This is a genomic window from Brevibacillus gelatini (assembly GCF_003710935.1).
In the GTDB taxonomy this organism is placed as follows: Bacteria; Bacillota; Bacilli; order Brevibacillales; family Brevibacillaceae; genus Brevibacillus; species Brevibacillus gelatini.
The window spans coordinates 1-53,529 of the sequence record NZ_RHHS01000059.1 but is presented as its reverse complement, the minus strand read 5'-3'; the positions used below and the strand labels follow the sequence as shown (position 1 = coordinate 53,529).

Sequence of the window (53,529 nt, the reverse complement as noted above, 5' to 3'; positions counted from 1 at the left end):
TCGCAATTGTTGTCGTGGTGGCGATCAAGTATCCGCAGCAGTTTCCCAAAATTGTTTTCCTGCCGCTTGCCTTCTATGCCTTGTATGGAATAAAAAAAAACGTTGACTTTCTCGTCAAAAAATTACGCAAGCGAAAAAACAAGGAAGAAGAATCTGTGCCATTTGAATAAGCCAGGCAACGAAAAAACCCGCGTTTCGATTTGCGGGTTTTTTGCTTTTGCATGCAACTTTTTGGAGGGTTCATTCGTAATACGAGTGAGGGGTTAAGAGAGGTTGAACACACCGAGCGTATTCAGCCGGGCCGATTCTTTTTCCAAGACGTCCGCCAGCTTGATGTCCGTAATGTTGCACAAGGCAGTCAGGTAAAAAAGGTTCTTGCCAAGTTCTGCTGTGACTACGTCGCGACAATGTTCGCATAGTGGGCCTTTAAAGTGAGTGTCCAGATGAGCCTTGTTTTCCTCCAGGCTTTTGCTTGCGTCGTAGCTTTGTTTTTTGGCTACCACTTCTACACAGCCGCATTCGGTGATGGCTTTTGTCAGGGAGCGATTGATGCGAGACGCCGTTTCCTGAACTTTGGACATGACGTCCAGTACGCTTCGATGTCGGATCAAAAGCTCGGATACTTGCGCTTGAAAGTCGTCTACATTTCGGTTGTCCATATCGGTTCACCTCTGCTTTAAGCTGTTCATATCGTCACAATTTTCGCTCATGTGTTACTGCCATTATAAGAAGGGAGTCTGGCCGCTGTCAATTTGCCCGGGAAGGAAACAGGTGTTTGATGTTGACGGGAAAATGACAACTATGTTAAAATTTTTGGCTATTTGACATGGTAAAATCTTTTTTGCTATAGTGAGGGAAAGCGAGAATGAAGCAATTTCGCTATTTGGAAAGAAACAGGGTTTTACTCATAGGCTTCTGTCTATATTAATAAAAGGAGGTGAAGGCATGGTACGCCGCATAGGAAAAATCTTTTTTGTCTTGGTTGGCGGTGGCTTGGGGTACCAATACGGTACAGAGCTGTTTTCGCTGCTCAACCCGCTGTTGAATTTTGGCGTAGTTGCCGGAGCGCAATATATTGGGGCGGTACTTGGTGCCATTCTGTTCTTCTTTTTGGCCAATTGGCTTTTGGACTATGTGTTGAAGGTGGTTCGCTGGGGAGAAGAGACGCTCGTCAAAATGCCGATTGTTGACGTGATGTTCGGAGCGATGGGGTTGATTAGTGGTCTTATTGTTGCCTTTTTATTATTCCTGCCCATCAGCAAGATTCCGGTTCCGCTTATAGGTGATCTGTTGCCGCTGGTTGTTTCCGGGTTGCTCGGCTATCTGGGCTTTCAGGTAGGGTTTCGCAAGCGGGACGAGATTATGTCGGTTTTCTCTATTGGACGCAAGGATAAGAAAAAGGAACAGGCTGCTGCAGCGACCAATGTCGAGCACAAGATTTTGGATACGAGCGTCATCATTGACGGACGTATTGCCGATATTTGTCGCACGGGCTTTTTGGAGGGCGTGCTGGTCATTCCGGGCTTTGTCCTGGAGGAGCTGCAACACATCGCGGATTCTTCGGATGTGCTGAAGCGCAACCGCGGCCGCCGTGGTCTGGACATCCTCAACAAGATTCAGAAGGAAATGAAGGTCAAGGTACAGATTTGGGAAGGCGACTTTGAAGAAGTATCCGAAGTGGACAGCAAGCTGATTAAGCTGGCGAAGGTCATGAACGGAAAAGTCGTCACCAACGACTTCAACCTGAACAAAGTATGCGAGCTGCAAGGCGTGGCAGTTTTGAATATCAACGATCTGGCCAACGCCGTGAAACCGGTCGTGCTGCCAGGGGAAGAAATGAACGTGCAGGTCATCAAAGACGGCAAAGAGCACGGTCAGGGCGTTGCCTATCTCGACGACGGCACGATGATCGTCGTGGAAGGCGGACGCGAATTCATCGGCAACGACGTGGACGTATTGGTCACCAGCGTGCTGCAAACTTCGGCGGGACGGATGATCTTCGCCAAGCCAAAGCTGCTGGAAAGAGCGCTGTAAGGCGAGAAGCAGAAGACGGGAGAGGAAAGAAAGCGTGAGTACAGGGGTCGTGATCGTTGCTGCCGGTTCCGGCAAAAGAATGGGCGGCCAACGAAACAAATTGTGGTTGCCGCTGGCAGGAGAGCCGATTTTGGTTCACACCGTTCGCCTTTTTGCTACGCATCAGGAGATCGACCAGATCGTCCTGGTCGTGAGTGAAGCGGATTACGCCGACGTGCTTGCCCTGATGGATGCGGAAAAGCTGCGAGTAACCGTCACCTTGGGCGGCGCCGAGCGGCAGGACAGCGTCAGAAACGGTCTGGCGTCACTTCCTTCATCCTGTACCTACGTGCTTGTTCACGATGCTGCCCGACCTTTCGTCACACAGCAGCAAATCAGCGACATGATCCGGCAGGTGCGTCGCGATCAGGCTACAATCATGGCCGTACCTGTCAAGGATACGATAAAAGTGGTGGGGGCCACAGGGCTTGTGGAGGCTACCCCGGCACGGGAAAGCTTGTGGGCGGTTCAAACCCCACAAGCTTTTCGTATGTCATTGCTGCAAGAGGCGCATGAGGCAGCACAAAAAGCGGGCAAGCTCGGTACGGATGATGCGATGCTGGTCGAATGGCTGGGGCATCCTGTGTCCGTCATGCAGGGAAGCTATGAGAATATCAAGATTACGACGCCGGATGATTTGTGGCTCGGCGAAGAAATTATGCGCAAGCGAAGGGGAGAGTAATCCATGCGTATTGGACAAGGATTTGATGTGCATCAACTGGTGGAAGGCCGTCCGTGCATTATCGGGGGAATCACCATTCCGTATGAAAAAGGCCTCTTGGGCCATTCTGATGCCGATGTGCTGCTGCATGCCATCAGCGACGCGATTCTCGGAGCGATTGGCGAGGGCGATATTGGCCGCCACTTTCCGGATACAGACCCAGCCTTCAAGGGGGCTGACAGCGTGGTGCTGCTTGAGCATGTGTGGAAGCTGGCAAAAGAGCGCGGCTATCGCTTGGGCAATGTAGATGCGACGATTATCGCGCAAGCGCCGAAAATGGCTCCTTACATACCGCAAATGTGCGAAGTCATTGCCCGTGTGCTGGAAGCAGAAGACGCCTCACAGGTAAACGTGAAGGCGACGACTTCGGAAAAACTCGGTTTTACGGGCAGGGGAGAAGGAATCGCGGCCCAGGCTGTCTGCTTGCTTGTCAAGTAAAGGGGCAAGGTGTAACATAGAGCCTTAGAAACGTATTCATGAAGGATCATAGCCTTTTACATTCACAAGGATGGTGCTAAAAATGGCGAAAGAAATCCGCACGCGTTATGCGCCGAGTCCTACGGGGCACTTGCACATCGGCGGTGCGCGAACAGCGCTTTTTAACTATCTGTTTGCCAAACATCACGGCGGTACATTTATCGTTCGGATCGAGGATACCGACCAAACGCGCAACAAGGAAAATGCCGATGAAGAGCAAATGAAAAACCTGAGATGGCTCGGGGTCCAATGGGAAGAAGGCACCGATGTGGGCGGCTCCTACGGCCCATACCGCCAAACCGAGAGATTGGACATTTACCGTAAATATATCGATCAACTGCTTGCAGAAGGCAAGGCGTACTACTGTTACGCGACCAAGGAAGAGCTGGATGCCGAGCGCGAAGAACAGCTGGCGCGTGGAGAGACTCCACGTATTCTGGAGAAGCATCGCCATGTGACCGAAGAGCAGCGCGCGCAATACGAAGCGGAAGGCCGCGTGCCATCCATTCACTTCCTTGTGCCGGATAACCGCGAATACGTCGTCAACGACCTGATCCGCGGACAGGTGACATTCAACTCCAACGAAATGGGCGACTTTGTCATCTGCCGTCCGGACGGAATCCCGACTTACAACTTTGCCGTTGTGATCGACGACTACCTGATGAAAATCAGCCACGTCATTCGCGGTGAGGAACATCTGTCCAACACGCCGCGTCAATTGATGATCTACGAAGCTTTTGGCTGGGAACCGCCTCAATTTGCCCACCTGGCACTGATTCTCAACCAGGACGGCAAAAAAATGTCCAAGCGCGATGAAAGCATTTTGCAATTCATCGAGCAATACCGCGAGCTTGGCTTCCTGCCAGAAGCGATCGTGAACTTCCTCGTTCTGTTGGGCTGGTCGCCAGGCGGCGAGGAAGAAATTTTCCTCATGGACGATTTGGTCAAGCTGTTCTCCATGGAGCGCGTGAGCAAGTCGCCGGCCGTGTTTGATGCGACCAAAATGAACTGGATGAACAACTACTACCTGAAGCGCCAGCCGCTCGATCTGATTACCGACATGTGTATTCCGCACCTGCAAAAAGCAGGCTTTATCGAAGAGACACTGTCTGACGAGAAGCGGGATTGGGTGAGAAGCATTGTCGCGCTGTATCAGGAGCAAATGTCCTACTGCGCGCAAATCGTGCCATTGGCGGCTCTTTTCTTCCTGGACGAAGTGGTGTACGATGAAGAAGCGACAATGGTACTGAAAGAACCGCAGTTTGCCGAAGTCCTCGCTTCTTTTGTGAAACACCTGTCAGCCCAGGATGCATATAATGTGGATGTCATCAAAGCGGTGCTGAAGGACGTGCAAAAGGAAACGGGCCACAAAGGCAAAGCATTGTTCATGCCGGTGCGTGTCGGCACAACGGGTCAAGCGCACGGCCGCGACTTGGCGGAGACGCTGTATTTGCTGGGTCGCGACAAAGTATTGGCGCGCGCCCAGCGTGTGCTTGCAAATGAAAAATAGCCTGTAAAAAGGGCCAGCGATATATAACGAATGCGACGATCAGGAGAAGTACGGCAGGATACACGTTTACAGAGAGGGTGGAAAGGTGAGAGCCATCCAGCGTGCCCTGTTCGGAAATGCGCCTGTGAGCAGTGAACTGAACGTGTCTGACTGTTTTGGACGACATCAGTAGGTGCCAACGGTTCCCACCGTTATCGGGATGTAGAGCGAGATCGTGCGTTTGGCCGTTTTTTAGCCGGATGAAAAACGATCTAAGCAGAGTGGAACCGCGGTAAACCCCGTCTCTGTCCCTTCGTCATGGAAGGGGTGGAGACGTTTTTCTTTTTCACTAAAAAATAGTAGGAAATCCAGGCAGGAGGTGCCACCCAACTATGTTCGCACAGATGAAAGATGACATTCGGGCTGTATTTGAAAGAGACCCGGCAGCACGCAGTGTATTGGAAGTTGTCATGACCTATTCAGGTTTGCACGCCATATGGGGGCACCGGATTGCCCACAAGCTATGGAAGGCCAAGTGGTATACCCTTGCGCGGGTTGTGTCGCAGGTTACACGTTTTTTCACCGGGATTGAAATTCATCCAGGGGCGCGCATTGGCAGAGGCTTGTTTATCGACCACGGCATGGGGGTCGTCATCGGGGAGACATGTGAAATCGGCGACAACGTGACGATCTATCAGGGCGTCACGCTCGGGGGAACCGGTAAGGAAAAAGGCAAGCGCCATCCCACCATCGGCAACGATGTAATTATCGCGACGGGTGCAAAAGTGTTGGGTTCTTTCAAAATTGGCGATAATTCAAAGATAGGGGCCGGCGCAGTTGTTTTGCAGGAAGTGCCGCCCAATTCGACCGTAGTAGGGATTAAAGCGCGCATTGTCATCCAGGATGGCAAACGCGTCAAACACGATCTGGACCACGTCAACATGCCTGACCCGGTTGCAGATTCGATTCGTCTGATGCAAAAGGAAATCGATCAATTGCGTAAAGAATTGGAGCTTTTGAGGGAGGATAAAAAGAACCATGGGCATTCAACTGACTAATACGATGACGCGGCGAAAGGAACCGTTCGTCACATTGGAGCCAGGCAAGGTAAAGATGTACGTCTGTGGTCCGACCGTGTACAACTACATTCACATCGGAAACGCCCGTCCGGCTATTGTGTTCGACACGCTTCGCCGTTACTTGAAATACCGCGGCTACGAAGTGACGTTCGTGCAAAACATCACGGATGTGGACGACAAGCTGATTCGCGTGGCGAATCAGGAGGGAACGACGGTCAAGGAAGTGGCAGACCGCTACACCGACGCGTACAACGAGGACCTGCGTGCGCTGAACGTGCTGCCGCCTGACATTCAGCCGCGCGTCATGCAGACGATTCCGGAGATCATCTCGTTCGTGGAAGGGCTGATTGAAAAAGGCTACGCGTACGAAAGCGAGGGCGACGTCTATTTCCGCACGGGACGTTTTCAGGAATACGGCAAGCTCTCGCACCAGCCGCTGGACGATCTGCAGGCGGGCGCGCGCGTCGAGATCAACGAGAAAAAAGAACACCCGCTCGACTTCGCGCTCTGGAAGGCTGCGAAGGAAGGCGAAGTAACCTGGAGCAGCCCGTGGGGCGAGGGCAGACCGGGCTGGCATATCGAATGTTCGGCGATGGCCCTGAAATTTTTGGGCGAGGAAATCGACATTCATGCGGGCGGATCTGACCTGGTGTTCCCGCACCACGAAAACGAGATCGCGCAGTCCGAGTGCTTTACCGGAAAAGTGTTTGCCCGCTACTGGCTGCACAACGGGATGCTCAATATCGACAACGAGAAAATGTCGAAATCCCTCGGAAACTTTTTGCTCGCTCGCGATCTCTGTAAAAAATTTGGCGGTCAGTTGATCCGTTTCTTCATGCTGCAAGGCCACTACCGCAACCCGATCAACTTCAGCGAAGAACTGCTGGAGCAGGCGGCAAACGGCCTGGAACGCATCAAAACGGCTTACACGAACCTCTCCCATCGTCTGGATACGGCAAGAGACGAAGAGCCGAACGGCCAGGCGGAAGAACAGCAGCGCATCATCAATGAACTGCGAGAACGGTTCATCACCGAAATGGACGACGACATCAATACAGCCAATGCCATCACAGTGATTTTCGACGTGGTCAAGGAAGCGAACCTGTATTTGCGCCACCAAAATGTAGGGGCAAAAGAGGTTCGCGCCTACATGGAGTTGCTCGTGGAATTGACAGAAGTTCTCGGACTTGAGATTGCCGAGGAACAAGAGCTGGTGGACAGTGAAATCGAAGCGCTGATCCAGGAGCGCACAGAGGCGCGCAAAGCGAAGAACTTTGCCCGCTCGGACGAAATCCGCGACCTGCTCGCGGCAAAAGGAATCGTGCTGGAGGACACGCCACAAGGTGTTCGCTGGCGCCGAAAATAAGGGGCTAAAGAAGTTAGATGCAAAAAGAAGAACTGACCCGAGATCCGAACCTGACCAATCCACTCGTGCTCGCCTTTCTGGGCGATGCTACCTATGCGCATTGCGTGCGGTACCATCTGATCGCCAAGGGGCTGGTTAAACCTAACCAGCTCCACAAGGCGGCCAATCGTTACGTTTCAGCCAAAGCACAGGCCAACGTGCTGCTCGCGCTGATGCCGACATTGCCGGAGGAAGAGCTGAATGTGGTAAAACGGGGGCGGAATGCCAAGTCCGGCTCCACGGCCAAAAATGCTGATATTATCGACTACAGGCATGCTACGGCTTTTGAAGCGTTGATTGGATACTTGTATTTGTGCGGAAAAGAAGAGCGGATCGCAGAAATTGTGCAACAGGCGTTTGCGATTGTGGAAGGAGAGTAAAGCATGAGTGAAGAGTGGATTTTGGGGAAAAACCCCGTGATCGAGGCGCTGCGTTCCGGGCGCACGATCAACAAGATCTGGATTGCGGAAGGGACCAACAAAAACTTGATGGCACCTGTTTTTGCCTTGGCAAAAGAGCAGGGCGTCATTGTGACTACCGCCAACCGCAAAAAGCTGGACCAACTGGTGTCGACCGACAACCATCAGGGCGTAGTGGCTTCTGTCGCGGCTTACGATTACGTGGAAGTGGACGACATTTTGCGGCGTGCCGAGGAAAAAGGCGAGCAGCCGTTTCTTTTGCTGCTGGACGAGCTGGAAGACCCGCATAATCTGGGCTCGATCATGCGTACCGCAGATGCAGTGGGAGCACATGGCATCGTCATTCCGAAGCGCCGCTCTGTCAGCCTGACTGCGACAGTGGCGAAGGCGTCTGCCGGAGCGATCAACTATGTGCCGGTCGCGCGTGTCACCAATCTGGTGCGCACGATGGAGGAGCTGAAGCAGCGCGGAGTGTGGATCGCGGGAACGGACGCCAGCGCCAAGCAGGACTTCCGCGAGGGCGATTACACAATGCCGCTCGCCGTCGTCATCGGCAGTGAAGGCAAAGGAATGAGCCGTCTTGTGCGGGAAAACTGTGATTTTCTCTACAGCCTTCCCATGGTCGGCAACGTAACCTCCCTGAATGCGTCGGTGGCCGCTGCTTTGCTGATGTATGAAGTATACCGCTCCAGGAGCCCTCTTTCGACGCGGGTGAAGTGAGATGGCAAAAAGAAAAGCCAAGCAGCTCTTGATCGTGGACGGCTACAATATCATCGGGGCCTGGCCTGAGTTGCGCATTTTGAAGGAGCAGGAGCGGATGGACGAGGCCCGCGATCTGTTGATCTCCAAAATGGCGGAGTATCAAAGCTACACCGGAACAAAAGTCATTATCGTGTTCGACGCGTATAACGTTCCGGGCATCGGTCGGCAAATGGAAGACTATCTGGTGGAAATCTATTTCACGAAGAAAAAGGAGACGGCTGACGAAAAAATTGAGCAGCTTGTCTCCGAATTTCACCAAAAAAATCGACAAATTTATGTAGCGACCTCGGATTATACGTCCCAGCGCGTCATTTTTGGACAGGGAGCCTTGCGCAAATCAGCGCGGGAGTTGCTGCTTGATATGGAAAATGCAGGCAAAGAAATCAAGCAACAAGTCGAAAAAACACACGAAAAACGATTCTCCAAACGGATTGTATTGGATGACGAAATAGCGAAAATATTCGAAAAATGGAGAAGGGAATAACTTGGATTCGGTTGACGCTTTTTTACGGCATCATGTATAATAGCGCTAGCTATGGAGAAACCGGTTGGCGGAGGGATCATTTGTGAGTGTTGACCTCAAGGAGTTAAAACATGCCCAATATGAACTAATGACCGACGAAGAAGTAGTCGACCTGGTTCGCGATAATGATGCCGAAGCTCTGGAATTCTTGATTAACAAGTACAAGAACTTTGTGCGTGCCAAAGCGAGATCCTATTTTCTTATTGGGGCTGACCGCGAAGACATCGTACAGGAAGGCATGATCGGTCTGTACAAGTCCATTCGCGACTTCCGAGGGGACAAGCTCACGTCGTTCAAGGCGTTTGCCGAGCTCTGTATTACTCGCCAAATCATCACGGCGATCAAGACGGCGACCAGGCAAAAGCACATTCCGCTCAACTCGTACGTCTCGCTGGACAAGCCGATTTACGACGAGGATTCTGACCGGACTCTGCTCGATGTGATTTCCGGGACCAAGGTAACTGATCCGGAAGAGTTGTTCATCAATCGCGAAGAGTTTGATGACATCGAAGGGAAAATGAGTGAAATTTTGAGTGACCTGGAGCGGCAGGTGCTGATGCTCTACCTGGATGGACGGTCCTATCAGCAAATTGCCGTCGAACTCAAGCGTCACGTCAAATCGATTGATAATGCCTTGCAGCGCGTCAAACGCAAGCTGGAGCGCTATCTGGAAGGAAGAGAGATTCATCTGTAGAACAGGGGAATCTCTTTTTGTTTCTGGGCACCTTGGAGCAGAAAGCTTTGTACATAACAAAAGCAGCGGAATATGGAAGCAAAAGGCCTTCTTTTTGTCAAGTCGATTTGTTTGACATGGGTATTTCGGTGTGATAAATTTATTTAGGTAGCCTTAGACTCTTATCTCTCTGTTCTTTGGTTACTTTAATGAATGAAATGGTCAGGAAAAAGTAGCGGTTTTCCCGTACTATTTATCATTTGGTACTTTTAACGAATAGCAGGTTTGAAATGAGATGGAGGTGGCAATAAATGCGAGTAAACATCACGTTGGCATGCACCGAGTGTGGCGAGCGTAACTATATCTCCACAAAAAACAAACGCACCACTACTGAACGTGTTGAGCTGAAAAAGTATTGCTCCCGTGACAAGAAGCAAACCCTTCATCGCGAGACGAAGTAATGGTTGATGCGACGAAGTCAGGGGGTGGCAAAGTGGGTTTTTTAGCACGAATCGGAGCCAGTTTTCGCCGCACCGGTGAATTCTTTGGCGACGTAATGTCCGAACTAAAGAAAGTCCGTTGGCCGAATCGTAAGGAGTTGACGACCTATACAATCGTTGTTCTCGTTACGGTTGTGCTTCTGGCGATATTCTTCTTCGTCGTTGATTTGGGAATCTCGCGCTTGATCGATTTGATTCTAGGAACGTAATTTTGCAAGTCTTAGGAGGGACGGACGGTTAACGTCCTGGTGGATATGGAAAAAGCATGGTATGTCGTTCATACGTACTCAGGTTACGAAAACAAGGTCAAGACGAATCTGGAGAAACGCGTCGAGTCGATGGGCATGGAAGACAAGATCTTTCGCGTTCTCGTTCCCACTGAAGAAGAAGTGGAGACCAAGGATGGCAAAAAGCGCACCGTCACGAAAAAAGTGTTCCCTGGATACGTCCTTGTTGAAATGGTGATGACGGACGACTCTTGGTATGTCGTGCGTAACACTCCTGGGGTTACCGGCTTTGTCGGATCCACGGGCGCTGGCTCCAAGCCGACAGCGCTGCGTCCTGAAGAGGCCGATGCGATTCTCAAGCAGATGGGGATCGAAATTCCCAAGATCAGAGTCGATTTTGCTCTCCGCGATATGGTGCGCGTCACAGATGGTCCATTTTCGAATCGCACCGGGGAGATTATCGAGATTCACCCCGACAGACAGAAGGTTCGCGTATTGGTGGACATCTTCGGTCGCGAAACACCGGTAGAGCTAGACTTTACACAAGTTCAAAAATTGGATTAGGATTCAACTTGAAAAGTATCGCGCTATGTGGTACATTTCATTTTGTTTTAACAATCCCACAACAATATCTGGGGTTTCTTGCACTCTCACTATAGATCGAAAGTCTTTTGCGAGACTTTCATAAGACGGTGGGAGGGGGCATTCCCCCGTAATAACCACATGTGAAGTAAGGAGGTGTCTTACGTGGCTAAGAAGGTTATCCGCGTAATTAAATTACAAATCCCAGCAGGTAAAGCGAATCCTGCACCTCCAGTAGGTCCGGCTCTCGGTCAAGCTGGTGTAAACATCATGGGGTTCTGTAAAGAATTCAATGCTCGTACAGAGAGCGAAGCAGGTATGATTATTCCGGTGGAAATCACCGTATATGAAGACCGCTCTTTCACCTTTATCACCAAAACTCCTCCAGCTGCTGTTCTGCTGAAGAAAGCTGCTGGTATCGAGTCCGGTTCCGGCGTACCAAACAAAACAAAAGTTGCTACGCTGAAACGTGATAAAGTTCGCGAAATCGCTGAACTGAAGCGTCCTGACCTGAATGCTGCATCCGTAGAAGCGGCTATGCGCATGGTGGAAGGTACCGCTCGTTCCATGGGTATCGTAATCGAAGACTAATTGTCTTGGGTGCAAGGGGGCACAGACATTGTGCCCCCCTGTCTGTGGGAGGATTAACCGCTACGACCACATTGAAGGGAGATTATTATTCATGGCTAAAAAAGGCAAGAAGTATCAAGAGGCTGCAAAGCTCGTTGATAAAAACAAAGTGTACGAAGTAGTTGAAGGCATTGAGCTGGTGAAAAAAGCAGCTACTGCCAAATTCGACGAAACCGTTGAAGCAGCATTCCGTTTGGGTGTAGATCCTAAGCGTGCTGACCAACAAATCCGTGGCGCTGTAGTGCTGCCACACGGTACTGGTAAAGTACAACGCGTTCTTGTATTCGCTAAGGGCGAAAAAGCAAAAGAAGCAGAAGCTGCTGGCGCTGACTTCGTGGGCGATGCAGACATGATCGCGAAAATCCAAGGTGGCTGGTTCGACTTTGACGTCGTAGTAGCTACTCCTGACATGATGGGTGAAGTAGGTAAATTGGGTCGTGTACTCGGTCCAAAAGGCCTGATGCCAAACCCGAAAACCGGTACAGTTACTTTTGACGTAACAAAAGCGGTTAACGAAATCAAAGCAGGTAAAATCGAGTATCGCGTAGACAAGGCAGGTAACATCCACGCTCCAATCGGTAAAGTGTCCTTCGACGCTGACAAGCTGGCTGAAAACCTGGCTGCTCTGACGGAAGCGCTGAACCGTGCGAAACCAGCTGCGGCAAAAGGCGTTTACATGAAAAATGTAACCCTGAGCTCCACAATGGGCCCTGGTGTACGCGTAGCTGTAAAATAATGACGCTTGACTTCCCTTTGGGGAGTTGTTAAGATAGTTCCTGTTGATGAAAAGAATATGCCGTAGACAGAAGGTGCGGTACTTGCAAGAGTAACGCTTAATATCCCTCCGAGGCGTGTAATGTACGAAAGAGGAAATGGTCATTTCCTTTGACGATAGAGCATTATGCCCTCGTGATGTCTGCGAGGGCATTCTTCATTTTCCAGGATTAGAGCACGGGAGGTGTAAACAATGGCAGAAATTCGTCCAACCGTTATTCGTGAAGAAAAGGTACAAGCAATCAACGAAATCGCAACCAAGCTCCGCGAGAGCCAAACCACAGTGGTGGCTGACTACCGCGGTCTGACTGTAGCCCAAGTTACCGAGCTCCGCAAACAACTGCGTGAAGCTGGTGTTGAGTTCCAGGTGTTGAAAAACTCCCTGACTCGTCTGGCTACTGCGAAAGAAAGCTTGACTGAACTGGATCAATATCTGACTGGCCCGAACGCTCTGGCGTTCTCCAAAGACGATGCTGTTGCTCCAGCAAAAATCATCGCTGAATTCGCGAAGAAAAACGAACAGCTGGAAATCAAGGGTGGCGTGATCGAAGGCAAAGTAGTTGGTGCAGATCAAATCAAAGCACTGGCAACTCTTCCTTCCCGCGAAGGTCTCTTGTCCATGCTGCTCTCCGTCCTGCAAGCTCCAATGCGCAACGTTGCACTGGCAGTCAAAGCAGTGGCAGAGCAAAAAGAAGGTCAAGGCGCGTAATCGTCTGATCGGTTAAGCCTTACACAATACTATTTATATGAATGGAGGATTTCATAATGTCTAAAGAGCAAATCTTGGAAGCCATTAAAGGCATGTCCGTTCTCGAACTGAACGATCTGGTAAAAGCAATCGAAGAAGAATTCGGCGTAACTGCTGCTGCTCCTGTAGCTGTAGTTGCTGGTGGCGCTGCTGAAGCTGCTGCTGAGCAAACTGAATTCACTGTAACTCTGGTAAGCGGCGGCGCTTCCAAAATCAACGTTATCAAAGTTGTTCGCGAGCTGACTGGTCTGGGTCTGAAAGAAGCAAAAGACCTGGTAGACAACGCTCCAAAAACACTCAAAGAGGGCGTTTCCAAAGAGGAAGCAGAATCTCTCAAAGCAAAACTCGAAGAAGCTGGCGCACAAGTAGAAGTGAAGTAAGTTAGCTTTCTTTAGAAATTCCCCTTGCCTGCGGCAGGGGGTTTTTCTGTAGGGGGACGGCGAGTGTTTTCCAATCGAAGGAAGGGTGAATCACACGTGGCAGATCACTATTACACCAATCGGCCGGGGGCGGCGCATGACGAGCAGCAGTTTTCGTTTGTGCTGCGCGGGAAGGAGCTGCGCTTCATTACGGATGCAGGCGTTTTTTCCCGGGACCGGATTGACTTTGGAAGTGTATTGCTCATCGAAAACATGGAGATGGATCGCCACGCCCGTGTGCTCGATGTCGGCTGCGGCTACGGGCCGATCGGCTTGACGGCTGCGATGCTTGCGGATCAGGGGCGGGTGACGATGATCGACGTGAATGAGCGTGCGGTTGACCTGGCTCGTCGGAATGCTGAAAGAAACGGGATCAAAAATGTGGAAGTGCGGGTCAGTGATGTGTACAGTGCCGTACAAGGCGAGAAGTACGATGTCATTTTGACCAATCCGCCAATTCGGGCGGGTAAGGAAATTGTTCATCGCATTTTTACAGAAGGACACGGGCTGCTTGTTGAAGGTGGAGAGTTGTGGGTCGTTATTCAGAAAAAGCAAGGCGCTCCATCTGCTTTGAAGAAGCTGCAAGAGACTTACCGTGAAGTAATAGAAGTGGATCGGGAAAAAGGATACTGCATTTTTCGGGCAATCAAATAGTCAAGCGACAATCATTAGAAAACTTTTCTTGACGTGAATATTTGATTGTGGTAGCATTATAAAATGTCAATATGGGATAAATGTCTATTTTTCAGTAATTCCCTGTTTGTCAAGCGTTTCTAGTTTTTTTACAAGATAGGAATGTTTGTGTAAAAACATGGGAATTCTTTTAAAATAGAGTTTCTCTGGGTTAAAAATGGTTAATGCTGCTTTAACCCATTTTTATTTTAAGGTGTTCGCTCGCAATTGCAAGATTGCCGAATGCCAAGTTTCTATGTGTGAAAACACAACCTGAGGGGTGAATAAGTTGGCAGGTAAAGTGATTCAAAGTGGCCGACACCGCCAGCGTCGTACGTATTCACGTATTAACGAAGTGCTGGGCCTTCCAAATCTCATCGAGATTCAGCAAAAGTCCTACCAATGGTTCCTTGATGAAGGGCTCCGTGAGATGTTCCAGGACATTTCGCCAATCCAGGACTTCACTGGCAATCTCGTGCTGGAGTTTATCGACTACAGCTTGGGAGAACCCAAGTACGATGTTGACGAGTCGAAAGAACGTGACGTCACCTATGCGGCGCCTCTGCGTGTGAAGGTACGTTTGTTGAACAAAGAGACGGGAGAAGTGAAGGAACAAGAAGTCTTCATGGGGGATTTCCCGCTCATGACCGAAACGGGAACCTTCATTATTAATGGTGCTGAGCGCGTAATCGTCAGCCAGCTTGTTCGTTCCCCCAGTGTATATTACAACACCAAAGTGGACAAAAACGGCAAGCAGACGTTTACAGCTACGGTAATTCCGAACCGGGGTGCCTGGCTTGAGCTGGAGACCGACGCGAAAGACGTCATTTATGTCCGCATCGACCGTACGCGAAAAATCCCGGTAACGGTTCTTTTGCGTGCACTCGGTTTTGGTTCCGACATTGAGATCCTCAATTTGCTGGGTGAAGATGAGTATATCAAGAATACGCTGGAAAAAGACAACACCGATTCTACGGAAAAAGCGCTCATCGAAATTTACGAGCGTCTTCGTCCGGGCGAGCCGCCAACAGTCGAAAACGCGAAGAGCCTCCTGATCTCTCGCTTCTTCGATCCAAAGCGCTATGACCTGGCATCTGTAGGTCGTTACAAAATGAACAAAAAGCTTCACCTGAAAAACCGTCTGTACAACCAGCGTCTTGCTGAGACATTGGTCGATACGACAACAGGTGAAATTTTAGCTGAAGCCGGTCAAATGATTGACCGCCGTCTGCTGGATCGCATTTTGCCAGCACTTGAAAGCAATGTCGGCTACCTTGACGTTCGCACACATGGCGGCGTTTTGGAAGAAGACACGATTCATCTGCAATCCATCAACATTTTCTCTCCGCTTGAAGATGGCAAGATCATCAAAGTGATTGGAAACGGAAATGTAGATAAATCTGTCAAGCATATTACGCCGGCGGACATCGTAGCGGCGATCAACTACTTCATTAACCTGCTGCACGGCGTTGGTTCCACAGACGATATCGACCACTTGGGCAACCGTCGTCTGCGTTCCGTGGGTGAGCTTTTGCAAAACCAGTTCCGTATCGGTTTGTCCCGTATGGAGCGCGTGGTGCGCGAGCGCATGTCCATCCAGGATCAGAACCAGATTACGCCGCAGGCTCTGATTAACATCCGTCCAGTGATCGCATCGCTGAAGGAGTTCTTCGGAAGCTCGCAGCTGTCCCAGTTCATGGACCAAACAAACCCGTTGGCTGAACTGACGCACAAACGCCGTCTGTCCGCGCTCGGACCTGGTGGTTTGACGCGGGAGCGCGCAGGCTTTGAAGTGCGCGACGTTCACCACTCTCACTATGGCCGTATGTGTCCGATTGAGACGCCGGAGGGTCCGAACATCGGTTTGATTAACTCGCTGTCGTCCTTTGCGCGCATCAACGACTACGGCTTCATCGAGACACCGCGCCGCAAGGTAGATCCGGAAACAGGCTTTGTTCTGGATGACATCGTCTATCTGACTGCGGATGAAGAAGATGTGTACAACGTGGCGCAGGCAAACCAGCCACTCGATGAGGAAGGCCGCTTTGTCAACGACATGGTTATCTGCCGTCGTAAAGGCGAGATTTTGAGCGTGCCGCGCGACAAGGTAGACTTCATGGACGTATCGCCGAAGCAGGTTGTATCTGTGGCGACCGCGCTCATTCCATTCCTGGAGAACGACGACGCGAACCGCGCACTGATGGGTTCCAACATGCAGCGGCAGGCCGTTCCGCTTTTGATTCCTCAAGCGCCGTTCGTCGGTACTGGTATGGAACACAAAGCAGCGCAAGACTCCGGTGTCGCGATCGTTGCGAAGCATCCGGGCCAGGTAGAGCGCGTAACCGCTCGCGAAATCTGGGTTCGCCGCTACACAGAAATCGACGGCAAGAAAGTAGCCGGAGACATCGACAAATACAAATTGCACAAGTTCATCCGTTCCAACCAGGGTACTTGCATCAACCAGCGCCCGATTGTAAGACGCGGAGACTGGATTGAAAAAGGCGACATCATTGGTGACGGTCCATCCACCGAAAAAGGTGAATTGGCACTGGGACGTAACGTAATCGTCGCGTTTATGACGTGGGAAGGTTACAACTACGAGGATGCGATTCTCCTTAGCGAGAAGCTTGTGAAGGATGACGTTTACACGTCGATCCATATTGAAGAATACGAGTCCGAAGCTCGCGACACCAAACTGGGTCCAGAGGAAATCACCCGCGACATTCCAAACGTCGGGGAAGATGCTCTGAAAAACCTCGATGAGCGCGGTATTATCCGCGTCGGTGCAGAGATCCAGGACGGCGATATCCTCGTTGGTAAAGTAACACCTAAAGGGGTTACTGAGCTGACTGCCGAAGAACGCCTCCTGCACGCGATCTTCGGGGAAAAAGCTCGTGAAGTTCGCGACACATCCCTGCGCGTGCCGCACGGTGGTTCCGGTATTGTCGTAGACGTAAAAGTATTTACGCGTGAGAACGGCGATGAGCTGCCTCCAGGCGTAAACCAGCTGGTACGTGTCTACATCGCCCAAAAACGGAAAATTTCCGTGGGTGACAAAATGGCCGGACGACATGGTAACAAAGGGGTTATCGCGCGGATCATGCCAGAAGAGGATATGCCATTCCTTCCAGACGGCTCTCCGGTTGAAATCGTCCTGAACCCGCTGGGCGTACCTTCGCGTATGAACATCGGTCAGGTACTGGAGACGCACCTGGGTATGGCGGCGAAGCTTCTCGGTATCCACGTGGCGACACCTGTATTCGACGGTGCCCGTCAGGCGGAAGTATTCGAGACGTTGGAAGAGGCTGGCCTCGACCGCGATGGTAAAACCATTTTGTACGATGGACGTACAGGTGAACCGTTCGATCGTCGTGTAACGGTCGGATGCGTATACATGCTGAAACTGGCTCACTTGGTGGATGACAAAATCCACGCTCGTTCTACTGGTCCATACTCTCTCGTTACCCAGCAGCCATTGGGTGGTAAAGCCCAGTTCGGCGGACAGCGTTTCGGGGAGATGGAGGTTTGGGCATTGGAAGCTTACGGTGCAGCCTACACCTTGCAGGAAATCCTCACCGTCAAGTCGGATGACGTCGTGGGCCGTGTGAAGACGTACGAAGCGATTGTCAAAGGTGAAAACGTACCAGAGCCAGGTGTTCCTGAATCGTTCAAGGTTCTTATCAAGGAACTGCAAAGCTTGGGTATGGACGTGAAGATCCTGTCCGGTGACGAGCAGGAGATTGAAATGCGAGAAATGGAAGACGAGGATGAAGGTAACGGTGAAAAACTGAACCTCGTTCTCGAAGGTGGAAGCTTGAACGACGAGTAAGATTCCGGTACAAAGGGAGGTAACGCCCTGTGATAGACGTGAACAACTTCGAATATATGAAGATCGGCTTGGCTTCCCCCGACAAGATCCGTTTGTGGTCTTTCGGGGAAGTGAAAAAGCCAGAGACGATCAACTACCGCACACTGAAACCGGAAAAAGACGGCTTGTTCTGCGAACGCATCTTTGGACCGACCAAGGACTGGGAGTGCCATTGCGGTAAGTACAAGCGTGTACGTTATAAAGGTGTCGTGTGCGACCGTTGCGGCGTGGAAGTGACCCGCGCCAAAGTACGGCGTGAGCGCATGGGGCATATTGAGCTGGCTGCCCCGGTTTCTCACATCTGGTATTTCAAAGGGATTCCAAGCCGCATGGGTCTGGTGCTTGACATGTCCCCGCGTTCCCTGGAGGAAGTTATCTACTTCGCTTCTTATGTAGTAACTGATCCAGGTGACACTCCACTCGATAAAAAGCAGTTGCTCTCGGAAAAAGAGTACCGCAACTATCGGGAGAAATACGGCCACTCTTTCCAGGCGATGATGGGTGCCGAGGCGATCAAGCGCCTGCTCGCGGAAATTGACCTGGACAAAGACGTGGAAATGCTGAAGGAAGACCTGAAAACAGCGCAAGGCCAACGTCGCAACCGTGCGATCAAGCGCCTGGAAGTGCTGGAGGCGTTCCGCAACTCCGGCAACCATCCGGAGTGGATGGTTCTGGACGTTTTGCCGGTAATTCCGCCAGAGCTTCGTCCGATGGTTCAGTTGGATGGTGGACGTTTTGCCACTTCCGACCTGAACGATCTGTACCGTCGCGTAATCAACCGGAATAACCGTCTGAAGCGCCTGCTCGAACTGGGTGCTCCTGACATTATCGTACAAAACGAAAAACGGATGCTGCAGGAAGCAGTAGACGCGCTCATTGACAACGGCCGTCGCGGTCGTCCGGTGACTGGCCCAGGTAATCGTCCGCTGAAATCTCTCAGCCACATGCTGAAAGGTAAGCAAGGACGTTTCCGCCAAAACCTGCTCGGTAAGCGTGTTGACTACTCCGGACGTTCCGTTATCGTTGTAGGACCTAACCTGAAGATGTACCAGTGCGGTCTGCCAAAAGAAATGGCGCTGGAACTCTTCAAACCGTTCGTGATGAAAGAGCTGGTGTCCAAAGGACTCGCTCACAACATCAAGAGCGCCAAGCGCAAGGTAGAGCGCGTTCAGCCTGAAGTATGGGACGTTCTCGAAGACGTGATTCGCGAGCATCCAGTGCTTCTGAACCGTGCCCCCACCTTGCACCGTCTGGGTATCCAGGCTTTCGAACCGGTACTGGTCGAAGGCCGTGCGATCCGTCTGCACCCGCTCGTTTGTACAGCGTACAACGCGGACTTCGACGGTGACCAGATGGCGGTTCACGTTCCGTTGTCCGCAGAGGCACAGGCGGAAGCCCGTATCCTCATGCTGGCTGCGCAAAACATCCTGAACCCGAAAGACGGCAAACCGGTAGTAACGCCATCCCAGGACATGGTGCTTGGTTCTTACTACCTGACGCTCGAACGCGAAGGCGACAAAGGCGAGGGTACGGTCTACCGCGATCCTCACGATGCGATTGCCGCTTACCAGCAAGGCTTTATCAGCCTGCATACGCGCATCGCCTTGCCTGCGAAACGCCTGAACAAAACCAGCTTTACCGAGCGCCAGCAGAACGCGCTCATCGTAACGACTGTCGGGAAAGTGATCTTCAACGAAATCTTCCCGCCAGAGCTGCCATACATTAACGTGCCAACAAAAGCGAACCTGCAAAACATGGTTCCTGACGAATACTTTATTTTCGATAAAGGCGTAAATATTCCGGAGTTCATCAAGAAGCTGCCTGATCCGGGCGCGGTGAAAAAAGGCTTCCTGGGAACAATCATTTCCGAATGCTTCCGCCGCTTCGGTACGATGAAAACGTCCATGATCCTCGACAAGATCAAGGAACTGGGCTTCACGTACTCGACAAAAGCCGGTATTACCATCGCGGTAGCGGACATTGCCGTACCAGAGAAGAAGAAAGACATTCTGGAAGAAGCGGATAAAAAAGTGGCAACCGTCATGACGCAGTTCCGTCGCGGTCTGATTACCGAAGACGAGCGTTACGACCGCGTCATCTCGATCTGGTCCAAAGCCAAGGACGAAGTAACCGACGTACTCATGAAGTCCATGGACAAATTCAATGCGATCTTCATGATGGCGAATTCCGGTGCCCGCGGTAACGTGTCCCAGATCACACAGCTCGCTGGTATGCGCGGTCTGATGGCGAACCCGTCCGGCCGAATCATCGAGTTGCCGATCAAATCCAACTTCCGTGAAGGTCTGACCGTATTGGAGTACTTTATCTCCACGCACGGTGCGCGGAAAGGTCTCGCCGATACGGCGCTGCGTACTGCGGACTCGGGTTACTTGACCCGTCGTCTCGTAGACGTTGCCCAAGACGTAATCGTCCGCGAAAAAGATTGCGGTACGGATAAAGGGATCCGTGTTACAGCGATCAAGGATGGCCGGGAAGAAATCGAGAAGCTGTCTGACCGTCTGGTTGGACGTACATGCTTCGAGACATTGCGCCATCCGGAAACAAACGAAGTCATCGTCGGCCGCAACGAAGAAATTACCGAAGAGATCGCCGAGTATATCGAAAAAGTGGGCATCACAAGTGTCTACATCCGCAACGTACTCGCTTGCCGCACCAGCCATGGTGTCTGCAAACTGTGCTACGGACGCAACCTGGCAACCGGAGCCGAGGTGGAAGTGGGAGAAGCGGTTGGCATTATCGCCGCTCAGTCCATTGGTGAGCCTGGTACCCAGCTGACCATGCGTACCTTCCATACCGGTGGGGTTGCGGGAGACGATATTACCCAAGGTTTGCCGCGTATTCAAGAGCTGTTTGAAGCGCGCAATCCAAAAGGTCAGGCCGTTATTTCCGAGATCGACGGGGAAGTTGTCGACATTCGCGAAGGCAAAGACCGTCGTGAAATCGAAGTTCGCGGCGAAGCGGAAAGCAAAGTGTACTCTGCTCCATACGGTGCGCGTATCAAGGTATCTGTCGGTACCAAGCTGAGTGCCGGTGACGAGCTCACGGAAGGTTCCGTAGACCCGAAAGAAATGCTCAAAGTTCGCGGCATGCGCGGCGTTTCCAACTACATTTTGCAAGAGGTACAAAAAGTATACCGTATGCAGGGTGTAGAAATTAACGACAAGCACGTTGAGGTTATGATCCGTCAGATGCTCCGCAAGCTGCGTGTCATCGACAGCGGAGACACAGACCTCTTGCCAGGCTCCTATGTGGAAGTTCCAGAGTTTGAGCAAGCAAACGCAAAAGTTCTCATCGAAGGCAAGAATCCAGCAGTGGGTCGTCCGGTTCTTTTGGGGATTACAAAAGCATCCCTGGAAACCGACTCCTTCCTGTCGGCAGCTTCCTTCCAGGAGACGACTCGCGTTCTCACCGACGCAGCGATCAAAGGAAAAGTGGATCGCCTGCTCGGCCTGAAAGAAAACGTGATTATCGGGAAACTCGTTCCGGCTGGTACCGGCATGTCCCGTTATCGCAATGTAAAAGTAGCTAGTCAGGTTGATTACGAAGCAGAACAGGAAGCGCTGAAAGCAGCGCAGGAAGCCGTTTCTGTCGAGTAATAGCAGGAGTGGCGCCCGTCAAAATTTGGGGGGGCGCCTTCCTGAATAAAAAATATGAGCTGGGCGTTGACAACAACTAGCCCACCTGATATTATATTCAAGTGTGCCTGACATCTGTACTTTGGAGGATATGAGAATCATGTCTTATGAAAAAGTAGAGCGGGCCAAGGAGTTGACGATTGGCATCAAGCAAACGATGAAAGCCGTGGAAAACCTCCAGGTTGAAGCAGTTTACATCGCGGAAGATGCCGACAAACGTTTGACCCAAAAAGTCGAGCTCCTTTGCAAAGAGAAGGGTGTTCCAGTCATCCATGTAGATTCCATGCGCAGATTAGGCAAAGCGTGCGGAATTGAAGTGGGAGCGGCTACCGCTGCGATCAAGAAAAGTGGTTAACGATGTTTTTGTCTGTTGCGCATTGCGCAAAAGGTGGACAAGAACTTTCTATTTGGCCTAAAAATGACTCACCTGGATCTGTGGTCTTGAAGATTGGGTATTAAGAAGGGAGGTAACATCATGCCTACAATTAACCAATTGGTGCGTAAAGGTCGTGCGGACAAGGTTGTGAAGTCGAAGTCCCCAGCTCTGCAAAAAGGGTACAACAGCTTCAAGAAAAGCCAAACCAACCAAAGCTCTCCTCAAAAACGTGGTGTTTGCACTCGTGTAGGTACCATGACTCCGAAAAAACCAAACTCTGCGTTGCGTAAATACGCTCGTGTGCGTTTGACTAACGGAATCGAGGTAACAGCTTACATCGGTGGTATCGGCCACAACCTGCAAGAGCATAGCGTCGTGCTGGTGCGCGGCGGTCGTGTAAAAGACTTGCCAGGGGTACGCTACCATATCGTTCGTGGTGCACTTGACACTGCAGGCGTTAACAACCGTAAACAAGGTCGTTCCAAATACGGTACAAAACGTCCAAAACCAGGTCAAGCAGCAGCTAAGAAGTAAGAAAAACGCCTGTGAAGCGGCGTGAATTTATAACGAAAAGAAGGAGGGAATACGATGCCTCGTAAAGGTCCTGTAACCCGTCGTGACGTGTTGCCTGATCCTATTTACAACAGCAAGCTGGTTACTCGTTTGATTAACCGCCTGATGTTGGATGGCAAACGCGGTGTAGCGCAAAATATTCTCTACAACGCATTCACCATCATTCAGGAGCGCACCGGTCGCAACCCGATGGAAGTGTTTGAAGAAGCACTGAAAAACGTAATGCCTGTACTGGAAGTTAAAGCTCGCCGTGTAGGTGGTGCTAACTACCAAGTACCAATCGAAGTAAAACCGGAGCGCCGTACTACTCTTGGTTTGCGTTGGCTGGTTAACTACTCCCGTAGCCGCGGAGAGAAAACCATGGAACAACGTCTGGCTAACGAGATCATGGACGCTGCTAACAACACCGGTGCAGCAGTTAAAAAGCGTGAAGACACGCACAAGATGGCTGAAGCGAACAAAGCGTTTGCTCACTATCGCTGGTAGGAAATTGAATCGGGTGTCCGTTTTGGATACCCGATTATTCAAAAACTCGAGTATGGAAGGAGCATACCTGAATGGCTCGCGAGTTCTCTTTGCCGAATACGCGTAATATCGGTATCATGGCTCACATCGATGCTGGTAAAACGACAACGACTGAGCGTATTCTGTTCTACACCGGTCGCGTTCACAAGATTGGTGAGACGCACGAAGGTGCAGCAACCATGGACTGGATGGAACAAGAGCAAGAGCGCGGTATCACCATCACTTCGGCTGCTACTACCGCTCAATGGAATGGCCATCGTATCAACATTATCGACACGCCAGGCCACGTAGACTTCACTGTGGAAGTTGAGCGCTCCCTGCGCGTTCTTGACGGTGCTGTAACCGTTTTTGACGCAAAAGGTGGCGTTGAGCCGCAAACCGAAACCGTATGGCGCCAAGCTGACCGCTACGGCGTACCGCGTATGTGCTACATCAACAAAATGGATATCCTGGGCGCTAACTTTGATATGTGCCTGGAGCAAATCAGAACACGTCTGGGTGCAAACCCAGTAGCGGTTCAATATCCAATCGGAGCAGAAGACCAGTTCAAAGGCATGGTTGACCTGATCGAAATGAAGGCAATCATCTATACCGATGACCTGGGCAAAACTTCCGATGCTACCGAAATCCCTGCTGAGCTGAAAGACAAGTGCGAAGAGTTGCGTCTCGCACTGGTTGAAGCTGCTGCAGAACAAGACGAAGAGCTGATGATGAAGTACCTGGAAGGCGAAGAGCTGACCAATGACGAAATCCGTGCAGCTCTGCGCAAAGGTACCATTGAGTGCAAACTGACTCCTGTAATGTGCGGATCTTCTTACCGTAACAAAGGTGTTCAGCTTATGCTGGACAACGTTGTTAACTATCTGCCATCTCCAGTAGACATCCCTGCAATCAAAGGTACTTTGCCAGACTCTGAAGAAGAAGTTGAACGTCCTGCAGACGACAACGGTCCGTTCGCTGCTCTTGCTTTCAAGATCATGACTGACCCGTACGTAGGCCGTCTGACCTTCTTCCGCGTTTACTCCGGCGTACTGAACTCCGGTTCTTACGTTCTGAACTCCACAAAAGGTAAACGTGAACGTGTAGGTCGTATCCTGCAAATGCACGCTAACCACCGCGAAGAGATCCAAGTGGTTTACTCCGGTGACATCGCTGCTGCTGTAGGTCTGAAAGACACAACAACTGGTGACACTCTGTGTGATGAAAAGGCTCCAGTAATCCTCGAGTCTATGGAATTCCCAGAGCCAGTTATCTCTGTTGCGATCGAACCAAAATCCAAAGCAGACCAAGACAAGATGGGTATCGGCCTGTCCAAACTGGCTGAAGAGGATCCAACGTTCAGAACCCGCACAGACGAAGAGACTGGTCAAACAATCATCTCCGGTATGGGTGAGCTTCACCTGGAGATCATCGTTGACCGTCTGAAACGCGAATTTAAAGTCGAGTCGAACGTAGGTGCTCCACAAGTAGCTTACCGTGAAACATTCCGTAAAGCTGCGAAAGTGGAAGGTAAATTCGTTCGTCAGTCCGGTGGTCGTGGTCAATACGGTCACGTTTGGGTGGAGTTCGAACCACTCGAACCAGGACAAGGCTTCCAATTCGAAAACAAAATCGTCGGTGGTGTGGTACCGCGCGAATACATCCCTGCTGTACAAGCGGGTATCGAAGAAGCGATGAAAAATGGTGTTCTCGCCGGCTTCCCACTGGTTGACATCAAAGCTACGATCGTAGACGGTAGCTACCATGATGTCGACTCCTCCGAGATGGCGTTTAAAGTAGCAGGTTCTCTCGCTCTGAAAGAAGCTGCGAAAAAATGTGATGCAGTATTGCTCGAACCAATCATGAAAGTAGAAGTTACAATGCCGGAAGAGTACATGGGCGACGTAATGGGCGACCTGAACTCCCGCCGCGGTCGTATCGAAGGTATGGAAGCTCGTGCGAATGCACAAGTAATCCGTGCGATGGTACCACTGTCCGAGATGTTCGGTTACTCCACAGTTCTGCGTTCCCGTACCCAAGGCCGTGGCGTATACTCCATGGTGATCGACCACTACGAAGAAGTGCCTAAATTCATCGCTGAAGAGATCATTAAGAAATCTAAAGGCGAATAATTTACGGTTCCGCTTTATCTTGAATCAGGAAAGGTTTACAATATTTAAGGTGCAACCCTCGATAGGGTAAACCTTTCTTACCTATAAAACCCTTATCATTTAAGGAGGCTTTAGCTCTCATGGCAAAAGAAAAATTTGAGCGTAGTAAACCACACGTTAATATCGGTACTATCGGTCACGTTGACCACGGTAAAACTACCCTGACTGCTGCAATCACTACTGTATTGGCGCAACAAGGTAAAGCAAAAGCTATGGCTTATGACAGCATCGATGCTGCTCCAGAAGAAAAAGAGCGCGGTATCACCATCAACACCGCTCACGTTGAGTACGAAACTGAAAATCGTCACTATGCTCACGTTGACTGCCCTGGTCACGCTGACTACGTGAAAAACATGATTACCGGTGCTGCTCAAATGGACGGCGCTATCCTGGTTGTATCCGCAGCTGACGGCCCAATGCCACAAACTCGCGAACACATCCTGCTGTCCCGCCAAGTAGGCGTACCTTACATCGTAGTATTCATGAACAAATGCGACATGGTAGACGATGAAGAGTTGCTCGAACTGGTTGAAATGGAAATCCGTGACCTGCTCTCCCAATACGAGTTCCCAGGCGACGATATTCCAGTAATCAAAGGTTCCGCTAAAGAAGCTCTCGACAACCCAAGCGGCGATTGGGCTAAAAAGATTGTTGAACTGATGGATGCTGTAGACACCTACATCCCAACTCCTGAGCGTGCAACTGACAAGCCTTTCCTGATGCCAGTTGAGGACGTGTTCACAATCACTGGTCGTGGTACAGTTGCTACTGGCCGTGTTGAGCGCGGTGTAGTTAAAGTTGGTGACCAAGTAGAAATCGTTGGTCTGTCCGAAGAAACTCGTTCTACAACTGTAACTGGTGTTGAGATGTTCCGCAAATTGCTGGATCAAGCTGAAGCTGGTGACAACATCGGTGCCCTGCTGCGCGGTGTTGAGCGTAAAGACATCGAGCGCGGACAATGCTTGGCAAAACCAGGTTCCGTTAAACCTTACACCAAGTTCAAAGCAGAAGTTTACGTTCTGTCCAAAGAAGAAGGTGGACGTCACACTCCATTCTTCGCTAACTACCGTCCACAATTCTACTTCCGTACAACTGACGTAACAGGTATCATCCAACTGCCAGAAGGCGTTGAAATGGTTATGCCTGGCGACAACACTGAGTTCACCGTTGAACTGATCGCTCCAGTAGCGATGGAACAAGGTACTCGCTTCGCGATCCGCGAAGGTGGCCGTACAGTAGGCGCTGGCGTTGTAGCTTCTATCGAAGAGTAATTTTTACGGATACACAAAAACCCGACAGCTTTTGTTGTCGGGTTTTTCTATTTGCTTGCGAAGTCTCATCAATTTTCTGCATCGCCCCCATCAAAATGATTCAATAAGCCGGCGACTGGCGGTGTGCTACAATACGATCAGCGGATGGGGGATAGAGAAATGAAAAATAAGGAGAAGCTGTTGTTTTTCATGCTGATCGGCGTTGTCACGCTTTGGGGCCTGAACGTAGTGATGGTAAAATACCTTGCCACGTTTCCGCCGCTCTACGTTGCTGCGATTCGAATGACAGTAGCGGGAATATGCTTGGCTCCGATTATTTATAAATACAAATCCAATCTGCACTTGAAAAAAGGCGATTGGCTATTGATTGCCGGTGTCGGTGCCAGCTCGATCGCGCTGCACCAGATCACCCTGGCGGCCGGCGTCCAGACGACAACAGCAGGCAATGCTTCGCTGATTCTGGGATTGAATCCATTGGCGACAGCATTGCTGGCGATGATCTTTCTCGGCGAAGGCATGTCGTGGCAAAAAGGACTTGGCATTGGCGTAGGCTTTGCCGGAGTGCTGATTGTGGTCATTTCCCAGCACGGAGGCCTTCATATGAACGGCTGGGGTGACGCCATCATGTTTTTCTCCATGCTGATGTATGTGACGGGGGGCTTGCTGATTCGCAAGCTGGTCGTGAGAGGAGTGCCTGTGCTGCTGATTACGGCCATGTCGCAAATGTTCGGGATTGTGTTTTTGTGGGCGGCAGCGCTCGTACAGCAGCCGGCCGCGTACTATTTTTCTTTGGAGGTATCGTCGTTTCAGTGGCTGGTGATCTTCGCCTCTGGTGGGCTATCTACAGCACTTGGCTCGGTGGGCTGGAACTACGGAATCCGCCAGTTGGGGGCCAGCCGAACAGCCGTATTTTTGAACGGTATGCCGATGGCGAGCTTGTTGTTTGCCGCGCTGTTTCTTGGTGAGCAGCTAAAGCTCGTGCACCTGCTTGCCCTTCTCATGATTGCAAGTGGGGTGTACCTTGGTTCACGCAATGTGGTAAAGCCAGGTCCGCCGCAAGCAAAAGCAACACCGGAGCTGACGACAAAAGCGTAGGATACCCTACGCTTTTTCTTCGTCCCATTTGTTCACCATATGATAAGCAGTCAAACGCAGCCGTTCAAAAATCTGTTCACGAAGTTCGCCTTCCAGCCCGATTTTGTCCATGGCCGTTCTCATACAAGCCAGCCAGGCTTCCGCTTGGACAGGACCGATCGGGAAGCGCATATGGCGTGCACGCAGCATCGGATGTCCATGGCGCTCTGTGTAGAGGGCCGGGCCGCCGAGAAATTGGGTAAGAAACTGGTATTGGCGTTCTTTTACTTCCGTGAAGTCTTCAGGAAAAAGGGGAGCAAGATCAGGGTGCCGAGCAACCAGATCATAAAAGGCATCTACCAGACGAGCCAGTGTATCTGCCCCGCCGATCATTTCATATGGAGTGCGAATGGCTTCAGACATACGGACAGCCTCCTTTGCTTAGACAGCTCACTCATAAGTATAACGTCTTCCTTCTATTATAGACAGGACGGGAGAAAGTTGGCAGGTAATCCCGCTTGCCTTTCTGCCGGGAAATCAGTAATATGGACAAGGTGAGCTTTTCAGTAGGCTTGCGTGTACAAAAAATGCGTGGGAGGCCAAGAATTAACTTGCGCTGCCCAGATTTTTTTAGTACAATATTGAATGTTGGTCATGGACTTGCGATGATGTGGGAGGTTGCTGACACACCCGGCCCCTTTGCCATGACCGGGGTGCAGGATATTTCCACGGAGAAATGTCCGTTTAATAAATGGGCGAAAAAGGAGGGACTAAAATGGCAAAGCAAAAGATTCGTATTCGTTTGAAGGCGTATGATCACAAAATCCTCGATCAATCCGCAGAAAAAATCGTGGACACAGCGAAGCGTTCCGGAGCAAACGTATCCGGTCCAATCCCGCTTCCTACTGAGAAAGCAGTTTATACGATCCTGCGTGCGGTGCACAAGTACAAAGATTCTCGTGAGCAATTCGAGATGCGTACTCACAAACGTCTGATCGACATCTTGAACCCTACACCACAAACAGTAGATGCTCTGATGCGTCTGGATCTGCCATCTGGTGTAGACATCGAGATTAAACTGTAAGGTCCCAAAAAGCGATACACGCGCAGACGTTGTCTTGATAAGCGTGTTATACCAAGCAACAAACCCTTAAAATGGCACCCCTGCGCATCGGTGGGGACTTGATACAACATATAAAACGTTTTACTGAAATAAGCACAGGAGGTGGCACAAATGACCAAAGGAATCTTAGGAAAAAAACTTGGCATGACTCAAGTTTTTGGTCCGAACGGAACAGCAATCGCTGTAACAGTTATCGAAGCAGGTTCTAACGTGGTTCTTCAAAAGAAAGACGTGGAGAACGATGGCTACGAAGCGATCCAAATCGGCTTCGAAGACAAAAAAGAACAGCGCGCTAACAAACCGGAAAAAGGACATGCAGCAAAAGCTAACACTGCTCCTAAGCGCTTCATTCGTGAAATTCGCGGAGTAAACCTCGCTGATTACGAGGTTGGTCAAGAGTTGAAAGTAGACATTTTTGCCGAGGGAGACATCGTTGACGTGTCTGGCGTAACCAAGGGTAAAGGTTTCCAAGGTGCGATCAAACGTCACAACCAAGCCCGCGGTCCTATGGCTCACGGTTCGCGTTACCATCGCGGTCCTGGTTCCCTGGGTGCTATCGCTCCAAACCGCGTTTTCAAAGGTCAAACATTGCCAGGTCAAATGGGTGGCGACAACGTAACCATTCAAAACCTGGAAGTAGTTAAAGTAGATGCAGCTCGCAACCTGATTCTCGTGAAAGGCTCCGTGCCTGGTCCGAAAAACAGCTGCGTGCTGATCTCGACGGCAGTCAAGAAACACTAAGGAAAGGAGGAACTGACATGCCGAAAGTAGCTCTTTATAACCAAGCTGGTTCTCAAGTTGGCGAAATCGAGTTGGCAGATAGCGTATTCGGGATTGAGCCTAACAACGCTGTTCTGTACGATGCGATCGTGATGCAACAAGCATCCCAACGTCAAGGAACACACGATGTAAAGAACCGTTCTGAAGTACGTGGTGGTGGCCGCAAGCCATGGCGTCAAAAAGGTACTGGTCGCGCTCGCCAAGGTTCCATTCGCGCTCCGCAATGGAAAGGTGGCGGTGTTGTATTCGGTCCAACTCCGCGCAAATACGGTTACAAACTGAACCGTAAAGTTCGCCGTCTGGCTCTGAAATCCGCGCTGTCCGCGAAAGTACAAAACAACGAACTTCTGGTTCTGGATGCTCTGAACTTTGCAGCTCCTAAAACAAAGGAAATGGCAGCGGTTCTGAACAACTTGAAAGTAGATCGCAAAGTTCTGATCGTAACTTCCGAGTTCGATCAAAACGTAGCGCTCTCTTCCCGTAACATTCCAGGCGCCAAGTTCGTAGATGCTGCAGGCATTAACGTTCTGGATCTGGTAGCGCATGACAAAGTAATCGTGACAAAAGACGCGGTTGCGAAAGTAGAGGAGGTGCTCGCATAATGAAGAGCCTTCACGATATCCTTAAGCGCCCTGTCATTACCGAGCGCACCACTGACATGATGGCTGAGAAAAAGTACGTTTTCGAAGTACCGCTCAAAGCCAACAAAACCGAAATCAAGCAAGCTGTTGAAAAAGTGTTCGGCGTGAAAGTAGCAGCAGTTAACACAATCCGTGTCCCTGCTAAACCAAAACGCTACGGAAAATATTCCGGTTACACATCCGAGTGGAAGAAAGCAATCGTCAAGCTGACTGATGACAGCAAAGAACTGGCCTTCTACGAGGGCGTATAACCTCGACGACTACCGAAAAGGAGGGTATTAACATGGGTATCAAAAAGTTTAAACCGACTTCTCCTGGTCGTCGCCAAATGACGGTTTCTACTTTCGAGGAGATCACTACGTCGACTCCCGAAAAATCCTTGCTGGCGCCTCTTAACAAAAAAGCTGGTCGCAACAACCAAGGTAGAATTACCGTACGTCATCAAGGTGGCGGTCACAAACGTAAATACCGTATTATCGACTTCAAGCGTAACAAAGACGGCATCGTAGGTCGCGTAGCTACTATCGAGTACGATCCAAACCGTTCCGCTAACATCGCACTCATCAACTATGTTGATGGTGAAAAACGCTACATCCTCGCTCCTCACAACCTGAAAGTAGGAGACGAGATTATTTCCGGAGCAGATGCCGACATCAAAATCGGTAACGCACTGCCACTGGAAAAAATCCCTGTAGGTACTACCATCCACAACATTGAGCTGAAACCTGGAAAAGGCGGCCAACTGGTTCGCGCAGCAGGTGCTTCCGCTCAACTGCTCGGTCGTGATGGTGAATTCGTAATCGTGCGCCTGTCCTCCGGTGAAACTCGCCGCATTCACAACGTATGCCGCGCTACCATCGGTCAAGTAGGTAACCTCGATCACGAACTGCTGAACATCGGTAAAGCAGGACGTTCCCGCTGGCTGGGTATTCGTCCAACTGTTCGCGGTAGCGTAATGAACCCGAACGATCACCCACACGGTGGTGGTGAAGGTCGCGCTCCAATCGGTCGTAAAGCACCTGTTACTCCTTGGGGTAAACCAGCCCTGGGTCTCAAGACTCGCAAGAAGAAGAACAAGTCCGACCAATACATCATCCGCCGCCGCAAGAAGTAAGGTAGGCTGATACTATAACCGAACGCCTTTGGCGAAGGGAGGTTCACTAATGGGACGTAGCTTGAAAAAGGGTCCTTTCGTGGATGACCACTTGATGAAAAAAGTTGACGAGCAAAATCAAAAGAATGAGAAACGCGTGATCAAAACTTGGTCTCGTCGTTCCACCATCTTCCCTGAGTTCGTAGGACACACGTTTGCTGTATACGATGGTCGCAAACATGTTCCAGTATACGTAACTGAAGACATGGTTGGTCACAAACTGGGTGAGTTCGCACCAACTCGTACCTTCAAGGGTCACGTCGACAACGACAAGAAGTCCAAGAAGCGCTAATTTTCTCTTGACAGAGAGGAGGTACAAAGATGGAAGCAAGAGCAGTTGCTCGCAATATTCGCATTGCGTCTCGTAAAGTTCGCCTGGTGGTTGACTTGATTAGAGGCAAGCAAGTAGGTGAAGCATTGGCGATCCTGAAGCACACGCCAAAAGCAGCTTCTCCAGTTGTTGAAAAACTCCTGAAGTCGGCTATTGCAAACGCTGAGCACAACTACGAAATGGATCCTAACAACCTGGTAGTTAGCAAAATCTTCGTGGACCAAGGTCCTACGTTGAAGCGTTTCCGTCCGCGCGCTATGGGTCGCGCAAGCCGCATCCATAAACGCACTAGCCACATCACAGTGGTACTAAACGAGAAATAAGGAGGGTTACGTGTGGGTCAAAAGGTAAGCCCGGTAGGTCTTCGGATCGGTGTCATTCGTGACTGGGAGTCCAAATGGTACGCTGACAAGGACTTCGCAACACTGTTGCACGAAGACTTGAAAATCCGCAAGTTTGTAAAAGGGCGTCTGAAAGATGCTGCTGTATCCACTATCGAAATCGAACGCGCAGCTAATCGCGTGAACGTAACGATTCACACCGCTAAGCCTGGTATGGTAATTGGTAAAGGTGGGGCAGAGGTAGAAGTTCTGCGCAAATCCTTGACTGATCTGACTGGCAAACGCGTTCATATCAATATCAACGAAATTAAACGTCCGGATCTGGATGCTACTCTGGTAGCTGAAAACATCGCTCGTCAATTGGAAAACCGCATTTCTTTCCGTCGTGCGCAAAAGCAATCGATCACTCGTACGCTGCGTGCTGGCGCCAAAGGTATCAAAACCTTGGTAAGCGGTCGTCTTGGCGGCGCGGACATCGCACGTTCTGAAGGTTACAGCGAAGGTACTGTTCCGCTTCACACTCTGCGTGCCGACATCGACTACGGTACTGCTGAAGCTCATACCACTTATGGTCGCATCGGTGTAAAAGTGTGGATCTACCGTGGAGAAGTCCTTCCAGCGAGAAAGAACGTCGCTACTGAGGAAGGAGGCAAGTAATCATGTTGACGCCAAAACGCGTGAAACACCGTAAACAACACCGCGGGAAAATGACTGGTAACGCAAAAGGCGGTACTACTGTTGCGTTCGGTGAATACGGATTGCAAGCATTGGAGCCATCTTGGGTAACGAACCGTCAAATCGAGGCTGCTCGTATTGCGATGACTCGTTACATCAAACGTGGCGGTAAAGTATGGATTAAAATCTTCCCTGACAAGCCAATTACACAAAAACCGCTCGAAGTACGGATGGGTTCCGGTAAAGGTTCTCCAGAGAAATGGGTAGCGGTTGTAAAGCCAGGCAAGATCATGTTTGAACTTGCTGGCGTACCTGAAGAAGTCGCTCGCGAAGCTATGCGTCTTGCTATGCACAAGCTGCCTATCAAGTGCAAATTCGTGAAGCGTGAAGAAGTGGGTGGTGACGCACATGAAGGCTAATGAGTTCCGCAATTTGACCACTGCCGAGATCGAACAAAACGTTGCTTCTTTGAAAGAAGAGCTGTTCAACCTTCGTTTCCAGTTGGCAACAGGTCAACTCGAAACCACATCTCGCATCAAACAAGTGCGTAAGGATATTGCTCGTGCGAAAACCATCCTGCGCCAGAGAGAATTGGGAATCGGCTAATTAAAGGAAGGAGGTTTGAACGATGACCGCAGAACGCAATATGCGTCGATCCGTTGTAGGTCGCGTTGTTTCCGACAAAATGGATAAAACCATTGTTGTACTTGTTGAAACCTACAAGAAACATCCTCTGTACGGCAAACGCGTGAAATACTCCAAAAAGTTCAAGGCTCACGACGAGAACAATACGGCAAAAGTGGGCGACATCGTAGAGTTGATGGAAACTCGTCCATTGTCCAAAGATAAACGTTTCCGTTTGGTACGTATCGTCGAAGAGGCAGTAATCGTATAAGTCAGATTTTCGGATATCAAATCCGAAAGGAGGAACAGTAAATGATCCAAACTCAGACGAGATTGGCTGTTGCTGACAACTCCGGTGCAAAAGAACTCATGTGCATCAAGGTTCTGGGTGGTTCCGGTCGCAAAACGGCGAACATCGGTGACGTTATCGTGTGCTCCGTAAAATCCGCTACACCCGGCGGCGTTGTCAAGAAAGGTCAAGTAGTTAAAGCAGTTGTAGTTCGCTCTGTTAGCGGCGTTCGTCGTCAAGATGGTTCCTACATCCGTTTTGATGAAAATGCAGCTGTAGTCATCAAGGAAGACAAGTCCCCTCGTGGTACTCGTATCTTTGGACCAGTAGCTCGTGAGCTCCGCGACAAAGATTTCATGAAGATCATCTCTCTGGCTCCAGAGGTTATCTAATTGAACGGAAAAACTCAGGCAGTTTGTTCGATAGGAGGTGCACCAAGCGATGCACGTTAAAAAAGGCGACACTGTTATCGTAATTGCGGGCAAAGATAAAGGCAAAAAAGGTCGCGTTCTCGCTGCTTATCCAAAGAAAGAACGCGTTCTGGTTGAAGGTATCAACCTCGTGAAGAAACACAGCCGCCCGTCCCAAGCTAACCCGCAAGGTGGCATTGTGACTCAAGAAGCAGCGATTCACGTTTCCAACGTATCTTTGATCGATCCGAAGTCCGGAAAACCTACTCGCATCGGTTACAAAGTTTTGGATAACGGTAAGAAAGTTCGTTACGCGAAAAAGTCTGGCGAAGTAATCGACAAGTAGTCTGGTTGGAAAGGAGGATATCCTAGATGGCAACAAGATTGAAAGAAAAGTATACAAAAGAAATCGTGCCTAGCCTGATGAGCAAGTTCAACTACACTTCCATCATGCAAGTGCCGAAAGTTGAAAAGATCATCATCAATATGGGTGTTGGCGAAGCGGTAGGCAACGCTAAAACCTTGGATGCTGCGGTTGAAGACCTGCAAACCATCTCTGGTCAAAAACCTGTAGTAACTCGCGCAAAGAAATCCATCGCTGGTTTCAAATTGCGTGAAGGTATGCCGATCGGTGCGAAGGTTACCCTGCGCGGCGAGCGTATGTACCACTTCCTCGACAAATTGATGAACGTATCTCTTCCACGTGTCCGTGACTTCCGTGGCGTTTCTTCCAAAGCGTTTGACGGTCGCGGCAACTACACACTTGGTCTGAAGGAACAACTGATCTTCCCTGAGATCGAGTACGATAAAATTGACAAAGTTCGCGGTATGGACGTTGTAATTGTTACTTCCGCGAAAACGGATGAGGAAGCTCGTGAGTTGCTGACTCAAATGGGTATGCCATTCCGTAAATAAACCCACTCGTAAGGAGGGAAGAATGTGGCAAAGAAATCAATGATTATCAAGCAACAGCGCAAACCGAAGTTTGCAGTGCGCGCGTATACTCGCTGCGAGCGTTGCGGACGTCCGCACTCCGTATTGCGCAAATTCAAACTCTGCCGTATTTGCTTCCGTGAACTTGCTTATAAAGGTCAAATTCCAGGCGTGAAAAAAGCAAGCTGGTAATTTGAAACGGGAAGGAGGTTTTCTCTCATGGTTATGACTGATCCAATCGCAGATATGTTGACACGTATTCGTAACGCTAACATGGTTCGCCACGAGAAAGTGGAGATCCCAGCGTCCACCATCAAGAAGGAAATCGCGCGCATTCTGAAAGAAGAAGGCTTCATCCGTGATGCTGAGTTTGTTGAGGACAACAAACAAGGAATCATCCGCGTATTCCTGAAATACGGTGCGAACAACGAGCGCGTTATCACAGGTCTGAAACGTATCTCCAAACCAGGACTTCGTGTCTATGCGAAAAGCAATGAAGTACCTAAGGTTCTGGGTGGCCTCGGTTGCGCGATCATCTCCACATCCAACGGTGTGATGACTGACAAGCAAGCTCGTCAAGCTCATGTTGGCGGAGAAGTTCTTGCATACGTTTGGTAATTAACAGATTGTAAAAAAGCACAGGAGGTGCACCACATGTCTCGTGTCGGTAGAAAACCGATCGTGGTACCTGCAGGCGTTACCCTCACTCTGAACGGAACTGAGCTGACGGTAAAGGGCCCTAAGGGTCAACTCGTTCGTAACTTCCATGAAGATATTAAAATCAACATTTCTGAAAACGAAGTTGTTGTAGAGCGTCCAAGCGACAACAAACTGCATCGCTCTCTGCATGGTACAACTCGTGCGCTGATTGCCAACATGGTAAAAGGCGTATCCGAAGGCTTCACTCGTACTCTGGAGCTCGTCGGTGTAGGTTATCGTGCTACGAAAAACGGGAACGGCGTTACTCTTTCTCTCGGTTTCTCCCACCCAGTGGAAGTTACTCCAGAAGCGGGTATCGAAATCGATGTACCAAACCAAACCACTCTGGTGGTAAAAGGCATCAACAAAGAGCGCGTAGGTCAAGTTGCTGCTGAAATTCGTTCGCTGCGCAAACCTGAGCCATACAAAGGTAAAGGTATCAAGTACAGCGATGAAGTGGTTCGTCGTAAAGAAGGTAAAAAAGGTAAATAAGCTTCTAGCTTCATGAGAAAGGAGGCCGCTTAATGTTTACGAAACCTGATAAAAACAAAGCTCGGAAAAAACGTCACCTGCGTATTCGCAAACGCGTGATTGGTTCTGCGATCCGTCCGCGCCTGAACGTGTTCCGTTCTTCCAAGCACATCTACGCTCAACTGATTGATGATGCAAATGGTGTAACACTGGCATCTGCATCTTCTCTGGATAAAGAGCTGGGCCTGAAAAATGGCGCTAATGTGGAAGCTGCTGCTGCTGTAGGTACATTGATCGCTAAGCGTGCAAAAGAAAAAGGTACGACTGAAGTGGTTTTTGACCGCGGTGGTTACATCTACCATGGACGTATTAAAGCACTGGCAGAAGCAGCTCGTGAAGCTGGTCTGCAATTCTAACAACAAGGAGGGTAAGGAATGCGTATCGACCCTAGCAAATTAGAGCTCGAAGAAAAAGTAGTCGCTGTTAACCGTGTAGCGAAAACGGTTAAAGGTGGACGTCGCATGAGCTTCAGCGCCCTGGTTGTTGTGGGAGACCGTAACGGCCACGTAGGTGCTGGTATGGGTAAAGCTCAAGAAGTTCCAGACGCCATTCGCAAAGCGATTGAAGACGCTAAGAAAAAATTGATCCGTGTACCGTTGAGAGGAACAACCATTCCACACGAAGTTATGTGCCAATTCGGTGCTGGTAAAGTTCTCATCAAGCCTGCTGCCCCAGGTACAGGTGTTATCGCCGGCGGACCTGTTCGTGCCGTACTCGAACTGGCTGGTGTAGGCGATATCTTGAGTAAATCTCTTGGTTCCAACAATCCTATCAACATGGTCAACGCTACGCTGGAAGGCCTCGGCCGTCTGAAAACAGCGGAAGAAGTCGCGAAACTGCGCGGTAAGACTGTTGACGAGTTGTTGGGTTAATAAGGAGGGAATGAACATGGCAAAATTGCAAATCACCCTCAAACGTAGCCTGATCGGTCGCACTGTAGACCAAAAAGATACTGTAAAAGCTCTGGGTCTTCGCAAAATCAACTCCACTGTAGTGAAGGAAGACAACGCTGCGATTCGTGGAATGATTTTCAAAGTGAAGCACTTGGTTGAAGTGAAAGAAGTAGAAGCATAATCACACATCTCAATTAGTTAGGAGGTGCAACGTATGAAATTGCATGAACTGAAACCTGCAGAAGGATCCCGTCACACTCGTAAGCGCATTGGTCGCGGTATCGGTAGCGGTACTGGCAAAACTGCTGGTAAAGGTCACAAAGGTCAAAACGCTCGTTCCGGCGGCGGAGTTCGCCCTGGTTTTGAGGGTGGTCAAAACCCATTGTACCGTCGTCTGCCTAAACGCGGTTTCACTAACATCAACCGCAAGGAATTTGCGATTGTTAGCCTGGATGCGCTGAACCGCTTCGAAGAGGGTACTGTTGTAACACCTGAACTGTTGAAAGAAACTGGTGTTATCAGCGCACTGCGCGACGGTGTTAAGGTTCTTGCTAACGGCGAACTGACTGTGAAGCTGACTGTAAAAGCTCACAAGTTTTCCGGAGCTGCAGCTGAGAAGATCGCTCAAGTCGGTGGAACAACCGAGGTGATCTAATGTTAGCGTCCTTAACTAACATTTTTAAAATTGGCGACTTACGTCGTAAGGTCCTGTTTACCCTCATGATGTTGGTCGTCTTCCGGATCGGTAGCTTTGTACCGGTTCCGAACGTCAACGTCGAGCTGTTTCAGCAGAACACAAACCACTTGTTGGGTTTGTTGAACACCTTCTCTGGTGGAGCACTGCAAAACTTCTCGATTTTTGCCATGGGTATCATGCCATATATTACGGCATCGATTATCATGCAGCTGATGTCGATGGATGTTGTGCCTAAGCTGACGCAATGGGCACGCGAAGGGGAGGTTGGCCGTCGCAAGATCGCTACCGTTACCCGTTACGCGACAATCATCCTTGGCTTGATTCAGTCAGTTGGGATGACAATCGGCTTTAATAATATGGCACCTGGCTTGCTCAACGACACTTCGATTGGCAGCTATGCACTCATCGCGCTGACACTGACGGCTGGGACCGCATTCATGATGTGGATGGGGGAACAGATTACGGAGAAGGGAATCGGCAACGGGATTTCGATCCTGATCGTTGCCGGGATCGTCGCCAACATTCCAACTGGAGTTACGACGATTTACACCACACAGTTCGGTGATCCTTCCCAGAATGTCTTTTTCAGCATCGTCAAAGTTGCGATCATTCTGCTGGTAATCCTCGCTATTATCGTCGGGGTTATCTTTATGCAGCAAGGTATCCGCAAAATTCCGGTGCAATACGCGAAGCGAGTGGTTGGACGTAAAATGTACGGTGGTCAATCCACCCACATTCCGTTGAAAATCAACTCTGCCGGTGTTATTCCCGTAATTTTTGCTGTCTCGCTGGTACTGTTCCCGTCGACAATCGCACAGTTCTGGGTGGATTCATCCGGAACAGGGTTTGCCAACTGGATTTATCAAAACTTCCAAGTGACTGAACCGTTGGGAATGACGTTGTACGCTATCCTGATTCTCGGTTTCACCTATTTCTACACATTTGTTCAGATTAACCCTGTACAAATGGCAGAAAACATGAGAAAAAATGGCGGTTACATTCCTGGTATCCGACCCGGTAAAAACACTGAGGTATACATTACTCGTACACTAAACCGTCTAACTTTGGCTGGCGCATTGTTCCTGATGGCAATTGCCATTTTGCCATTCTTCTTCAGCAAGCTGGCTAACCTGCCGCAGCAGATTTACATCGGCGGCACTTCGCTCTTGATTGTGATCGGGGTAGCTCTTGACACAATGAAGCAGATCGAAAGCCAGATGATTAAACGCCATTACCAAGGGTTTATCAAGTAATGACTTAGATGTTTAGAGAAAAGCTTCTGCAGCTTTTCTTTATGGGACGGAGGGAATGGACGTGAACATAATCCTGATGGGGCTGCCTGGTGCCGGTAAAGGAACACAGGCAGAACGTATCGTAAAAGAGTTTGACATCCCGCACATTTCGACTGGCGACATGTTCCGAGCAGCGGTTAAAAACGAAACGCCGCTCGGACTGCAAGCCAAATCCTTTATGGATAAAGGTTTGCTTGTTCCCGATGAAGTAGTCATCGGAATTGTGCGGGAGCGCCTCTCGATGGACGACTGCGCGAAAGGATTCCTGTTGGATGGTTTTCCGCGCACAGTCCCGCAGGCGGAAGCGTTGACAGCTACTGTGAAAGAGCTGGGACGCGAAATCGATCATGTGATTAACATCAACGTTCGTCGCGAGCAATTGATTGAACGTCTGACCGGTCGCTGGATCTGCCCTGTATGTGGAGCTAGCTATCACACGATGTTCAATCCTCCAAAAGAGGCTGGCGTGTGTGACAAAGATGGTGGTAAGCTGTATCAGCGTGATGACGACAAGATCGAAGTGGTAACACAGCGTCTTGATGTCAACATCGCCCAGACTCAACCACTCATCGACTACTACTCCGCACAGGGGCTCCTGCGAGATATCGATGGGGAACAAGATATCCAGGTAGTGTTTGCGGAAATTAAGTCGTTGCTAAGAGGGTAATTGCCGAATGATTATCCTGAAGTCGAAAGCAGAACTTGAGGTTATGCGCGAAGCTGGTCGTATCGTCGCACTCACCCATCAAGAGCTGGCCAAGGCGATCAAGCCTGGTGTCACGACAAAGCAGCTTGACGAAATTGCCGAGACATTTATTCGCAGCATGGGAGCAGTTCCATCATTTAAAGGCTACGGTGGCTTTCCAGGTAGTATCTGTGCTTCAGTCAATGAAGAACTCGTACACGGGATCCCAGGAAAACGGACGTTGCAAGAAGGAGACATCATCAGCATCGACATCGGTGCCCAGTTTCAGGGGTACCATGGAGACTCCGCTTGGACGTATCCGGTCGGCAAAATTTCCGCGGAAAATGAAAAGCTGTTGCGGGTAACGGAAGAGGCGTTGTTCAAGGGGCTTGAAAAAGCTGTTCCTGGGGGACGATTGTCCGATATCTCTCATGCCATTCAGGTTCACGCAGAAGCTGCCGGCTTCACACTCGTCCGCGAGTATGTGGGGCATGGGATTGGGCAAAACTTGCACGAAGATCCGCAGGTTCCTAACTACGGCCCGCCTGATCGGGGTCCACGGTTAAAACCAGGCATGGTGTTGGCAATTGAGCCAATGGTAAATGCCGGCGAACGTTATGTCCGCACATTGGAGGACAATTGGACGGTAGTAACATTGGATCGGAAAACATGTGCTCATTTTGAACACACCATCGCGATTACGGAAGATGGCTATGAGATTTTAACACGAACATAATGCGAGAGTACCGAGTGTTTCGGGATTGTCGTCCAACGTGTCGACGATAAGTTCGTTGTGTGATCATTTCGCAAAACTCATGGTCCGACTGAAGAGCAGAAGAAAGGAGAGTTTACCATGGCAAAAGATGATGTCATTGAGGTAGAAGGTACAGTAATTGAGCCTTTGCCGAACGCTATGTTTCGAGTAGAATTGGAGAATGGACACAAAGTCCTCGCTCACGTCTCCGGAAAAATCCGCATGCACTTTATCCGCATCCTGCCGGGGGATAAAGTAACTGTTGAACTGTCACCGTACGACTTGACCCGCGGACGTATTACGTATCGCTACAAATAGCAAGCAAAACCCCTAGAAAAGGGAGGCAAGAACCATGAAAGTGAGACCTTCGGTTAAACCGATCTGCGAAAAGTGCAAGGTTATCCGTCGTAGAGGTAACGTAATGGTTATTTGTGAAAATCCTAAGCATAAGCAAAAACAAGGGTAAACAAGGAGGTGCTTTTGACACATGGCACGTATTGCAGGCGTAGACTTGCCGCGCGAAAAACGCGTTGAAGTTGCTCTTACCTACATTTTTGGTATTGGCCGCCCCACGTCTCAAAAAATTCTGGCCGCTACTGGCGTAGATGTGAACACTCGTGTTCGCGATCTGACAGAAGACGAAGTAAGCAAACTGCGTGATTACATCGACAAGAACGTGAAGGTGGAAGGCGATCTCCGTCGTGAGATTTCCTTGAACATCAAACGTCTGATGGAAATCGGATGCTTCCGTGGAATCCGTCACCGTCGTGGACTGCCAGTTCGCGGTCAACGTACTAAAACAAATGCTCGTACACGTAAAGGCCCACGTCGTACAGTAGCTAACAAGAAGAAGTAAAGGAGGGTAAACTGACATGGCGAAAAGAAAACAGGCTACAACAACTCGTACCCGTCGTCGTGATCGCAAGAATGTTGAAGTCGGCGTAGCGCATATCCGCTCCACTTTCAACAACACGATTGTAACCATCACAGATCCACACGGTAACGCGATCTCTTGGTCCAGCGCTGGTTCCCTCGGCTTCAAAGGCTCCCGTAAAAGCACTCCATTTGCTGCGCAAATGGCTGCTGAAGCGGCTGCACGTGTCGCTATGGAACATGGCATGCGTTCCCTCGAAGTATCGGTAAAAGGTCCAGGTGCTGGTCGTGAAGCAGCGATCCGTTCCCTGCAAGCAGCTGGTCTCGAAGTGAACATGATTAAAGACGTGACGCCAATTCCGCACAACGGTTGCCGTCCACCAAAACGTCGCCGCGTGTAACTGGTTTATATTGTTCAGAACATGTCCATACTAGAATGGTAAATTCTGATTTATAGCTTGTCATGCACGCAAACGGTAAACCGCCGGGGAAATTCCTGAGTGGGCACGTATGCGGCCCACCCAAGGATTTCGACGTTTTGAAGGAGGGTTTGTTTAATGATAGAAATAGAAAAACCAAAAATCGAGGTTGTGGAAGTTAGCGACGACAACTCGTATGGAAAATTTGTTGTAGAACCTCTGGAACGCGGATACGGGACTACCCTTGGCAACTCGCTGAGAAGGATTCTTCTTTCGTCCTTGCCAGGTTCGGCAGTTCGTACTGTTCAAATCGACGGGGTTCTTCACGAGTTCTCTACGGTTGAAGGCGTCGTTGAAGATGTAACCGAGATCATCCTGAACATCAAAGGCTTGGCGCTGAAGATCCATTCCGATGAAGAAAAAGTAATCGAGATCGATGCAGAAGGCGAAGGCGTTGTCAAAGCGGGAGATATCCGTGCTGACAGTGATGTGGAGGTCTTAAACCCTGATCTTCATATTGCAACGTTGGCCAATGGCGGTCGTCTGCATATCCGCATGACAGCTGGACGTGGTCGTGGTTATGTTCAATCAGATGGAAACAAGTCTGAGGATCTGCCAATTGGCGTGATTCCGATTGATTCGATCTATACGCCGATCAAGCGCGTTAACTATCAGGTGGAAAATACCCGTGTAGGGCAAATGACCAACTACGATAAGTTGACACTTGAGGTTTGGACAAACGGCAGCATCAGTCCGGAAGAAGCCGTTAGTCTCGGCGCAAAAATCATGACGGAGCACTTGAACCTGTTTGTCGGTCTGACCGATGAGGCCAAAGATGCTGAGATCATGGTTGAAAAAGAGGAAGACAAGAAAGAAAAAGTGTTGGAGATGACAATCGAAGAGCTGGATCTTTCTGTTCGTTCCTACAACTGCTTGAAGCGTGCCGGTATCAACACCGTGCAAGAGCTGACGCAGAAGACCGAAGAGGACATGATGAAAGTCCGCAACCTGGGTCGCAAATCTCTGGAAGAAGTGCAGGAAAAGCTGGCTGAACTCGGCCTGTCCCTGCGCAGCGACGACTAGAGAAGCAAACCCTGACAGCAGACTTTTGTTCTCTCAAGTCAGCCCCCATTTTGGGGGAATACAGATCTGGCTTCCCGACAGTAGAAGTTTCTACGTAGTGTTGCCAGCTTGAAAAGGGAGGTAAAGACATGGCATACCGTAAATTGGGTCGTCGTAGTGCAGCTCGTAAAGCGTTGTTCCGCGACTTGGTAACTGACCTCATCATCAACGAGCGCATCGAAACTACAGAGATGAAGGCGAAAGAACTGCGCCCAATCGCTGAGAAAATGGTTACGCTCGCGAAACGTGGCGATCTGCATGCTCGTCGTCAAGTTGCTGCTTTTGTTCGCAAAGAAGTTGCGAATGCAGAAGGTCGCGATGCTGTACAAAAACTGTTCGATGAAATCGCGCCTCGCTTCAAAGAGCGCAACGGTGGATACACTCGTATCCTGAAAGCCGGCCCTCGCCGCGGCGACGCTGCTCCGATGGCGTACATCGAATTCGTTTAATAATGGATAGAAACTGGTCATTTTACATGGGAAACGAGACACAACCTCGATACCGGTAATCGACCGTGAAAAGGGTGGGGGCAGATCTGGTCATAGGCTGGACTCTGATTCAACCCTTTTTTTCTTTCTCTAAGGAGAAATCCTGCTAGTCTGCAAAGGCTGGAGAGGATGTGAATGCCTCATGAATGAAGAGAACCTGCTGGCACTGCAAGAGGTATCCTATACCTATGATGATGAGCTTGGCAGTCGTGTCCCGGTATTGAAGGACGTCGATCTGACCATTCAAAAGGGTTCCTTTGTGTCTGTATTGGGTCATAACGGCTCGGGCAAGTCTACGATGGCAAAGCTGATGAATGCCTTGCTTTTGCCAGAGGGCGGCAAGGTGCTCGTCGCCGGGATGGATACGTCCCAAGGGGAACTGGTTTGGGAAATACGCCGCCATGTGGGCATGGTCTTTCAAAACCCTGACAATCAGATTGTCGGGGCGACGGTGGAAGATGATGTGGCCTTTGGGCTTGAGAACATGGGCGTCGATCCTGCACAGATGCGCCAGCGTATTGATGAGGCGCTGGCTTCGGTCGGGATGGAGCCGTACTTGCTGGCGCAGCCGCACCGGCTGTCAGGGGGACAAAAGCAACGCGTGGCAATCGCGGGCATTATGGCGATGCGGCCATCCGTCATCATCCTGGATGAAGCGACAGCGATGCTTGATCCCCAGGGCAGACAGGAAGTGCTGCAACTGGTCAGACGGCTGAATCGTGACGAAGGAATTACCATCATCAACATTACCCATTTTCCCGAAGAAGCGGTCTATTCGGACAAGGTCGTTGTGATGAATGCCGGAGAAGTTCTGATGGAGGGGCCGCCTGGTGACGTGTTCAACCAGGTAGAACGTTTGAAAGCGGTAGGGCTGGATGTTCCCTTTGCCGTCCGCCTCCGACACATGTTGGCTGCCAAAGGGATTGATCTACCGTTTGTACTGCACCAAGAGGAGCTGGTGGAGCACGTATGCAGATTACTTTTGACCAGGTAAGCCATATCTACGGAAAAGGAACCCCGTTTGAGCGGGTAGCCTTGCACGACATCTCGTTTACGATTCCGTCCGGTTCGTTTGTCGGGATTATCGGGCAGACAGGCTCTGGCAAGTCTACCTTGATCCAGCATTTGAACGGCTTGCTTTTGCCCAGCGCTGGGACCATTACTTTGGGGGACACAGTTATCACCTCGAAGCAGCGTTTGCCTCACGAGCAAAGGCGGAATATCGGGCTTGTTTTCCAGTATCCGGAGCATCAACTGTTTGAGGAAACAGTGGCAAAAGACGTTGCCTTTGGACCTTCGAACTTTGATTTGCCGGAAGCGATGGTAGAGGCCCGCGTGAAAGAGGCTCTTGAAATCGTTGGACTGGATTACGAAAAAGTCAAGGACCGTTCGCCTTTTCACCTGAGTGGCGGGCAAATGCGCCGTGTCGCGCTGGCAGGAGTTCTGGCCATGCAGCCAAAAGTGCTTGTATTGGACGAGCCGACGGCAGGGCTGGACCCGATGGGGCGTCAGTCGATTCTGGAAGCGATCTACCGCATTCACCAGGAGCAAAAGCTGACGACGCTATTGGTCACCCACAGCATGGAGGAAGCAGCGCGCTACGCCGACTATATGCTGGTACTGGCACAGGGCACGATCGCCTTGCAGGGCAAGCCGGATGAAATCTTCATGCAGGCAGAGCGTCTCCGCGAGCTTGCTTTGGATGTGCCGGAGACAGTCGCTTTTGTGTCGAGGCTGAATCAATTGCTGCCGGACAAGGAAAGTCTGCCAAACTCCGTTTATCGGGAGGAAGAGTTGATTGCCCATCTGCTGGAACGACTGTCCGTACCGAAGGAGGGCTAGGCATGCTGCAGAATATTGCCATTGGTCAGTACGTACCTGGGCATTCCTTTTTACATCGCGCAGATCCGCGAAGCAAACTGCTCTTTATCATTCTTTTTGCAACGCTAGTCTTTCTGGCCAACAATACGGTCACCTATGCCGTATTGGTAGCCTTTACCCTGTATGCCGGGCTGCTCTCCAGGCTGTCGCTTGGCTACATCCTGAAAAGCTTGAAACCGGTATGGATCTTGATCGTGTTTACGATCATCCTGCACATTTTCCTGACAAAAGGCGGCGCGGTGTACTTCCAATGGGGCTGGTTTACAGTCGAGGAACGTGGAATACAACAAGCGATCTTCATTTCCTTGCGGTTGGGACTCCTGGTGGTGATTAGCTCCTTGCTGACGTTGACCACATCGCCAATCGATTTGACGGAGGGACTGGAGCGCCTGCTCGGACCATTTGGCCGGATTGGGGTTCCTGTGCACGAAATCGCCCTGATGATGTCGATTGCGATCCGGTTCATTCCGACCTTGATGGAGGAGACGGATAAAATCATCAAGGCGCAGACGGCCAGGGGAGCCAATTTTACGAGCGGCAGTCTCGTGAAGCGAGCGCAAAGCCTGATCCCGATCGCGATTCCGTTGTTCGTCAGCGCGTTTCGCCGGGCCGAGGATCTCGCTTTGGCGATGGAAGCGCGCGGCTATCGAGGCGGTGTCGGGCGAACCCGATTGCACAAGCTGGCCTTTTCCTGGCGAGATGCCGGGATAGCAGCTGCCGGAGTGTTGCTCGCGATTACGATTGGATGGTGGCGTGCATGAAGCGGTTACGCTGTGTTTTGGGATACGATGGAACAGACTTCAGCGGTTTTCAGGTTCAGCCCGATCAGGTAACGGTGCAAGGGGAGATCGAAGCCGCTCTGAAACGAATCACGGGAGAAGAGATTCAAATCCATGGTTCGGGTCGTACCGATGCCGGGGTGCACGCGCGCGGACAGGTGATTCATTTTGATACGAACAGTCACATTCCGTTGGACAAGTGGCGGTTTGTACTCAATAATCAACTGCCTGACTCAATTGTGATCCGGTCGGTAGAAGAGGTGCCGGAGACTTTTCACGCCCGTTTTGACGTACGGGTGAAGGAGTATCGGTATTGCATTGACAACAACCCAGTGGCAGATGTATTTCGTCACCGCTATGCCGACCACATCCGCTTTCCGCTGGACGTGGAGGCGATGCAGCAGGCCGCACGTCATTTGGTGGGAGAGCATGATTTTACGTCGTTTTGCTCGGCGAAGACATTTGTCGAGGACAAGGTGCGAACGGTGTACAGCCTGACTGTGGAGCGCTTCGGCGGCGAAGTATGGGTAACGTGCCGCGGCAACGGCTTTTTGTACAACATGGTGCGCATCATAGTGGGCACCTTGGTAGAGGTCGGGCAGGGCAAACGCCATCCCGATGAGCTGAAAAAGATTCTTGCGGCACGGGATCGGGAGATGGCAGGAAAGACAGCGCCAGCCAAAGGTCTGACGATGTGGGAGGTCGTCTATTAACAGACAGATTTCCAACTATTAGACCGAGGGAAGGCCCTTGACTACGAGTCTGTGATGTAGTACGATATTCCTTGGTATTTTAACCCCGCCTAGCCCCACTCTAGCCCCGGGATTGAAAGACAAGTTCGTGATAAATGAAACACCTGGAAGAGTTGCTCACCCGTTAGCAGCAATTTTCTTCCATTGCAAGTTTCGATTGTTTTGGTTATAAGTAGATGGACATGTAAAGGTAAGATACTTAGGAGGGACAAAAATGCGTACCACATATATGGCGAAACCGCTCGAAGTTGAGCGCAAATGGTACATCGTTGACGCAGAAGGCCAAACGCTGGGCCGTCTGGCAAGCGAAGTAGCTTCTATCCTGCGTGGCAAACTGAAACCTGAATTCACTCCACACGTTGACACTGGCGATTTCGTAATCGTAATCAACGCTGACAAAGTGAAATTGTCTGGTAACAAGCTGCAAGACAAAATTTACTACTCTCACTCCCTGTATCCAGGAGGTCTGAAAAAGACTACAGCTGGCGACATGCTGAACAAAAAACCAGCTCGTATGTTCGAACTGGCTGTAAAAGGCATGCTGCCTAAAAACAGCTTGGGACGTCAAATGTTCACGAAGCTGAAAGTATACGCTGGCGCTGAGCATCCTCATGCAGCACAAAAACCAGAAGTTTGGCAAATTCGCGGTTAAGGTAAAGGGAGGAAATATACGTGGCACAAGTACAATACTACGGTACAGGTCGTCGTAAGCACTCCGTAGCACGTGTTCGCCTGGTTCCAGGTGAAGGTCGCATCGTTATCAACAAACGTGATATGGATAATTACTTTGGTTTGGAAACACTGAAATTGATCGTAAAACAACCACTCGTTCTGACTGAAACCCTCGGTCGTTACGATGTACTGGTTAACGTAAACGGTGGCGGAACCACTGGTCAAGCTGGTGCAATCCGTCACGGCGTTGCTCGCGCTCTGCTGAAAGCAGACCCAGAACTGCGCGGCGCTCTGAAACGCGCTGGCTTCCTGACTCGCGACCCTCGCATGAAAGAACGTAAAAAATACGGCTTGAAAGCAGCTCGTCGCGCGCCTCAATTCTCCAAACGCTAATTTTTCCGTTTGGCAAGGCTCTCGAACTTTTTTGGTTCGGGGGTCTTTTTTTATGCTATATATCGCTGTCAAAAGCCCCGCTCCGCTGCCTTTCCAAACCGCAAGCCCCCCTCACAGCCCATGCGTGGAATAATTGTTTCTGTTTGTCCATATGATGGAACGAGAATGGGACAAAAGGGGACGATACGCCGTGATACGAAAAGGGGTAGGCTGGATACTGGCTTTTGCTTTACTGGTGGTGCTGTTCACCTACGAATCACCGGATCGTTCGTCGTGGATGGCATGGTCGCTGCCGCTGACAGGAACCGTCATTGCCATCGACCCGGGACACGGGGGCAAAGACGGTGGTGCTATATCCAGCACAGGCGATGTGGTGGAAAAGGAGGTGACGCTGGCAATCAGTATGTACTTGCGGGATTTTCTCCAGCAGTCAGGCGCGTTTGTCATCATGACGCGGGAGGAAGACAAGGATTTGGCATCGCCGGAGGCTGACCTGGCCAAAAGAAGAAAAGCAGAAGACATTCGCAACCGGGTGAAACTGGTGAATGACAGCTCTCCCGATTTGCTGGTCAGCATTCACGTCAATTCCATCCCTTCACCCAAATGGTCGGGTGCGCAAACGTTTTACTCGCCTACGTTTAAAAAAAGCGCGGAGGTATCCTATCTCATCCAGGATGAGATCAAGCGGGTGCTGGGCAATACCGATCGTGTGCCGAGCAAGACGAACAACGTATTTTTGATACGGGAAGTCAACTGCCCGGCTGTTTTGGTCGAGGTTGGGTTTGTCAGCAACACCGAAGAAGCGAAACGGCTGCAAAGCCAGGAGTACCAAAAAGCGATGGCGAATGCGATCTACCAGGGGATTTTGCGGCAGTATTCCGGTGAAAAAGTGCCAATGACACCTTGAACGGGCGGCGGCTGTGTCCCGCCCGTCCGAATGTGCTATAATGAACGCGCAAACCATCTAGTGATAGAAGGTATGGAAAAATGATGGCCAAGACGATATAGATGAGGTGAGCAACCATGTTGACCAGAGAACAAATTCTGGAAGCGCTGCGTGATGTGAAGGATCCTGAAATCAATCGCAGTCTGGTCGAGCTGAACATGATCCGGGACATCCGTGTTGAAGGCGCTACAGTGAGCCTGACAGTCGTTTTGACGATCTCCGGCTGTCCTCTAAAGGCCAAGATCGAAGACGACGTCATAGGGGCTGTGAAAGCGCTTGGAGCGGAGGAAGTGCGCGTGCATTTCGGCTCGATGACCGATGAGGAGCGAGCAGCCCTCAGCGCTCAGCTGCGCAATACCCAGGGCGGACAAACACATAATATGACGCCGGGACAAGCTCCTTTGCTCAATCCGATTCTGGCCAAGGATTCGAAGACAACCTTTATCGCCATTACATCCGGTAAAGGCGGCGTAGGGAAGTCAACGGTCACTGTCAATCTGGCCGTAGCCATGGCTCGCCTGGGGAAAAAGGTCGGCATTATCGACGCCGACATTTATGGCTTCAGCGTGCCGGACATGATGAACATCGACCAGCGCCCGACTGTCATTGGCGAAACGATTCTCCCTGTAGAAAAGCAAAACGTAAAGGTCATGTCCATGGGCTTTTTCGTCGAGGACAACTCCCCGATTATCTGGCGCGGTCCGATGCTCGGAAAAATGCTGCGCAATTTCTTTACGGAAGTGCATTGGGGCGAAGAGCTGGACTACTTGCTGCTGGACCTGCCGCCAGGAACGGGCGACATGGCTTTGGACGTGCATACGATGATTCCGCAAAGCAAGGAGATTGTCGTGACAACGCCGCATCCTACGGCAGCTTTTGTCGCGGCACGTGCCGGGGCGATGGCAAAGCGGACGGGACACGAAATTCTCGGTGTCGTGGAAAACATGGCCTGGTACGAAGCGAAGGACGGCTCCAAAGAGTACGTCTTCGGCCGCGGAGGCGGTGGAAAACTGGCAGAGACGCTGGCTACCGAACTTTTGGCGCAAATTCCGTTGGGACAGCCGGACAACCATCCATCTGAGCCGGATTATTCTCCTTCTGTTTACCGGGAAAGCTCCGAAATCGGACAGTTGTACCGTGACATGGCGAAACGCGTCATTGAAAAATGTGAGCAGAAGTAAGCGCAAAAGATACCAAAAAGGTGGGCTCTGGATGAGAGCTCACCTTTTTTCTTACGCTAAAACGCGGTCGCTCATCCTTGAACGGCTTCGTCAGAGGCTTTCTTAGGAAGAGGAGTCGCCACCGGAGTCTTCGCCCTTGCCTTTTTTCTTCGACTTGAGTTCTTTTGGCTTTGTCAGGTCTTCGGAGACCTTTGTCATGATTTTCATCAGTTCTTCTTGGAACAAAGGGCTTTGCAAGGACTCCTTCATGATTTGCATGGTTTGCTGGCGGTAAGCAGCGCTTTTCATCAAATCCATGAGATTTTTTTCAAACTCGGGGTCCTTCATCAGGCTGATGAGCTGTTTTTGGTACTCAGGGTCTTTCATCAGATCCTTCATCAGCGTTTTTTGCTCGTTCTTCATCGATTTGGCCAATGTGCTGGCGAATTTCGGATCTTTGAAGGCCTCTTTGATGTGGGGGCTGTTCGGATTCGTCATGCTTTGTATTAAAGTGGTGCGAACAGTGGACTCGTCAATCATCAGGTTTTGCTTGAACTTTTCATCTTTCATCATTTTGCTAACGGATTGCTTCGCTTCGTCAGTCTGCAATATGTCCAGCACCATGTCTTTGACACTCTTATAATCAGGCTGAGACGAACTTTGTGCTTGCCCGCCGCTTGAGCAACTGGATAGGACCAGACAGACAATTGCGGAGAGCCAAAAAGACAATGCCTTTTTTCTCATGGGGTGGACACCTCCTTCTTTACTCTGCCTAAGAGTAACGTGCGCATTTTGTTTTGTTCTTACGCTAGTATTTTCTTGTATCCATTGGTACAATCATATTCGATGTGGAATGGAGGGAATGTTTGGTGAGCTTAAGAAAGTATGGTTGGCTTTTTGTCACCACGTTGCTCTTGGGGGGACTGGGAGGGGTTCTGGTCGCCTTTATTTTTGATTTGGACAAGCTTTCGGAAGGCAGCGCGGGCAACTTTTTTGTCGGCACACTGATGTATCTTTTGTATGGGATGACCATTAGCATTGTGGCCCAGATGGGTTTTTTTGCGTATATGACAATCAATTATTTTGCCAAAACGATTTTCAAGACGCCTTCTTTGTGGCAGAGCGTTCAAGTTTTTTTCATACTCTTTGTCTTTTTTGACATGATTTACCTCCGCTACACGTCGCTGGGCGAAGGAAAAGGAGTCGGACCATACTTTATTGAGCCGATTTTGCTTTTGATTGTCGCTCTGGTTACTGCTTACGGAAAAGTAAGGCTGACGAACAGAACGGCGTGGATTCCCACGATGTTTTTCATGTTTGTCATCACGGCTCTGGAATGGATTCCGGCCCTGAAGGAAGACAGCGTGCATGCGACATTGTCCATGCTTGTACCCTTACTGTTTTGCAACGTATGGCAAGTGATGCATTTGCATCGTCTGGTAAAAAGAGAAAGCTGACCTTTATCGCGGTCAGCTTTTTTGTGTACGTTTAATTCACTTCCTTGCTCTGGATGCTGGTGCCGGCGATCAGTTCGGATACCGTGACGAACTCGTATCCTTGCTTGCGCAGCTGATCGATAATAACGGGAAGGGCTAGATGAGTCTCCTTGGCGGAATCACTCGCATGCATCAGGATGATGTCGCCAGGATGGGCTTTGGACAGAACGTTTTGGATGATGACATCTTTTTTCGGCTCGATCCAGTCCTTGGAGTCCGTATCCCACTGGACAACCGTATACCCCATCCGGTTGGCAATTTCCAGTACGCGTTTGTCAAAATCGCCATTCGGCATGCGAATCAGGGTCGGTTTTTTTCCAGTCATCTCTGTCAGGATGGAGTCAGCCTTGGCGATCTGGCTGCGAATTTCCTCATCCGTGTATTTGCTGTAGTTGTCGTGCTTATGGCCATGCGAACCGATTTCCAGTCCGGCCTCCTTGATTCTTTTCACAATTTCCGGATGGCGCTGACTCCAGGGAGAGGACAGGAAGAAGGTTGCCTTGTTTACATTTTTTTCTTTCAATACATCGAGAATAGGGAGTGCGCGGTTTTCTCCCCAACTGATGTCAAAGGTGAGAGCAATTTTCTTCTCCTTGGTATCTACCTTGTAGATTGCCTGGGGCCCCTGCTTGTTGCCGCTGCTGGAAAAAGCCGAGATCGTATCGCGTTCCGCATAGCCAATCACTGCGGTCAACAGAATAGCTGCTGCGATAATGAGGATTTGCTTCAAACGATTGGTACTCACGACATAAATGAATCTCATGGATAAGCACCTCCTTTGTCCGATAACAGTTTATGCAGGGAAGACAAGGATATTCTTTGGCCAGTTGGCTATTGTTGAGGTACAATGCATATAGTGAATGTAAGAGGCAGTAAAGGAGCGTTGCTCATGAACAAAAGGCTGCAGCGTCTGTGGTTGGATAACAAACGGTTTTTCCTGACCGCTTGTCTCATTTTTTTCGGGAGCGGTCTAATTGGCTATTTGCAGGCCCCCGCCATGGATCCCGTGGTAAAGAGCATGATGGAGCAACTGAAAGAAGTTGCGGATCGGATCAAAGAGAGCGGGGGAGGCGTGTTCGCTACGTTTTGGGCGATTTTTTCCAACAACGTGCTCAGCGCATTGATGATGATGGCCCTTGGATTGTTTTTTGCATTCTTTCCCATAATTGGAATGCTGACAAACGGGTTGCTGCTCGGGTACATCTTCGCAAAATCCAGTGAGATTGGGATTAGTCCGTGGCTGGTTTTCAGCGCAGGCATTTTGCCACACGGGATTTTTGAATTGCCTGCGGTCCTGTTTGCCGCGGGAATTGGCATACGGCTCGGGATACTCAGCCTGCGATCAGTCGGGTTGCTGTTTGCGCCGCACAATCAGGAGCGCGTGAAAAATGACTGGTACGACACTCTCAAGCAATTTCCAACTGCGGTGATGCTCGTCATTGGATTGCTTCTGATTGCGGGGATCGTAGAAAGTTCGATTACGCCATTTATTCTCAAAGCCACGATCGGGGAACAATTACAGCAAATGAACTTGCTGAAATAATTCAGAGTTGCTAACAAATTAAAGCCTTCCTAAACGGGAGGCTTTTCAATTTGAATAGGGTTGAATTTGGATGGAAAGGATAGAGGTTAGATTCGTAAGGCGGAGGCGATATCGTTGTTAGGGTTTTTGTTTAATGCCAAAGAAGTGCAAGAACTAGAGTATTTACTGAAACGGGAACTCGAAGAAATGTTGCTCGACTTTAGCGATAAACGAATCGACTCTTTGGTGAAGCGCGCTATGGAAGAACGCTACTCCATCATGTTCCGCATGTATGCCAGAATAGCCTCTCCCAGTGAGCTTTCCAAGTACGTGAGACGCAGAAAACTGGGCGAGGAACACTTCACCTAAAACTTTTTGAAAAAAACTATTGACTCTTATGCGGGTGACATGATAGATTAGTTCTTGTCCTTGAGACGCCATCACGAAAAACGATGAATACTCAGCGGACAAGCAATCAGTAAATGCTCCTTGAAAACTGAACAGCGAAA

At 50.2% G+C, this 53,529-nt stretch carries 73 protein-coding genes and 2 other annotated features (1 of these 75 only partly in view); of the genes, 68 read left to right on the top strand and 5 right to left on the bottom strand.

Annotated elements, in window-relative coordinates:
- Positions 1-170: the 3' portion of a CDP-diacylglycerol--serine O-phosphatidyltransferase gene (gene pssA / locus EDM57_RS21900; RefSeq protein WP_122906800.1), read on the top strand. 559 nt of this gene lie to the left of the window's left edge; only the last 170 of its 729 coding nucleotides appear in the window; its start codon lies off the left edge, out of view; its stop codon occupies positions 168-170.
- Positions 171-263: 93 nt separating this feature from the next.
- Here the strand turns inward: pssA and EDM57_RS21895 are convergent, their stop codons facing one another.
- On the bottom strand, positions 264-659 hold the full coding sequence (locus tag EDM57_RS21895; protein ID WP_122906799.1) for a DUF1573 domain-containing protein: 396 nt from the start codon (positions 657-659) through the stop codon (positions 264-266).
- 286 nt (positions 660-945) lie between these two features.
- Here EDM57_RS21895 and EDM57_RS21890 point away from each other — a divergent pair, with 286 nt between their 5' ends.
- The 26 genes from EDM57_RS21890 to EDM57_RS21765 all read left to right on the top strand — a co-directional run bounded on the left by EDM57_RS21890 (position 946) and on the right by EDM57_RS21765 (position 27,687).
- On the top strand, positions 946-2,034 hold the full coding sequence (locus EDM57_RS21890) for a PIN/TRAM domain-containing protein (protein ID WP_122906798.1): 1,089 nt from the start codon (positions 946-948) through the stop codon (positions 2,032-2,034).
- Positions 2,035-2,068: 34 nt separating this feature from the next.
- Positions 2,069-2,755 (top strand): 2-C-methyl-D-erythritol 4-phosphate cytidylyltransferase, encoded by a 687-nt coding sequence (ispD, locus tag EDM57_RS21885; RefSeq protein WP_122906797.1) that lies wholly within the window; start codon positions 2,069-2,071, stop codon positions 2,753-2,755.
- Positions 2,756-2,758: 3 nt separating this feature from the next.
- Entirely contained in the window at positions 2,759-3,232 is a 474-nt protein-coding gene (gene ispF, locus EDM57_RS21880) for a 2-C-methyl-D-erythritol 2,4-cyclodiphosphate synthase (RefSeq protein ID WP_063231130.1), read from the top strand.
- A gap of 82 nt (positions 3,233-3,314) precedes the next feature.
- On the top strand, positions 3,315-4,781 hold the full coding sequence (gltX, locus tag EDM57_RS21875) for a glutamate--tRNA ligase (protein WP_122906796.1): 1,467 nt from the start codon (positions 3,315-3,317) through the stop codon (positions 4,779-4,781).
- A 26-nt stretch (positions 4,782-4,807) separates the two neighbouring features.
- Positions 4,808-5,070, top strand: a binding site (T-box leader).
- 82 nt (positions 5,071-5,152) lie between these two features.
- Positions 5,153-5,818 (top strand): serine O-acetyltransferase, encoded by a 666-nt coding sequence (gene cysE, locus EDM57_RS21870; protein WP_122906795.1) that lies wholly within the window; start codon positions 5,153-5,155, stop codon positions 5,816-5,818.
- Positions 5,799-7,205 (top strand): cysteine--tRNA ligase, encoded by a 1,407-nt coding sequence (gene cysS, locus EDM57_RS21865; protein WP_122906794.1) that lies wholly within the window; start codon positions 5,799-5,801, stop codon positions 7,203-7,205. Before cysE ends, cysS begins: the two co-directional genes overlap by 20 nt.
- Positions 7,206-7,222: 17 nt before the next feature.
- Positions 7,223-7,624 carry a Mini-ribonuclease 3 gene (locus EDM57_RS21860; RefSeq protein ID WP_005828899.1) on the top strand — a complete coding sequence of 134 codons (402 nt, stop codon included), beginning with the start codon at positions 7,223-7,225 and terminating at the stop codon, positions 7,622-7,624.
- A gap of 3 nt (positions 7,625-7,627) precedes the next feature.
- Positions 7,628-8,383: a 23S rRNA (guanosine(2251)-2'-O)-methyltransferase RlmB gene (gene rlmB, locus EDM57_RS21855; protein WP_122906793.1), complete on the top strand. Its 756-nt coding sequence runs from the start codon at positions 7,628-7,630 to the stop codon at positions 8,381-8,383.
- A 1-nt stretch (position 8,384) separates the two neighbouring features.
- Positions 8,385-8,909, top strand: coding sequence for an NYN domain-containing protein (locus EDM57_RS21850; RefSeq protein ID WP_122906792.1), 525 nt, complete (start codon positions 8,385-8,387; stop codon positions 8,907-8,909).
- Positions 8,910-8,991: 82 nt separating this feature from the next.
- Positions 8,992-9,642, top strand: a complete 651-nt coding sequence (gene sigH, locus EDM57_RS21845; RefSeq protein ID WP_122906791.1) for an RNA polymerase sporulation sigma factor SigH — start codon at positions 8,992-8,994, stop codon at positions 9,640-9,642.
- A 290-nt stretch (positions 9,643-9,932) separates the two neighbouring features.
- The gene (rpmG, locus tag EDM57_RS21840) at positions 9,933-10,082 is read left to right on the top strand and encodes a 50S ribosomal protein L33 (protein ID WP_003392018.1); all 150 of its coding nucleotides are present in this window, start codon (positions 9,933-9,935) and stop codon (positions 10,080-10,082) included.
- A complete protein-coding gene (secE, locus tag EDM57_RS21835; protein ID WP_122906790.1) occupies positions 10,082-10,330 on the top strand; it encodes a preprotein translocase subunit SecE in 249 nt (82 codons plus the stop codon). The genes rpmG and secE overlap by 1 nt, the downstream gene beginning before the upstream one ends.
- A 45-nt stretch (positions 10,331-10,375) precedes the next feature.
- Positions 10,376-10,912: a transcription termination/antitermination protein NusG gene (gene nusG / locus EDM57_RS21830; RefSeq protein ID WP_122906789.1), complete on the top strand. Its 537-nt coding sequence runs from the start codon at positions 10,376-10,378 to the stop codon at positions 10,910-10,912.
- 183 nt (positions 10,913-11,095) lie between these two features.
- Positions 11,096-11,521: a 50S ribosomal protein L11 gene (gene rplK / locus EDM57_RS21825; protein WP_019123553.1), complete on the top strand. Its 426-nt coding sequence runs from the start codon at positions 11,096-11,098 to the stop codon at positions 11,519-11,521.
- Between the two features lie 91 nt (positions 11,522-11,612).
- Positions 11,613-12,296, top strand: a complete 684-nt coding sequence (rplA, locus tag EDM57_RS21820) for a 50S ribosomal protein L1 (protein WP_122906788.1) — start codon at positions 11,613-11,615, stop codon at positions 12,294-12,296.
- A 42-nt stretch (positions 12,297-12,338) separates the two neighbouring features.
- Positions 12,339-12,503, top strand: a sequence feature (ribosomal protein L10 leader region).
- A gap of 24 nt (positions 12,504-12,527) precedes the next feature.
- Complete coding sequence (rplJ, locus tag EDM57_RS21815; RefSeq protein WP_122906787.1) at positions 12,528-13,043, top strand: 50S ribosomal protein L10; 516 nt, start codon at positions 12,528-12,530, stop codon at positions 13,041-13,043.
- A gap of 56 nt (positions 13,044-13,099) precedes the next feature.
- A complete protein-coding gene (gene rplL / locus EDM57_RS21810) occupies positions 13,100-13,462 on the top strand; it encodes a 50S ribosomal protein L7/L12 (protein WP_005828881.1) in 363 nt (120 codons plus the stop codon).
- A gap of 96 nt (positions 13,463-13,558) precedes the next feature.
- Complete coding sequence (locus tag EDM57_RS21805) at positions 13,559-14,155, top strand: class I SAM-dependent methyltransferase (protein WP_122906786.1); 597 nt, start codon at positions 13,559-13,561, stop codon at positions 14,153-14,155.
- 307 nt (positions 14,156-14,462) lie between these two features.
- Positions 14,463-18,002, top strand: coding sequence for a DNA-directed RNA polymerase subunit beta (gene rpoB, locus EDM57_RS21800; RefSeq protein WP_122906785.1), 3,540 nt, complete (start codon positions 14,463-14,465; stop codon positions 18,000-18,002).
- 29 nt (positions 18,003-18,031) lie between these two features.
- Entirely contained in the window at positions 18,032-21,658 is a 3,627-nt protein-coding gene (gene rpoC / locus EDM57_RS21795) for a DNA-directed RNA polymerase subunit beta' (protein WP_122906784.1), read from the top strand.
- A gap of 139 nt (positions 21,659-21,797) precedes the next feature.
- A complete protein-coding gene (locus EDM57_RS21790) occupies positions 21,798-22,052 on the top strand; it encodes a 50S ribosomal protein L7ae-like protein (RefSeq protein WP_122906783.1) in 255 nt (84 codons plus the stop codon).
- Positions 22,053-22,172: 120 nt separating this feature from the next.
- A complete protein-coding gene (gene rpsL, locus EDM57_RS21785; protein WP_122906782.1) occupies positions 22,173-22,607 on the top strand; it encodes a 30S ribosomal protein S12 in 435 nt (144 codons plus the stop codon).
- A gap of 54 nt (positions 22,608-22,661) precedes the next feature.
- Positions 22,662-23,132, top strand: a complete 471-nt coding sequence (gene rpsG, locus EDM57_RS21780) for a 30S ribosomal protein S7 (RefSeq protein ID WP_005828872.1) — start codon at positions 22,662-22,664, stop codon at positions 23,130-23,132.
- Between the two features lie 71 nt (positions 23,133-23,203).
- Positions 23,204-25,282: an elongation factor G gene (fusA, locus tag EDM57_RS21775; RefSeq protein WP_122906781.1), complete on the top strand. Its 2,079-nt coding sequence runs from the start codon at positions 23,204-23,206 to the stop codon at positions 25,280-25,282.
- A gap of 119 nt (positions 25,283-25,401) precedes the next feature.
- The gene (gene tuf, locus EDM57_RS21770; RefSeq protein ID WP_122906780.1) at positions 25,402-26,592 is read left to right on the top strand and encodes an elongation factor Tu; all 1,191 of its coding nucleotides are present in this window, start codon (positions 25,402-25,404) and stop codon (positions 26,590-26,592) included.
- 159 nt (positions 26,593-26,751) lie between these two features.
- On the top strand, positions 26,752-27,687 hold the full coding sequence (locus EDM57_RS21765; RefSeq protein WP_122906779.1) for a DMT family transporter: 936 nt from the start codon (positions 26,752-26,754) through the stop codon (positions 27,685-27,687).
- A gap of 6 nt (positions 27,688-27,693) precedes the next feature.
- Here EDM57_RS21765 and EDM57_RS21760 read toward each other — a convergent pair whose 3' ends face one another.
- Complete coding sequence (locus EDM57_RS21760; RefSeq protein ID WP_122906778.1) at positions 27,694-28,089, bottom strand: globin domain-containing protein; 396 nt, start codon at positions 28,087-28,089, stop codon at positions 27,694-27,696.
- Between the two features lie 122 nt (positions 28,090-28,211).
- On the opposite strand from EDM57_RS21760, the gene EDM57_RS21755 reads away from it, so the two are divergent.
- The 39 genes from EDM57_RS21755 (at position 28,212) to EDM57_RS21565 (ending at position 50,023) form a co-directional block, all read left to right on the top strand.
- Positions 28,212-28,472 carry a hypothetical protein gene (locus EDM57_RS21755; RefSeq protein WP_122906777.1) on the top strand — a complete coding sequence of 87 codons (261 nt, stop codon included), beginning with the start codon at positions 28,212-28,214 and terminating at the stop codon, positions 28,470-28,472.
- Entirely contained in the window at positions 28,442-28,750 is a 309-nt protein-coding gene (gene rpsJ / locus EDM57_RS21750) for a 30S ribosomal protein S10 (RefSeq protein ID WP_005828858.1), read from the top strand. Before EDM57_RS21755 ends, rpsJ begins: the two co-directional genes overlap by 31 nt.
- Positions 28,751-28,900: 150 nt before the next feature.
- Complete coding sequence (gene rplC, locus EDM57_RS21745; RefSeq protein ID WP_122906776.1) at positions 28,901-29,530, top strand: 50S ribosomal protein L3; 630 nt, start codon at positions 28,901-28,903, stop codon at positions 29,528-29,530.
- A gap of 17 nt (positions 29,531-29,547) precedes the next feature.
- On the top strand, positions 29,548-30,171 hold the full coding sequence (gene rplD / locus EDM57_RS21740) for a 50S ribosomal protein L4 (RefSeq protein WP_122906775.1): 624 nt from the start codon (positions 29,548-29,550) through the stop codon (positions 30,169-30,171).
- On the top strand, positions 30,171-30,461 hold the full coding sequence (rplW, locus tag EDM57_RS21735) for a 50S ribosomal protein L23 (RefSeq protein ID WP_122906774.1): 291 nt from the start codon (positions 30,171-30,173) through the stop codon (positions 30,459-30,461). Before rplD ends, rplW begins: the two co-directional genes overlap by 1 nt.
- 32 nt (positions 30,462-30,493) lie before the next feature.
- Positions 30,494-31,324, top strand: a complete 831-nt coding sequence (gene rplB, locus EDM57_RS21730) for a 50S ribosomal protein L2 (RefSeq protein ID WP_122906773.1) — start codon at positions 30,494-30,496, stop codon at positions 31,322-31,324.
- 49 nt (positions 31,325-31,373) lie between these two features.
- Entirely contained in the window at positions 31,374-31,655 is a 282-nt protein-coding gene (gene rpsS / locus EDM57_RS21725) for a 30S ribosomal protein S19 (RefSeq protein ID WP_122906772.1), read from the top strand.
- A gap of 29 nt (positions 31,656-31,684) precedes the next feature.
- Entirely contained in the window at positions 31,685-32,017 is a 333-nt protein-coding gene (gene rplV, locus EDM57_RS21720; RefSeq protein WP_122906771.1) for a 50S ribosomal protein L22, read from the top strand.
- A 12-nt stretch (positions 32,018-32,029) separates the two neighbouring features.
- The gene (rpsC, locus tag EDM57_RS21715) at positions 32,030-32,692 is read left to right on the top strand and encodes a 30S ribosomal protein S3 (protein WP_122906770.1); all 663 of its coding nucleotides are present in this window, start codon (positions 32,030-32,032) and stop codon (positions 32,690-32,692) included.
- Between the two features lie 2 nt (positions 32,693-32,694).
- A complete protein-coding gene (rplP, locus tag EDM57_RS21710; protein WP_122906769.1) occupies positions 32,695-33,129 on the top strand; it encodes a 50S ribosomal protein L16 in 435 nt (144 codons plus the stop codon).
- Positions 33,119-33,316, top strand: a complete 198-nt coding sequence (gene rpmC / locus EDM57_RS21705; protein ID WP_005828838.1) for a 50S ribosomal protein L29 — start codon at positions 33,119-33,121, stop codon at positions 33,314-33,316. The genes rplP and rpmC overlap by 11 nt, the downstream gene beginning before the upstream one ends.
- 22 nt (positions 33,317-33,338) lie before the next feature.
- Positions 33,339-33,605, top strand: a complete 267-nt coding sequence (rpsQ, locus tag EDM57_RS21700; RefSeq protein WP_122906768.1) for a 30S ribosomal protein S17 — start codon at positions 33,339-33,341, stop codon at positions 33,603-33,605.
- Positions 33,606-33,646: 41 nt separating this feature from the next.
- On the top strand, positions 33,647-34,015 hold the full coding sequence (gene rplN, locus EDM57_RS21695) for a 50S ribosomal protein L14 (RefSeq protein ID WP_122906767.1): 369 nt from the start codon (positions 33,647-33,649) through the stop codon (positions 34,013-34,015).
- Between the two features lie 49 nt (positions 34,016-34,064).
- Positions 34,065-34,379 carry a 50S ribosomal protein L24 gene (gene rplX, locus EDM57_RS21690; protein ID WP_122906766.1) on the top strand — a complete coding sequence of 105 codons (315 nt, stop codon included), beginning with the start codon at positions 34,065-34,067 and terminating at the stop codon, positions 34,377-34,379.
- Between the two features lie 26 nt (positions 34,380-34,405).
- A complete protein-coding gene (rplE, locus tag EDM57_RS21685) occupies positions 34,406-34,948 on the top strand; it encodes a 50S ribosomal protein L5 (protein WP_122906765.1) in 543 nt (180 codons plus the stop codon).
- Between the two features lie 24 nt (positions 34,949-34,972).
- Positions 34,973-35,158, top strand: a complete 186-nt coding sequence (locus EDM57_RS21680; protein WP_122906764.1) for a type Z 30S ribosomal protein S14 — start codon at positions 34,973-34,975, stop codon at positions 35,156-35,158.
- A gap of 27 nt (positions 35,159-35,185) precedes the next feature.
- Positions 35,186-35,584 (top strand): 30S ribosomal protein S8, encoded by a 399-nt coding sequence (gene rpsH / locus EDM57_RS21675; protein ID WP_122906763.1) that lies wholly within the window; start codon positions 35,186-35,188, stop codon positions 35,582-35,584.
- 36 nt (positions 35,585-35,620) lie between these two features.
- A complete protein-coding gene (gene rplF / locus EDM57_RS21670; protein ID WP_122906762.1) occupies positions 35,621-36,157 on the top strand; it encodes a 50S ribosomal protein L6 in 537 nt (178 codons plus the stop codon).
- Between the two features lie 32 nt (positions 36,158-36,189).
- Positions 36,190-36,552: a 50S ribosomal protein L18 gene (gene rplR / locus EDM57_RS21665; protein WP_122906761.1), complete on the top strand. Its 363-nt coding sequence runs from the start codon at positions 36,190-36,192 to the stop codon at positions 36,550-36,552.
- An 18-nt stretch (positions 36,553-36,570) separates the two neighbouring features.
- Positions 36,571-37,068 (top strand): 30S ribosomal protein S5, encoded by a 498-nt coding sequence (gene rpsE / locus EDM57_RS21660; protein ID WP_122906760.1) that lies wholly within the window; start codon positions 36,571-36,573, stop codon positions 37,066-37,068.
- A gap of 16 nt (positions 37,069-37,084) precedes the next feature.
- The gene (gene rpmD / locus EDM57_RS21655) at positions 37,085-37,270 is read left to right on the top strand and encodes a 50S ribosomal protein L30 (RefSeq protein WP_122906759.1); all 186 of its coding nucleotides are present in this window, start codon (positions 37,085-37,087) and stop codon (positions 37,268-37,270) included.
- A 33-nt stretch (positions 37,271-37,303) separates the two neighbouring features.
- Complete coding sequence (gene rplO, locus EDM57_RS21650; RefSeq protein ID WP_122906758.1) at positions 37,304-37,744, top strand: 50S ribosomal protein L15; 441 nt, start codon at positions 37,304-37,306, stop codon at positions 37,742-37,744.
- Positions 37,744-39,039, top strand: coding sequence for a preprotein translocase subunit SecY (gene secY / locus EDM57_RS21645; protein ID WP_122906757.1), 1,296 nt, complete (start codon positions 37,744-37,746; stop codon positions 39,037-39,039). Before rplO ends, secY begins: the two co-directional genes overlap by 1 nt.
- A 61-nt stretch (positions 39,040-39,100) precedes the next feature.
- The gene (locus tag EDM57_RS21640) at positions 39,101-39,745 is read left to right on the top strand and encodes an adenylate kinase (protein WP_122906756.1); all 645 of its coding nucleotides are present in this window, start codon (positions 39,101-39,103) and stop codon (positions 39,743-39,745) included.
- 7 nt (positions 39,746-39,752) lie between these two features.
- Positions 39,753-40,499, top strand: coding sequence for a type I methionyl aminopeptidase (map, locus tag EDM57_RS21635; RefSeq protein ID WP_122906755.1), 747 nt, complete (start codon positions 39,753-39,755; stop codon positions 40,497-40,499).
- Positions 40,500-40,616: 117 nt separating this feature from the next.
- Entirely contained in the window at positions 40,617-40,835 is a 219-nt protein-coding gene (infA, locus tag EDM57_RS21630) for a translation initiation factor IF-1 (RefSeq protein WP_003333772.1), read from the top strand.
- Positions 40,836-40,869: 34 nt separating this feature from the next.
- Entirely contained in the window at positions 40,870-40,983 is a 114-nt protein-coding gene (gene rpmJ / locus EDM57_RS21625) for a 50S ribosomal protein L36 (RefSeq protein WP_122906754.1), read from the top strand.
- 21 nt (positions 40,984-41,004) lie between these two features.
- On the top strand, positions 41,005-41,373 hold the full coding sequence (rpsM, locus tag EDM57_RS21620; protein ID WP_122906753.1) for a 30S ribosomal protein S13: 369 nt from the start codon (positions 41,005-41,007) through the stop codon (positions 41,371-41,373).
- A 16-nt stretch (positions 41,374-41,389) separates the two neighbouring features.
- Entirely contained in the window at positions 41,390-41,791 is a 402-nt protein-coding gene (gene rpsK, locus EDM57_RS21615; RefSeq protein ID WP_122906752.1) for a 30S ribosomal protein S11, read from the top strand.
- A 156-nt stretch (positions 41,792-41,947) separates the two neighbouring features.
- Positions 41,948-42,892, top strand: a complete 945-nt coding sequence (locus EDM57_RS21610) for a DNA-directed RNA polymerase subunit alpha (protein ID WP_122906751.1) — start codon at positions 41,948-41,950, stop codon at positions 42,890-42,892.
- A gap of 128 nt (positions 42,893-43,020) precedes the next feature.
- Positions 43,021-43,380 (top strand): 50S ribosomal protein L17, encoded by a 360-nt coding sequence (rplQ, locus tag EDM57_RS21605; RefSeq protein ID WP_005828799.1) that lies wholly within the window; start codon positions 43,021-43,023, stop codon positions 43,378-43,380.
- A gap of 181 nt (positions 43,381-43,561) precedes the next feature.
- Positions 43,562-44,413 (top strand): energy-coupling factor transporter ATPase, encoded by an 852-nt coding sequence (locus EDM57_RS21600; RefSeq protein WP_122906750.1) that lies wholly within the window; start codon positions 43,562-43,564, stop codon positions 44,411-44,413.
- Positions 44,389-45,261: an energy-coupling factor transporter ATPase gene (locus EDM57_RS21595; protein WP_122906749.1), complete on the top strand. Its 873-nt coding sequence runs from the start codon at positions 44,389-44,391 to the stop codon at positions 45,259-45,261. The genes EDM57_RS21600 and EDM57_RS21595 overlap by 25 nt, the downstream gene beginning before the upstream one ends.
- 2 nt (positions 45,262-45,263) lie before the next feature.
- Positions 45,264-46,061 (top strand): energy-coupling factor transporter transmembrane component T family protein, encoded by a 798-nt coding sequence (locus EDM57_RS21590; RefSeq protein ID WP_122906748.1) that lies wholly within the window; start codon positions 45,264-45,266, stop codon positions 46,059-46,061.
- On the top strand, positions 46,058-46,792 hold the full coding sequence (gene truA, locus EDM57_RS21585; protein WP_122906747.1) for a tRNA pseudouridine(38-40) synthase TruA: 735 nt from the start codon (positions 46,058-46,060) through the stop codon (positions 46,790-46,792). Before EDM57_RS21590 ends, truA begins: the two co-directional genes overlap by 4 nt.
- 253 nt (positions 46,793-47,045) lie before the next feature.
- Complete coding sequence (gene rplM, locus EDM57_RS21580) at positions 47,046-47,483, top strand: 50S ribosomal protein L13 (protein WP_122906746.1); 438 nt, start codon at positions 47,046-47,048, stop codon at positions 47,481-47,483.
- A 20-nt stretch (positions 47,484-47,503) separates the two neighbouring features.
- Positions 47,504-47,896, top strand: a complete 393-nt coding sequence (gene rpsI, locus EDM57_RS21575) for a 30S ribosomal protein S9 (protein WP_122906745.1) — start codon at positions 47,504-47,506, stop codon at positions 47,894-47,896.
- A gap of 190 nt (positions 47,897-48,086) precedes the next feature.
- Positions 48,087-48,803, top strand: coding sequence for an N-acetylmuramoyl-L-alanine amidase CwlD (gene cwlD, locus EDM57_RS21570; RefSeq protein WP_122906744.1), 717 nt, complete (start codon positions 48,087-48,089; stop codon positions 48,801-48,803).
- 116 nt (positions 48,804-48,919) lie between these two features.
- Positions 48,920-50,023: a P-loop NTPase gene (locus tag EDM57_RS21565; protein WP_122906743.1), complete on the top strand. Its 1,104-nt coding sequence runs from the start codon at positions 48,920-48,922 to the stop codon at positions 50,021-50,023.
- 102 nt (positions 50,024-50,125) lie between these two features.
- On the opposite strand, the gene gerD is transcribed toward EDM57_RS21565, so the two are convergent.
- Positions 50,126-50,746: a spore germination lipoprotein GerD gene (gerD, locus tag EDM57_RS21560; RefSeq protein WP_122906742.1), complete on the bottom strand. Its 621-nt coding sequence runs from the start codon at positions 50,744-50,746 to the stop codon at positions 50,126-50,128.
- 125 nt (positions 50,747-50,871) lie between these two features.
- On the opposite strand from gerD, the gene EDM57_RS21555 reads away from it, so the two are divergent.
- On the top strand, positions 50,872-51,459 hold the full coding sequence (locus EDM57_RS21555) for a KinB-signaling pathway activation protein (RefSeq protein WP_122906741.1): 588 nt from the start codon (positions 50,872-50,874) through the stop codon (positions 51,457-51,459).
- A 31-nt stretch (positions 51,460-51,490) separates the two neighbouring features.
- Here the strand turns inward: EDM57_RS21555 and pdaB are convergent, their stop codons facing one another.
- Positions 51,491-52,261 carry a polysaccharide deacetylase family sporulation protein PdaB gene (pdaB, locus tag EDM57_RS21550; protein ID WP_122906740.1) on the bottom strand — a complete coding sequence of 257 codons (771 nt, stop codon included), beginning with the start codon at positions 52,259-52,261 and terminating at the stop codon, positions 51,491-51,493.
- A gap of 126 nt (positions 52,262-52,387) precedes the next feature.
- Here pdaB and EDM57_RS21545 point away from each other — a divergent pair, with 126 nt between their 5' ends.
- Positions 52,388-53,041 (top strand): stage II sporulation protein M, encoded by a 654-nt coding sequence (locus tag EDM57_RS21545; protein ID WP_122906739.1) that lies wholly within the window; start codon positions 52,388-52,390, stop codon positions 53,039-53,041.
- Positions 53,042-53,203: 162 nt separating this feature from the next.
- Here the strand turns inward: EDM57_RS21545 and EDM57_RS24120 are convergent.
- Positions 53,204-53,529: hypothetical protein (locus EDM57_RS24120; protein ID WP_211338294.1), on the bottom strand; the 326-nt coding region annotated here is incomplete at its 5' end.

Excerpts from the sequence above, each read along its gene's own strand:
- rpsJ (WP_005828858.1), top strand. The coding sequence starts at position 28,442 with ATGGCAAAGCAAAAGATTCGTATTCGTTTGAAGGCGTATGATCACAAA.
- EDM57_RS21890 (WP_122906798.1), top strand. The coding sequence starts at position 946 with ATGGTACGCCGCATAGGAAAAATCTTTTTTGTCTTGGTTGGCGGTGGC.
- map (WP_122906755.1), top strand. The coding sequence starts at position 39,753 with ATGATTATCCTGAAGTCGAAAGCAGAACTTGAGGTTATGCGCGAAGCT.
- rplL (WP_005828881.1), top strand. The coding sequence starts at position 13,100 with ATGTCTAAAGAGCAAATCTTGGAAGCCATTAAAGGCATGTCCGTTCTC.
- rpmC (WP_005828838.1), top strand. The coding sequence starts at position 33,119 with ATGAAGGCTAATGAGTTCCGCAATTTGACCACTGCCGAGATCGAACAA.
- secY (WP_122906757.1), top strand. The coding sequence starts at position 37,744 with ATGTTAGCGTCCTTAACTAACATTTTTAAAATTGGCGACTTACGTCGT.
- EDM57_RS21860 (WP_005828899.1), top strand. The coding sequence starts at position 7,223 with ATGCAAAAAGAAGAACTGACCCGAGATCCGAACCTGACCAATCCACTC.
- EDM57_RS21760 (WP_122906778.1), bottom strand. The coding sequence starts at position 28,089 with ATGTCTGAAGCCATTCGCACTCCATATGAAATGATCGGCGGGGCAGAT.
- rplB (WP_122906773.1), top strand. The coding sequence starts at position 30,494 with ATGGGTATCAAAAAGTTTAAACCGACTTCTCCTGGTCGTCGCCAAATG.
- secE (WP_122906790.1), top strand. The coding sequence starts at position 10,082 with ATGGTTGATGCGACGAAGTCAGGGGGTGGCAAAGTGGGTTTTTTAGCA.
- rpsK (WP_122906752.1), top strand. The coding sequence starts at position 41,390 with ATGGCGAAAAGAAAACAGGCTACAACAACTCGTACCCGTCGTCGTGAT.
- rplM (WP_122906746.1), top strand. The coding sequence starts at position 47,046 with ATGCGTACCACATATATGGCGAAACCGCTCGAAGTTGAGCGCAAATGG.
- rpsG (WP_005828872.1), top strand. The coding sequence starts at position 22,662 with ATGCCTCGTAAAGGTCCTGTAACCCGTCGTGACGTGTTGCCTGATCCT.
- EDM57_RS21790 (WP_122906783.1), top strand. The coding sequence starts at position 21,798 with ATGTCTTATGAAAAAGTAGAGCGGGCCAAGGAGTTGACGATTGGCATC.
- EDM57_RS21595 (WP_122906749.1), top strand. The coding sequence starts at position 44,389 with ATGCAGATTACTTTTGACCAGGTAAGCCATATCTACGGAAAAGGAACC.
- rpmG (WP_003392018.1), top strand. The coding sequence starts at position 9,933 with ATGCGAGTAAACATCACGTTGGCATGCACCGAGTGTGGCGAGCGTAAC.
- rpsE (WP_122906760.1), top strand. The coding sequence starts at position 36,571 with ATGCGTATCGACCCTAGCAAATTAGAGCTCGAAGAAAAAGTAGTCGCT.
- rplN (WP_122906767.1), top strand. The coding sequence starts at position 33,647 with ATGATCCAAACTCAGACGAGATTGGCTGTTGCTGACAACTCCGGTGCA.
- rplF (WP_122906762.1), top strand. The coding sequence starts at position 35,621 with ATGTCTCGTGTCGGTAGAAAACCGATCGTGGTACCTGCAGGCGTTACC.
- rplX (WP_122906766.1), top strand. The coding sequence starts at position 34,065 with ATGCACGTTAAAAAAGGCGACACTGTTATCGTAATTGCGGGCAAAGAT.
- rplR (WP_122906761.1), top strand. The coding sequence starts at position 36,190 with ATGTTTACGAAACCTGATAAAAACAAAGCTCGGAAAAAACGTCACCTG.
- rpsH (WP_122906763.1), top strand. The coding sequence starts at position 35,186 with ATGGTTATGACTGATCCAATCGCAGATATGTTGACACGTATTCGTAAC.
- EDM57_RS21545 (WP_122906739.1), top strand. The coding sequence starts at position 52,388 with ATGAACAAAAGGCTGCAGCGTCTGTGGTTGGATAACAAACGGTTTTTC.
- EDM57_RS21590 (WP_122906748.1), top strand. The coding sequence starts at position 45,264 with ATGCTGCAGAATATTGCCATTGGTCAGTACGTACCTGGGCATTCCTTT.
- pdaB (WP_122906740.1), bottom strand. The coding sequence starts at position 52,261 with ATGAGATTCATTTATGTCGTGAGTACCAATCGTTTGAAGCAAATCCTC.
- rplD (WP_122906775.1), top strand. The coding sequence starts at position 29,548 with ATGCCGAAAGTAGCTCTTTATAACCAAGCTGGTTCTCAAGTTGGCGAA.
- fusA (WP_122906781.1), top strand. The coding sequence starts at position 23,204 with ATGGCTCGCGAGTTCTCTTTGCCGAATACGCGTAATATCGGTATCATG.
- tuf (WP_122906780.1), top strand. The coding sequence starts at position 25,402 with ATGGCAAAAGAAAAATTTGAGCGTAGTAAACCACACGTTAATATCGGT.
- rpsM (WP_122906753.1), top strand. The coding sequence starts at position 41,005 with ATGGCACGTATTGCAGGCGTAGACTTGCCGCGCGAAAAACGCGTTGAA.
- EDM57_RS21895 (WP_122906799.1), bottom strand. The coding sequence starts at position 659 with ATGGACAACCGAAATGTAGACGACTTTCAAGCGCAAGTATCCGAGCTT.
- nusG (WP_122906789.1), top strand. The coding sequence starts at position 10,376 with ATGGAAAAAGCATGGTATGTCGTTCATACGTACTCAGGTTACGAAAAC.
- cysS (WP_122906794.1), top strand. The coding sequence starts at position 5,799 with ATGGGCATTCAACTGACTAATACGATGACGCGGCGAAAGGAACCGTTC.
- rplP (WP_122906769.1), top strand. The coding sequence starts at position 32,695 with ATGTTGACGCCAAAACGCGTGAAACACCGTAAACAACACCGCGGGAAA.
- EDM57_RS21565 (WP_122906743.1), top strand. The coding sequence starts at position 48,920 with ATGTTGACCAGAGAACAAATTCTGGAAGCGCTGCGTGATGTGAAGGAT.
- EDM57_RS21755 (WP_122906777.1), top strand. The coding sequence starts at position 28,212 with ATGGACAAGGTGAGCTTTTCAGTAGGCTTGCGTGTACAAAAAATGCGT.
- EDM57_RS21600 (WP_122906750.1), top strand. The coding sequence starts at position 43,562 with ATGAATGAAGAGAACCTGCTGGCACTGCAAGAGGTATCCTATACCTAT.
- rpmJ (WP_122906754.1), top strand. The coding sequence starts at position 40,870 with ATGAAAGTGAGACCTTCGGTTAAACCGATCTGCGAAAAGTGCAAGGTT.
- rpsQ (WP_122906768.1), top strand. The coding sequence starts at position 33,339 with ATGACCGCAGAACGCAATATGCGTCGATCCGTTGTAGGTCGCGTTGTT.
- truA (WP_122906747.1), top strand. The coding sequence starts at position 46,058 with ATGAAGCGGTTACGCTGTGTTTTGGGATACGATGGAACAGACTTCAGC.
- gltX (WP_122906796.1), top strand. The coding sequence starts at position 3,315 with ATGGCGAAAGAAATCCGCACGCGTTATGCGCCGAGTCCTACGGGGCAC.
- rplC (WP_122906776.1), top strand. The coding sequence starts at position 28,901 with ATGACCAAAGGAATCTTAGGAAAAAAACTTGGCATGACTCAAGTTTTT.
- rplO (WP_122906758.1), top strand. The coding sequence starts at position 37,304 with ATGAAATTGCATGAACTGAAACCTGCAGAAGGATCCCGTCACACTCGT.
- rpmD (WP_122906759.1), top strand. The coding sequence starts at position 37,085 with ATGGCAAAATTGCAAATCACCCTCAAACGTAGCCTGATCGGTCGCACT.
- EDM57_RS21765 (WP_122906779.1), top strand. The coding sequence starts at position 26,752 with ATGAAAAATAAGGAGAAGCTGTTGTTTTTCATGCTGATCGGCGTTGTC.
- rplA (WP_122906788.1), top strand. The coding sequence starts at position 11,613 with ATGGCTAAAAAAGGCAAGAAGTATCAAGAGGCTGCAAAGCTCGTTGAT.
- rpsL (WP_122906782.1), top strand. The coding sequence starts at position 22,173 with ATGCCTACAATTAACCAATTGGTGCGTAAAGGTCGTGCGGACAAGGTT.
- EDM57_RS21610 (WP_122906751.1), top strand. The coding sequence starts at position 41,948 with ATGATAGAAATAGAAAAACCAAAAATCGAGGTTGTGGAAGTTAGCGAC.
- EDM57_RS21850 (WP_122906792.1), top strand. The coding sequence starts at position 8,385 with ATGGCAAAAAGAAAAGCCAAGCAGCTCTTGATCGTGGACGGCTACAAT.
- cysE (WP_122906795.1), top strand. The coding sequence starts at position 5,153 with ATGTTCGCACAGATGAAAGATGACATTCGGGCTGTATTTGAAAGAGAC.
- rplW (WP_122906774.1), top strand. The coding sequence starts at position 30,171 with ATGAAGAGCCTTCACGATATCCTTAAGCGCCCTGTCATTACCGAGCGC.
- rplV (WP_122906771.1), top strand. The coding sequence starts at position 31,685 with ATGGAAGCAAGAGCAGTTGCTCGCAATATTCGCATTGCGTCTCGTAAA.
- infA (WP_003333772.1), top strand. The coding sequence starts at position 40,617 with ATGGCAAAAGATGATGTCATTGAGGTAGAAGGTACAGTAATTGAGCCT.
- rplQ (WP_005828799.1), top strand. The coding sequence starts at position 43,021 with ATGGCATACCGTAAATTGGGTCGTCGTAGTGCAGCTCGTAAAGCGTTG.
- gerD (WP_122906742.1), bottom strand. The coding sequence starts at position 50,746 with ATGAGAAAAAAGGCATTGTCTTTTTGGCTCTCCGCAATTGTCTGTCTG.
- rpsS (WP_122906772.1), top strand. The coding sequence starts at position 31,374 with ATGGGACGTAGCTTGAAAAAGGGTCCTTTCGTGGATGACCACTTGATG.
- ispF (WP_063231130.1), top strand. The coding sequence starts at position 2,759 with ATGCGTATTGGACAAGGATTTGATGTGCATCAACTGGTGGAAGGCCGT.
- rlmB (WP_122906793.1), top strand. The coding sequence starts at position 7,628 with ATGAGTGAAGAGTGGATTTTGGGGAAAAACCCCGTGATCGAGGCGCTG.
- rplJ (WP_122906787.1), top strand. The coding sequence starts at position 12,528 with ATGGCAGAAATTCGTCCAACCGTTATTCGTGAAGAAAAGGTACAAGCA.
- rplE (WP_122906765.1), top strand. The coding sequence starts at position 34,406 with ATGGCAACAAGATTGAAAGAAAAGTATACAAAAGAAATCGTGCCTAGC.